The 42028-nt window shown below is 70.6% G+C and carries 42 protein-coding genes; 24 read left to right on the top strand and 18 right to left on the bottom strand.

The annotated features are described in order from the left end of the window. Positions 1–147 precede the first annotated feature (147 nt). On the bottom strand, positions 148–417 hold the full coding sequence (locus ISU10_RS20365) for a hypothetical protein (RefSeq protein ID WP_194698277.1): 270 nt from the start codon (positions 415–417) through the stop codon (positions 148–150). Positions 418–622: 205 nt separating this feature from the next. Between ISU10_RS20365 and ISU10_RS20360 the strand changes: the two genes are divergently transcribed. Beyond that, positions 623–1201 carry a hypothetical protein gene (locus ISU10_RS20360; protein WP_194698276.1) on the top strand — a complete coding sequence of 193 codons (579 nt, stop codon included), beginning with the start codon at positions 623–625 and terminating at the stop codon, positions 1199–1201. Between the two features lie 85 nt (positions 1202–1286). After that, positions 1287–1673, top strand: a complete 387-nt coding sequence (locus ISU10_RS20355) for a hypothetical protein (protein ID WP_194698275.1) — start codon at positions 1287–1289, stop codon at positions 1671–1673. Here ISU10_RS20355 and ISU10_RS20350 read toward each other — a convergent pair. Beyond that, positions 1661–1801 (bottom strand): hypothetical protein, encoded by a 141-nt coding sequence (locus tag ISU10_RS20350; protein WP_194698274.1) that lies wholly within the window; start codon positions 1799–1801, stop codon positions 1661–1663. The genes ISU10_RS20355 and ISU10_RS20350 overlap by 13 nt on opposite strands. 116 nt (positions 1802–1917) lie before the next feature. Here ISU10_RS20350 and ISU10_RS20345 point away from each other — a divergent pair, with 116 nt between their 5' ends. Together ISU10_RS20345 and ISU10_RS20340 are read left to right on the top strand one after the other, a co-directional pair. Then, positions 1918–2868, top strand: a complete 951-nt coding sequence (locus ISU10_RS20345; protein WP_194698273.1) for a LysR family transcriptional regulator — start codon at positions 1918–1920, stop codon at positions 2866–2868. 141 nt (positions 2869–3009) lie between these two features. Next, entirely contained in the window at positions 3010–4200 is a 1191-nt protein-coding gene (locus ISU10_RS20340) for a glycoside hydrolase family 16 protein (protein WP_194698272.1), read from the top strand. 8 nt (positions 4201–4208) lie between these two features. On the opposite strand, the gene ISU10_RS20335 is transcribed toward ISU10_RS20340, so the two are convergent. Then, positions 4209–4886, bottom strand: coding sequence for a response regulator (locus tag ISU10_RS20335; protein WP_194698271.1), 678 nt, complete (start codon positions 4884–4886; stop codon positions 4209–4211). Continuing rightward, positions 4883–5995: a sensor histidine kinase gene (locus ISU10_RS20330; protein WP_194698270.1), complete on the bottom strand. Its 1113-nt coding sequence runs from the start codon at positions 5993–5995 to the stop codon at positions 4883–4885. Before ISU10_RS20330 ends, ISU10_RS20335 begins: the two co-directional genes overlap by 4 nt. A gap of 109 nt (positions 5996–6104) precedes the next feature. Here ISU10_RS20330 and ISU10_RS20325 point away from each other — a divergent pair, with 109 nt between their 5' ends. Then, positions 6105–6842: a hypothetical protein gene (locus ISU10_RS20325; protein ID WP_194698269.1), complete on the top strand. Its 738-nt coding sequence runs from the start codon at positions 6105–6107 to the stop codon at positions 6840–6842. Here ISU10_RS20325 and ISU10_RS20320 read toward each other — a convergent pair. Further along, positions 6765–8255, bottom strand: coding sequence for a serine/threonine-protein kinase (locus ISU10_RS20320; RefSeq protein WP_194698268.1), 1491 nt, complete (start codon positions 8253–8255; stop codon positions 6765–6767). The genes ISU10_RS20325 and ISU10_RS20320 overlap by 78 nt on opposite strands. A gap of 64 nt (positions 8256–8319) precedes the next feature. Between ISU10_RS20320 and ISU10_RS20315 the strand changes: the two genes are divergently transcribed. The 3 genes from ISU10_RS20315 (at position 8320) to ISU10_RS20305 (ending at position 11723) form a co-directional block, all read left to right on the top strand. Continuing rightward, the gene (locus ISU10_RS20315; protein ID WP_194698267.1) at positions 8320–8862 is read left to right on the top strand and encodes an RNA polymerase sigma factor; all 543 of its coding nucleotides are present in this window, start codon (positions 8320–8322) and stop codon (positions 8860–8862) included. After that, positions 8859–10328, top strand: a complete 1470-nt coding sequence (locus ISU10_RS20310) for a M1 family metallopeptidase (RefSeq protein WP_194698266.1) — start codon at positions 8859–8861, stop codon at positions 10326–10328. Before ISU10_RS20315 ends, ISU10_RS20310 begins: the two co-directional genes overlap by 4 nt. Before the next feature lie 417 nt (positions 10329–10745). Next, the gene (locus ISU10_RS20305; RefSeq protein WP_194698265.1) at positions 10746–11723 is read left to right on the top strand and encodes an NAD-dependent epimerase/dehydratase family protein; all 978 of its coding nucleotides are present in this window, start codon (positions 10746–10748) and stop codon (positions 11721–11723) included. A 56-nt stretch (positions 11724–11779) separates the two neighbouring features. On the opposite strand, the gene ISU10_RS20300 is transcribed toward ISU10_RS20305, so the two are convergent. The 4 genes from ISU10_RS20300 to ISU10_RS20285 form a co-directional block, all read right to left on the bottom strand. Beyond that, positions 11780–13210, bottom strand: a complete 1431-nt coding sequence (locus tag ISU10_RS20300) for a dihydrolipoamide acetyltransferase family protein (RefSeq protein WP_194698264.1) — start codon at positions 13208–13210, stop codon at positions 11780–11782. A gap of 47 nt (positions 13211–13257) precedes the next feature. Then, positions 13258–14235, bottom strand: a complete 978-nt coding sequence (locus tag ISU10_RS20295) for an alpha-ketoacid dehydrogenase subunit beta (protein WP_194698263.1) — start codon at positions 14233–14235, stop codon at positions 13258–13260. A 1-nt stretch (position 14236) separates the two neighbouring features. Next, complete coding sequence (gene pdhA, locus ISU10_RS20290) at positions 14237–15421, bottom strand: pyruvate dehydrogenase (acetyl-transferring) E1 component subunit alpha (RefSeq protein WP_194698262.1); 1185 nt, start codon at positions 15419–15421, stop codon at positions 14237–14239. A gap of 157 nt (positions 15422–15578) precedes the next feature. Then, positions 15579–16178 carry a TetR/AcrR family transcriptional regulator gene (locus ISU10_RS20285; protein ID WP_194698261.1) on the bottom strand — a complete coding sequence of 200 codons (600 nt, stop codon included), beginning with the start codon at positions 16176–16178 and terminating at the stop codon, positions 15579–15581. A 48-nt stretch (positions 16179–16226) separates the two neighbouring features. On the opposite strand from ISU10_RS20285, the gene ISU10_RS20280 reads away from it, so the two are divergent. Continuing rightward, positions 16227–17105, top strand: coding sequence for an alpha/beta hydrolase family protein (locus ISU10_RS20280; protein ID WP_194698260.1), 879 nt, complete (start codon positions 16227–16229; stop codon positions 17103–17105). Between the two features lie 29 nt (positions 17106–17134). On the opposite strand, the gene ISU10_RS20275 is transcribed toward ISU10_RS20280, so the two are convergent. Next, a complete protein-coding gene (locus ISU10_RS20275; RefSeq protein ID WP_194698259.1) occupies positions 17135–18076 on the bottom strand; it encodes a cation diffusion facilitator family transporter in 942 nt (313 codons plus the stop codon). Positions 18077–18094: 18 nt separating this feature from the next. Between ISU10_RS20275 and ISU10_RS20270 the strand changes: the two genes are divergently transcribed. Continuing rightward, positions 18095–19309: a family 43 glycosylhydrolase gene (locus tag ISU10_RS20270; RefSeq protein ID WP_194698258.1), complete on the top strand. Its 1215-nt coding sequence runs from the start codon at positions 18095–18097 to the stop codon at positions 19307–19309. On the opposite strand, the gene hisC is transcribed toward ISU10_RS20270, so the two are convergent. The 3 genes from hisC to ISU10_RS20255 form a co-directional block, all read right to left on the bottom strand. Then, a complete protein-coding gene (gene hisC, locus ISU10_RS20265; RefSeq protein ID WP_194698257.1) occupies positions 19296–20375 on the bottom strand; it encodes a histidinol-phosphate transaminase in 1080 nt (359 codons plus the stop codon). The two genes, ISU10_RS20270 and hisC, sit on opposite strands and share 14 nt — an antisense overlap. Before the next feature lie 208 nt (positions 20376–20583). Next, positions 20584–21138: a VanZ family protein gene (locus tag ISU10_RS20260; protein ID WP_194698256.1), complete on the bottom strand. Its 555-nt coding sequence runs from the start codon at positions 21136–21138 to the stop codon at positions 20584–20586. 29 nt (positions 21139–21167) lie between these two features. After that, positions 21168–22082, bottom strand: a complete 915-nt coding sequence (locus tag ISU10_RS20255) for a dimethylarginine dimethylaminohydrolase family protein (RefSeq protein WP_370865753.1) — start codon at positions 22080–22082, stop codon at positions 21168–21170. A 96-nt stretch (positions 22083–22178) separates the two neighbouring features. Here ISU10_RS20255 and ISU10_RS20250 point away from each other — a divergent pair, with 96 nt between their 5' ends. The 6 genes from ISU10_RS20250 to ISU10_RS20225 are packed head-to-tail and all read left to right on the top strand — an operon-like array spanning position 22179 to position 26893. Continuing rightward, a complete protein-coding gene (locus tag ISU10_RS20250) occupies positions 22179–22898 on the top strand; it encodes a GntR family transcriptional regulator (protein ID WP_194698255.1) in 720 nt (239 codons plus the stop codon). 18 nt (positions 22899–22916) lie between these two features. After that, complete coding sequence (locus tag ISU10_RS20245; RefSeq protein WP_194698282.1) at positions 22917–23300, top strand: phage holin family protein; 384 nt, start codon at positions 22917–22919, stop codon at positions 23298–23300. Continuing rightward, positions 23297–23812, top strand: a complete 516-nt coding sequence (locus ISU10_RS20240; protein ID WP_370865752.1) for a low molecular weight protein-tyrosine-phosphatase — start codon at positions 23297–23299, stop codon at positions 23810–23812. Before ISU10_RS20245 ends, ISU10_RS20240 begins: the two co-directional genes overlap by 4 nt. Next, on the top strand, positions 23809–24675 hold the full coding sequence (locus tag ISU10_RS20235; RefSeq protein ID WP_194698254.1) for a fructosamine kinase family protein: 867 nt from the start codon (positions 23809–23811) through the stop codon (positions 24673–24675). The genes ISU10_RS20240 and ISU10_RS20235 overlap by 4 nt, the downstream gene beginning before the upstream one ends. Before the next feature lie 50 nt (positions 24676–24725). Further along, positions 24726–25433, top strand: coding sequence for a response regulator transcription factor (locus ISU10_RS20230; protein ID WP_228501482.1), 708 nt, complete (start codon positions 24726–24728; stop codon positions 25431–25433). Continuing rightward, complete coding sequence (locus ISU10_RS20225) at positions 25430–26893, top strand: sensor histidine kinase (RefSeq protein ID WP_194698253.1); 1464 nt, start codon at positions 25430–25432, stop codon at positions 26891–26893. The genes ISU10_RS20230 and ISU10_RS20225 overlap by 4 nt, the downstream gene beginning before the upstream one ends. Before the next feature lie 39 nt (positions 26894–26932). Here ISU10_RS20225 and ISU10_RS20220 read toward each other — a convergent pair whose 3' ends face one another. After that, positions 26933–28219, bottom strand: coding sequence for an anthranilate synthase component I family protein (locus ISU10_RS20220; RefSeq protein ID WP_194698252.1), 1287 nt, complete (start codon positions 28217–28219; stop codon positions 26933–26935). Continuing rightward, positions 28216–28800 carry an anthranilate synthase component II gene (locus ISU10_RS20215; protein ID WP_194698251.1) on the bottom strand — a complete coding sequence of 195 codons (585 nt, stop codon included), beginning with the start codon at positions 28798–28800 and terminating at the stop codon, positions 28216–28218. Before ISU10_RS20215 ends, ISU10_RS20220 begins: the two co-directional genes overlap by 4 nt. A gap of 164 nt (positions 28801–28964) precedes the next feature. Here ISU10_RS20215 and ISU10_RS20210 point away from each other — a divergent pair, with 164 nt between their 5' ends. Next, positions 28965–29732, top strand: a complete 768-nt coding sequence (locus tag ISU10_RS20210; RefSeq protein ID WP_194698250.1) for a DUF4397 domain-containing protein — start codon at positions 28965–28967, stop codon at positions 29730–29732. Then, positions 29722–30423, top strand: coding sequence for a class F sortase (locus tag ISU10_RS20205; protein ID WP_194698249.1), 702 nt, complete (start codon positions 29722–29724; stop codon positions 30421–30423). The genes ISU10_RS20210 and ISU10_RS20205 overlap by 11 nt, the downstream gene beginning before the upstream one ends. A gap of 28 nt (positions 30424–30451) precedes the next feature. Here the strand turns inward: ISU10_RS20205 and ISU10_RS20200 are convergent, their stop codons facing one another. Beyond that, a complete protein-coding gene (locus tag ISU10_RS20200) occupies positions 30452–32374 on the bottom strand; it encodes an anthranilate synthase family protein (protein WP_194698248.1) in 1923 nt (640 codons plus the stop codon). Positions 32375–32601: 227 nt separating this feature from the next. Here ISU10_RS20200 and ISU10_RS20195 point away from each other — a divergent pair, with 227 nt between their 5' ends. Beyond that, on the top strand, positions 32602–33636 hold the full coding sequence (locus tag ISU10_RS20195; RefSeq protein ID WP_194698247.1) for a hypothetical protein: 1035 nt from the start codon (positions 32602–32604) through the stop codon (positions 33634–33636). 93 nt (positions 33637–33729) lie between these two features. Here ISU10_RS20195 and ISU10_RS20190 read toward each other — a convergent pair whose 3' ends face one another. Together ISU10_RS20190 and ISU10_RS20185 are read right to left on the bottom strand one after the other, a co-directional pair. Further along, a complete protein-coding gene (locus tag ISU10_RS20190; protein ID WP_370865751.1) occupies positions 33730–35913 on the bottom strand; it encodes a HelD family protein in 2184 nt (727 codons plus the stop codon). A gap of 74 nt (positions 35914–35987) precedes the next feature. Beyond that, complete coding sequence (locus ISU10_RS20185; protein ID WP_194698246.1) at positions 35988–36737, bottom strand: enoyl-CoA hydratase-related protein; 750 nt, start codon at positions 36735–36737, stop codon at positions 35988–35990. Between the two features lie 92 nt (positions 36738–36829). Between ISU10_RS20185 and ISU10_RS20180 the strand changes: the two genes are divergently transcribed. The 5 genes from ISU10_RS20180 to ISU10_RS20160 form a co-directional block, all read left to right on the top strand. Then, positions 36830–38344, top strand: coding sequence for a molybdopterin-dependent oxidoreductase (locus tag ISU10_RS20180; protein ID WP_194698245.1), 1515 nt, complete (start codon positions 36830–36832; stop codon positions 38342–38344). Between the two features lie 88 nt (positions 38345–38432). Further along, positions 38433–39098, top strand: coding sequence for a fasciclin domain-containing protein (locus ISU10_RS20175; RefSeq protein ID WP_194698244.1), 666 nt, complete (start codon positions 38433–38435; stop codon positions 39096–39098). Between the two features lie 70 nt (positions 39099–39168). Then, entirely contained in the window at positions 39169–39795 is a 627-nt protein-coding gene (sigK, locus tag ISU10_RS20170) for an ECF RNA polymerase sigma factor SigK (protein WP_370865750.1), read from the top strand. After that, entirely contained in the window at positions 39792–40505 is a 714-nt protein-coding gene (locus tag ISU10_RS20165; RefSeq protein WP_194698243.1) for an anti-sigma factor, read from the top strand. The genes sigK and ISU10_RS20165 overlap by 4 nt, the downstream gene beginning before the upstream one ends. Next, the coding region (locus ISU10_RS20160; RefSeq protein ID WP_194698242.1) for an NAD(P)/FAD-dependent oxidoreductase at positions 40502–42028 on the top strand (1527 nt) is incomplete at its 3' end. The genes ISU10_RS20165 and ISU10_RS20160, both read left to right, overlap by 4 nt.

Below are 42028 nucleotides of genomic sequence, written 5' to 3'. Positions count from 1 at the left end.
TGCCCCTTCCACCACCACCGAGCCCACCACCCCAACTGGGACACCCACCACCACCCCAACGGCACCACCACCTACACCAGACGCCAATAGGCGGCGCGGGTCGCGTACTTCCGTGGTCTGCGTGCACTGTCAGCCGCTGAGCGGGCGCTACGGATTCGTCAGGTGCGGAAACCAAACGCCCCGAACGACGGGGATTCCGAAGTCGAAGTGGCCGATGCGGTTCTGGATCGCCTCAGGGGTCAGCTCTTCGATCGAGTCGCGTGGCGGTTGGTCTCCGTCAGGCGGGTACACCGCACGGACCAGTTCCAGGGCGTCGTTCTCGTCGTACGCCGTCACGGCGCAAGCCAGCGGCCTCCAGCGTTCGCTGTCGCCGAAGTCTGTGATCAGAAACGTCCGGAGCGTGGTAGGTCCCGCCATGGCGGAGACTGTATGGCGGCCATCGAGGCAACGCGCTCACATGCCGCTGGTGGGCGTCCGACTCTGCCGATGACAGGGCGCATTCGTTTCCCGGATGGCCTGCGCGCGGGGACCTTCGTCCCTTGTGCGCTGCGCACCCTCGTAGAAGGTTGAAAGTGAGGGCGGGATGCTCCGGCCTCGTCAGGGCGGAAGCGAGGCGACAACCATGAAGAACACAGGGCTGCGGAGGGCCATGGCGGTCTCGGCAACGCTACTGGCGACGATCGCGACGACGGCTCTTCCGCTCCCCAGCGCGTCCGCCGAAGGCTACGAGCACAGTTTCGACGCTACCGTCGACACCGTGCTCGTCAACCGCTACGGCGGCATCACCATCAGCGGCACGCTCGATTGCACGGCGGCGGTCGCCGACGCTTACGGCGGCGCGGAGAACATCCAGGCCGACACGACGGTGTTCGTCAGCAAGAGTTGGGTCGCGACCCAGTACGTCGGCAGGGGCAAGGCGGTCACCGCGAGCTACGACTCCGGTATCGCCAGCGTCTGCTACACCAACGACCCCGCCATCATGTCGTGGGAGGGCTTCGGCGAGGCACCGTGGCCGTGGTCGACGATGTACGCCTACCCGGTTGGCGGCACCCAGTGGGTCTACTCCAGCACCGGAAAGTTCAGCGCCGGCCCAGTCCATGTCGAGCTCACGCTCGAAGGCGACCAGCTGACCATCGGCGCGGACACGCACTACTTCTACGACTTCAGCGGCTGGAACGTGCGGGCCACGAAGGTCCGCTGAGAGCCTCCGCCGGGTCCGGACCACACGTCGCGGACACCGGGGCGGTCCACCACCCTCGCCATACGCCACAGGCATGCTGGGGTGCATGAGGTTCACCGAGCACGAGCTCACTGCGGCCCTGACCGGAGCGGCCAAGTCGGTGTTGGCGTCTCGAAAGGACGTCCGCAAGGGCCGCGTTGACGTCGACACGGCCTGGGAAGCCCTGGGTCGCTATGAGCGGTTTCAGATGCTCGATGCGCTCGGCGCCCAGATCCTGCCCGTGCTGGTGGCCCTGCCGGACGTCGACGTGGCACCGGGGACGCGGGCGACCTACTCCCCAAAACAGGTGAGCGATGTCGTCGCCAGTCTGGTCGAGGACGACCTCAGCCGGTTGCGGCGCGTCGTCGTCGTCAAGGCCCGCACCGCTCTGGTGCAGACGGCGCTCGCGAACGTGCCGCCGCGACTCGATCCCGACGCGACTCAGCTGGCGTAGCGGCTGATGTCGGTGCGGATCTCCATCACCTGACGATCGGCAAGACGCGCACTCTGCCATGCCCTGCCCAGAGCTGCGGTGAGGCGGGCGGCCCTGGAGGTGGTCGACGCGTGCGTGCGGGTCGTCATGCTGATCAGATCCTTCACAAGTAGGTCACGAGGTCATCTCGCGACACGCCCCATTCTGGTCAGGCAGTAGCATCAGGCCAAGCCGTGGATCATCTAGGGGGGAATAAGAGAATCTGATGCTGGATCTTCGCCGTCTGGAAGTTCTCTCCGTCTTTGCGATGCGAGGCAGCATTGCGGCCGCGGCGCAGGAGCTCGGCGTCTCAGCCTCAGCCGTGTCGCAGCAGCTCTCGGCCTTGGAGCGCGAGGCTCAACTGCCACTGATCGAGCGCACCGCTCACAGTGCCAGCCTCACCGACGCCGGCAAGGAGTTGGTCGAGCACGCCAGCACGATCCTGGCGGCGGTCGAGGCAGCGGAGAGCCACCTGCGGGGGCGGTCCGGCACGATCGCCGGACCTGTCCGGGTCAGCTTCATCCCCGGACTCGCGGCGACGGCGGCCCCGGACCTCGCCGAGCTCCAACGTCAGTACCCAGAACTCAATGTGGTTGCGCTCCAGATCGAGTCCACCGCAGCTTCGGCCGCCCTCCTGGACCGGGCGACGGACATCGCGGTGGTCGACGAGTGGGGCGAGGAGACGCCGGTGTCCCTCGGCCCGCTGCAGGCCCAGCGCGCACACCGTGAAGCGATCGTGCTCGCCGTGCCGGCCGACCATCCCGTGGCGCAGAGCCACTTCCAGAAGCCGGTGTCGGCGGCGACGCTGCGCGAGCTGGTGCGGACCGAGACCTGGCTGAGCTCGCCGCCCGGCCAGGTCTCGCGGCTTGCCGGCGACGCTCGACTGGCTGCCCTCGGGGCCACCCCGCTACGACGCTGGGAGTTCGACGGCCTCTACGTCCTGGCCCGGCTCGTCGCCGTCGGGTCAGGGATCACCCTCCTGCCCTCGAGCGTCGCGGCCTACGAGCGCCGCGTCGCAGGGATCCCGCTACAGCCGCGGATGTACCGCTACGTCCGAGTACTCACCCGGACCAGCAGCCGCGGCGACCCCAAGATCGACGCATGCCTCAAGGCCATCCGCCAAGGTCTACGCCGCCCCTGGACCGAGCCCGTCGCCGCAAGCCCTTCTCGTCACTAGCGGCGGGGTCCATGCCGAGAGAGACCTCGCCGAAGCTGCATCGTCACGTCGGCGTCGTACCCTGGGACGTCGAAGCCGCCACGGCGCCGGATCCGGTGACACCGGTTCCGCACATCACCCATCCACGGGAGACAGCTGTTCATGCCACTTCTTCGCGCGGTCGGGGCTGGCGCCCTGTCCCTGCTCCTGCCCGCATCCGCCCTGCTGGTCGCGGGGTCCGACCCGGCCGTCGCCAAGGCGCCGGCCACGAGTACGTCGGTCAGCGCGAGGCTCGAGCAGACCATCCGGTTGATGTCGCTGCCGCAGATCGTCCAGCCCGGGGGGCGGGTGGCCAACCCTGACACTGCCAGGGCCGCGTTCACCGCCACGATCAGGCCGATCACCGCGGGCCGGAAGGTGAAGCTGCAGGTGCTGAAAGGCTCGTCCTGGCAGACCGTGGCGACCGTCGGCCAGAACCGGAAGGGGCGCGCACAGTTCGCCGCGGCCGCGACCAGCAACGGGCAGCCGCTCACCTACCGCGCGGTCGCCGCTTCCTACCCCGACCTGCCAGCGATCACCAGCCGGTCGGTGAGCACCGAGCGGTGGCTCAGCCCGACGTGGACCGACAGGTTCTCCGGCACCTCGCTCTCGGCCAAGTGGCAACAGCGCGGCCAGACCTACGAGCCGCAGAGCTCGCGCAACTGCTCGCGCGGAAGTGCCAAGGCGGTCAAGGTCGGCGGGGGTGTCGTCCGGCTCAGCGTGATGAGGGACCCCAACAGGCACACCCTGTGCCCTGCACTGAAGGCCGGCCAGGTCGCCGGTCACTACGCCTACCGCCTCAACGGCCACATCGGCACCGATGACAGGTTCTCCTTCAAGTACGGCGTCGCCGCCGCGCGGATGAAGTTCCCCCGACTGCCGGGCCAGCACGGCAGCTTCTGGATGCAGCCGGTCGGCGGGATGTACCCCGGCGGCACCGGTCACGAGATCGACGTCATCGAGTCCTTCGGCACCTCGCGCAGGAGTAGTGGCCTCTGGACCTACATCTGGCGCTACCAGTCCGGCAGCATCGTCAAGTCCGGCGTCAACATCCCCAACACGTTCCTCAGCGGGCGGCGCGACGCGTGGTGGAAGAGGTTCCACGTCTTCTCCGTGCAGTGGAAGCCGCACCTGTTGGTCTTCCGCATCGACGGCAAGGAGACGTGGCGGATCGGCGGCAAGGTGTCCCAGGTCCAGCAGTACGTCATCTTGAGCCTGCTCTCCTCCGACTACGAGATCCCCCTGATCCAAGACAGCCAGCTGCCCCAGCACATGTACGTCGACTGGGTGCGCGTCTGGGAGACCGGCGGCTGAGAGCCGGCTTACGTCGTCGACGGAGGCGGCGCGAGCGCGCCCGGACGCGCCACGCCCGTCTCGTAGGCGAGCACGACCAGCTGCACCCTGGTCCGGTTGCCGAGCTTGGCGATCAGGCGGTTGACGTGGGTCTTGACGGTCGCCTCCGAGACGACGAGCTCACGGGCGATGTCGTCGTTCGACAGGCCGCGGGCGATCAGTCCGAACACCTCACGCTCGCGCTCGGTGAGTGCGTCCAGCACGGCCGGCGTGCCGTCGAGAGGCCCCGGGCCGCTGACGTGCTCCTCGATCAGCCGACGGGTCAAGGTCGGGGCCAGCAGCGCCTCGCCGGCCGCCACGGTCTCGATCCCCTGGACCAGCCGGTCGGGCGGAGTCGCCTTGAGGAGGAACCCCGCCGCACCTGCGCGCAGAGCCCGGTAGACGTAGGAGTCGAGGTCGTAGGTCGTCAGCACGAGCACCCGCGTAGCCAGCCCGGAGTCCGTGATCTGCTCGGTCGCGGCGATGCCGTCGAGCACGGGCATCCGGATGTCCATCAAGACGACGTCGGGCCGCAGTCGCCGCACCTGCTCGACCGCCTCGCGCCCGTCCGCCGCTACCCCGACCACGTCGATGCCTCGAGCGGCCAGCACCATCTCCAGACCCGACCGCACCAGGTCCTGGTCATCGGCGATCACGACTGTCGTCACGGCGTCACCAGCGGCAGGCGCGCGTGCAGCTCGAACCGGCCGTCGCGCACACCATGGGTGAGGCGACCCCCGAGGAGGGCGACGCGCTCCGAGACGCCGACGAGACCAAGGCCCGCGCCCGACCCACCCGTCCCCGAGCTCGGGTTGCTCGCCTCGATCGAGACCTCGGCCGAGGTGGCGACGACGCGCAGCCGGGCGGTGCGGTCGGAGCCGTAGCGCAGCGCATTGGTGAGTGCCTCCTGCACGATCCGGTACGCCGACACGTCGACGCCCGCGGGCAGACTCGGGAGGTCCTCGGCCACCTCGACGTCGATGTCGAGCCCACTGGCGCGGAAGGCAGCCACCAGTCCCGGCAGGTCGGCGAGTCCGGGCGCTGGTTCGAGGCCGAGTTCGTCCAGGTCGTCGCGGAGGACGTGCAGCAGCCGACCGGTCTCGGCGATGGCCTGCCGACCGGTGTCGGCTACGTCCGCCAGCACGGCTTCGGCGCGGTCGGGATCGGTGCGCACGAGGTCCTGTGCCGCCGCCGTCTGGACGACCATGGCGCTGATCGAGTGTGCGATGACGTCGTGCATGTCCCGGGCGATGCGGTCGCGTTCTTGCCGAACGGCCTCGCGGCGCACGAGCTCCTGGCGTTCTTCGAGAAGCTCCTTCTGGATCGCCAGCCGGCGCGTCAGCCGGCCGAGCACGTAGGGAGGCGTGACCAGCGCCAGCACGAACACGACGTCGCTCAGGTCGTGCTCGCGAGCGTCCGCGCCGAGGTAGACGATCAGCACCATCAGCAGGATCACGGCGATCCCACCCAGGCCGCGGTTGTCGTGCAGCCAGCGACCGAGCGAGTAGATCGCGACCGCGAGCACCAGGATCGGCGTGGAGGGCTCGTCGAGCTGCGGTCCGAAGTAGGGCATGAGCAGCAGCACCATCTCGGGTGCGGTCGCGAAGATCAGCGGGTGGACCCTCCTGCCCACGAGCAGGGCGCAGGCCACCAGCTCGAGGAGCACGCCCCAGCCCCAGCCCTCGAACCTCAGGGTCACCAGCTCGACCACACCGACGACCGCGATGCCGGCCGGCACGAGCACGTCCAGCCGGTTGAGTCGCGAGACGGCCTGCACCTGCCGAATGTACGGCGGCCGGCGGGTGGTGTCAGTCAACCCCAGGGTGGAGATCGGTCCGATCGTGAGGTGGACGACCAGAGGTCCCGAGGTTCCTAGCGTCGATGCCATGACCCATCCAGTGAGCAACCTGATCGACGGACTCATCGACAAGCTCGGCGAGACGCGCATCGCCCGGTTCGCGTGGGCGATGGCATGGTTCGCCCTGATCGGCGGCCAGCTGCACGCGCTGGCCCGGCACAACACCGAGGACGGTAAGGCAGACCTCGACCTGCCCCTGACCGCCGCGTGGTCGGATCCAGCCCGCAAGGCGCTCGCCCCGCTGTTGGAGTGGAGCACGCCCGACCAGGTGTACCTGACGTACGGCAAGCTCTGGCTGCCCGTGTTCGTGGCCTTCACCCTGGCGGCGTTCGTCGTGCGCCGGCACCGCTCGCCGTACGGCCTGGAGAAGTGGGCCTGGCGGATCACGCTGACCGGCTGCGTCTGGGGATGCCTGAGCGTCTTCGGCGACTACTGGCTGCAGTGGGGAAAGGCGGCCCAGGAGCCGCTGCTGACCATCACCTTCGTCTTCGGTCTGCCCGCCGTGCTGCTCCTGATGGTCGGCTCGACGGTCCTCGGCATCGCCCTGCTGCGGCGGGGCTTCCGCCCACGCCTCTCGGCCTGGCTGCTGACCCTCACGCTGCCCGGCCTCTTCGCGATCACGATGGTCACCTCGATGGGCAGCATCACACTGCCGGTCGCCTTCGCCTTCGCGATCGCCGCGCGGCACCTACAGACCGTGGGTGACCACCGAGTCGAGGACCTCGACAGCGGCACGCCGCGTGTCGGCGCGCACCTGAACCCATAGCAGGCGGTTGGCGGCGACCTTGACCACCCGCTCGACGGTGACCTGCTTCCTCTCCAGTGCGCAGCCGGTGAAGAACTCGGTCATCGACCTCTCGCCGTCACGCTCGTCGTCGATCGTGCCCTCGCTCGCGTTGCACTCGGGGTGGCCCGGCAGGTTGGCCGGCAGCTTGTTGCCCGGCAGCACGCCCACGAACACGCCTTCGCCTCCGCCTCTCTCCCAGTCGGAGGTCGACCCGACCGAGAGCGCCTGGTAGGTCTCGTCGGAGCCGGGTGGCTGCCAGCCGTCGGTCGCGGTCGCGCGGTCCCAGTCGTCGGGCACGGTCACGGTGAGGGTGTCGCGGGAGTCGGTCAAGGTGGTCGTGTGGTCGACGCTCTGCCACGCGGCGTAGCCGCCGAAGGCACCACCCGCCAGCAGCACCACCGCGGCGAACGCGAGGACGAACGACCGCAACCGCCCCGGAGCAGGGAGGGTGGGCTCTGCGAGCGGCGGCTGCTTGGTCAACGGCGAGGGGCGAGCGCCCGGCTGCGTGCGCTCCGGGTCGAGCGCCAGCACACGCGGTCGACCCTCGGTGCCAGGTGCGCTGGAGAGCGCTGCTCGCGCGAGCGCCGAGGAGTACTCCGCGACGCTCGGCCATCGGTCGTCGCGATCGGGTGCCAGACCCCGGCGTACGACGTCCTCGACGGCCGGCGCGATGGGCCACTCAGGCGTCGACATCGGCTCGGGTGGCCCCGGGTTGGCGGCCGCGGCGAGCGTGGTGTGCTGGTGCGGCGGGCGCCCGGTGAGCAGCAGGTAGGTCAGCGCGGCCAGGGAGTACTGGTCGGCCCGTGCGTCGATGTGCTCGCCCTGGGCCTGCTCCGGCGCCACGAACGTCGGCGTGCCGGCGATCATGGTGAGCCGAGAGGACATGTCGACGGTCTTGCCGAGGCCGAGGTCGGCGACCATGGCGCGCACCTCGACGTGGTCGGAGTCGGCGGCGGACTCGACGGTGCGGAACAGCACGTTGCCCGGCTTGATGTCGCGGTGCACCACACCGCGCTGGTGCAGGGCACTGAGCCCGAGCCCGACCTGGCGCACGACCTCCAGCGCCTCCTCGCGCGGTAGCCCTCCGGTCTCGAGCCGGTCGGCGAGCGTGCCCTGGTCGGCGTACCCCATCACGAGATAGGGGCGACCGTCCTCGAGCTCGCCCGCGTCGTAGACGGGGACGACGTGCGGCGACTCCACCTTGCGCAGGAACCTGCCCTCGTCGACGAAGCGCTGCTTGACGTGGTGGTCGTCCGACCAGTTGTCGGCGAGAACTTTGATGGCAACCGGAGAGTCCAAGCTCTCGTCATAGCCCAGCCAGACCGTTGCGAACCCACCCGAGCCGATGCGACGCCTGACGGCGTAGCGGCCGATGCGGGTGGGAAGGGACACCAGGGCATTATCTTTCCCAGACACCTGACTCCGGCATCGACACCGGGGACGAGGAGGAGCAGGCGTGGAGCCGGACGAGATCGACGACCTGGCGCGCAGGGCCAAAGCGGGCGACCGAGACGCACTGGAGGGGTTGCTGGCGGCCGTGCGACCCCGCACGCTGGCGATCTGTCGCGGCGTGCTGCCCTACAGCTCCGACGCCGAGGACGCCTGCCAGGAGGCGCTGATCAACGTCGCCACCAAGATCGGCGGCTGGGGAGAGCAGGGGCGCTTCACGACGTGGCTGCACGTGGTGGCGGTCAACTCCGCCCGCACGACCTACCGACGGCTGCGCAACCAGGCCGTGGTCAGCGACGTGCTCCCGCTGGAGAAGCCGGACCCCCGCACGACCAGCGTCATCGCCGGCACCCGCCTCGACCTCCTCGACGCCCTGGAGATCCTCGAGCACGACCACCCGCAGTACGTCGAGCCGTTGCTGCTGCGCGACGTCTACGGCCTGCCCTACGACGAGATCGCCCAGCAGGTCGGCGCCCCGCTGGGCACGGTGAAGGCCCAGATCCACCACGGCCGCAAGCTGGTGCGTCCGCTGCTGCGGGCCAGCGAGTGAGAGCCCAGCGGGTCGCGGCGATCGCCGCCGCGCTCGTGCTCGCCGCCTCCCTCGCCGCGTGCGGTGGCGACTCTTCGTCGACGCCCCAGGGTGATCCCGCGCCCTCGGCGCAGGGGACCGGTTCCTCGTCCACCCCGCAGGCGGCCACCGACGATCCGGCACGCAGCGAGCCGGTCGAGGACAGCGTCTACCCCGACGCCGGCGACCCGTCGGTCGACGCACTCAGCTACCAGCTGGACCTGTCATGGGAGCCGAAGGCGCGCAGGCTCACCGGTCACGAGAGTCTGCGCTTCCGGTCGACCGAGACGTCCGACCATGTCCAGCTCGACCTGTCGCAGGACCTCGAGGCCGCCCGCGTCGAGATCGACGGCGAGAAGGCCGAGTTCAGCCACGACGGCAAGGACCTCGTGGTGCAGGGTGACTTCGCCGCCGACGTCGAGTACGTCCTGACCCTCAACTACTCCGGCAGGCCGCAGCCGGTCCCCGCACCGACGACGCGCAGCGACTTCACCACCACGGGGTTCACGGTCAGCGACGACGGGTCTACCTGGACGATGCAGGAGCCCTATGGCGCCTACACCTGGTACGCCGTCAACGACCAGCCCGCCGACAAGGCGTTCTACGACTTCGTGCTCACCGTCCCAGCCCCGTGGACCGGGATCGCCAACGGTGAGCTCACCAGCCGCGAGGTCGTCGAGGGCAAGACGGTCACCAGCTGGCACCTGGACAGCAAGGCGTCGTCGTACCTCGTCACGGTCGCCTTCGGCAACTACCAGGCCGTCAAGGACACCTCCGCGAGCGGTGTCGCCCTGACGTACTGGACCAAGGTCGGCACCCCGAAGGCCTACGTCGACAGCCTCCGCGCCACCAAGGACGCACTGGCCTGGGTCGAGGGGAAGCTCGGCCCCTACCCGTTCCCGAGTCTCGGCATCTTGCTGGTCGACTCGCAAAGCGGCATGGAGACCCAGACGATGATCACGCTGGGCACCAGCGACTACACGACCAGCGAGGCCGTGATCCTCCACGAGATCGTGCACCAGTGGTACGGCGACCTGGTCACGCCGTCCGACTGGAGCGACCTCTGGATGAACGAGGGCATGGCGATGTACCTCCAGCTCACCTGGCAGGCCCAGGTGGACGCCTATCCGCTGACTCGGCTCCTGGAGCAGGCGGCAGTGGTGGAGCGGGAGTCGCGGCGGGTCAACGGTCCGCCGGCGACCTACGACCCGAAGACGTTCGGCGAGATCCAGGTCTACTACGGGCCGGCGCTGATGTGGGACCAGATCCGTCGCCGGGTCGGCGACGACAAGTTCTGGGCGATGGTGCGTGACTGGCCGGCCGCCGACCCCGACGGCAGCAGCGACCGCGACGACTACATCGCCTGGGTGGAGAAGCAGACCGGGACCGAGCTGTCCGACCTCTTCGACTCGTGGCTGCTGGCCAAGCGCTCGCCGAGGTTCGAGTAACCAGCGCCGGTTGAGGAAGGCGCGCTACCCCCCATGGTTTCGAGACGGTTGCTGCGCAACCTCCTCAACCAACAACCACCCCCGCTGGTTGAGGAAGGCGCGCTAGCGCCTGTCTCGAAACCAGACCACCCCGACCACCATGGTTTCGAGACGGTTGCTGCGCAACCTCCTCAACCAACAACAACCACCCCCGCTGGTTGAGGAAGGCGCCCTAGCCCCCGCTGGTTTCGAGACGGTTGCTGCGCAACCTCCTCAACCAACAACAACCACCCCCGCTGGTTGAGGAAGGCGCGCTAGCCCCCGCTGGTTTCGAGACGGTTGCTGCGCAACCTCCTCAACCAACAACAACGACCCCCGCTGGTCCGCTCTGAGCGGAATCGCTTGCTCCGGAGGTAGGCGGGCCTGTCGGCTAGGGCCATGCGGATCCTGGTGCTCGGTGGCAGCGTGTTCCTCTCGCGGGCGGTGGCGGCAGACGCGGTCGCCCGCGGGCACGACGTCACGTGCGTGACGCGGGGCCGGTCCGGCGCCGTACCCGAGGGAGCCCGCCACGTCACGTGGGACCGGTCCGACGACGTACCTCCCGAGCTGGCCGCCGAGAACTTCGAGGCGGTGGTCGACGTGAGCCGTACGCCGTCGCACGTGCGCACCGCAGTTGCCGCCTGGCCCACGGCCCACTGGGTGTTCGTCTCGACGGTCAACGTGTACGCCGACAACGCCACCCCGGACCCGGGCACCGACGGCCCGCTGGTCGAGGCGATCGACGAGGACCGCGACCTGAAGGAGCACCCGGAGGCATACGGCCCGATGAAGGTCTCCTGCGAGCGTTCGGTGCTGGCCGGAGCCGCCCGCTCGATGGTGGTGCGGCCGGGCCTGATCGTCGGCCCCGGCGACCCGACGGGTCGCTACGGCTACTGGCCGGAGCGGCTCGCCGAGGGGGGCCGCGTCCTGGCTCTGGCGGATCCGGAGTCCCGGGTGCAGTTCATCGACGTCCGCGACCTGGCCGAGTGGATCGTGCGCAGCGTCGAGGACGGCACGACCGGCGTGTACGACGGCATCGGTCCGGCCACGCCCGCGGGCGAGGTACTCGCGCAGACAGGAGCCGGCGTGGGCGCCGACGTCGAGCTCGTGTGGACCGGACAGGAGTTCCTGGCCGAGCAGGAGGTCGAGCCCTGGGCGGGCGACGGCGCGCTGCCCATGTGGCTGCCACGACCGGAGTACGACGGGATGCTCACCCACCGCTTCGACCTCTCGGCGGCCGCCGGACTCACCGTGCGGCCTTTCGACGAGACCGCCCGCGACACCCTCACCTGGCTCCGCGAGAACCCCGATGCCCCGCGCACCGGCATGTCCCGTGAGCGCGAGGCCGAGCTCCTCGCGGCGTGGGACGCGCGCTGATACGGGTCGACTCGCGGTGATGCCCACCGGCGGGGTGTAAGCCGGGCAGCAGGACTTCAGAACAGCAGGGCTGCGGCCGGGTCCTCCATCACGGCGGCGACGTCGGCGAGGAACCGCGAGCCCTTCTCACCGTCGACGTGACGATGGTCGAAGGACAGCGCGAGCGTCGTCACCTGACGCACGACGATCTCGTCATCCACGACCCACGGCTGCTTGCGCACCGCTCCGAAGGCCAGGATCGCCGACTCTCCGGGGTTGATGATCGGCGTGCCGCTGTCGATCCCGAACACGCCCACGTTGGTGATCGTGAAGGTGCCGCCGCTCATGTCGGCGGGCTGGGTCTTGCCGTCGCGAGCCGTGGCTGTCAGCGCGTTGAGGGCGCCGGCGAGCTCGAGCAGCGAGAGGTCCTGGGCGTCCTTGACGTTGGGCACCACCAGGCCGCGCGCGGTCGCCGCGGCGATGCCGAGGTTGACGTAGCTCTTGAAGACGACCTCCTGGGCCGCCTGGTCCCACCACGAGTTGATCTCGGGAGTGCGCCGCATCGCCAGGATGCAGGCGCGGGCCAGGACCAGCAGCGGCGAGACCTTGACCTCGCGGAACTCGCGCCGGGTCTTGAGGCGCTCGACGAACTCCATCGTGCGCGTGACGTCGAGCGTCACCCACTCGGTGACGTGGGGAGCGGTGAAGGCCGAGTCGACCATCGCCTGTCCCATCATCTTGCGCACGCCCTTGATGGGCTCGCGCCGCTCGCGTGCGCCACCACCGGCGATCGCGCTTGTCGATGTCCGGGTCTCGACAGGCTCGACCGACGAACCTTGAGCAGACTCCACGTCGTCTCGCGTCACGACGCCACCCTCGCCCGAACCCACCAGCGAGGTGAGGTCGACGCCGAGGTCCTTGGCCAGCTTGCGCACCGGCGGCTTGGCCAGGACGCGCACGTCGCCGTTGGAGGCAGCGGGCGCCTCGGGCGTGTACGCCGGCACGGCCGGCTCGTCTGCCTCGACGACCTCGGGACGCACCGGATCACCGGGGACGAAGGACGCAGCGACCTGCTCGTGGGTGGTGCGCTGGGCGGCGGCAGCGGCCGGCGATGTCGCCTTGCGCGGACGGCGCATGGCCTCCCGCTCGGCCTTGTTGCGACCGACCAGGCTCTCGCCCTCGCCGCCGCCGCTGGCCGCGGGGTTGGACAGGTCGATGGTCTCGACAGGCTCGACCGACGAGGCGGGCGCGGCCGACGAGGCGGGCGCCGACTCGGCGTCACCGACGGTGATGATGGGCGTGCCGACGTCGACCGTCTCGCCCTCGTTGACGAGCAGGGCGGTGACGGTGCCGGCGTAGGGGCTCGGCAGCTCGACCAGCGACTTGGCGGTCTCGATCTCGACGACGATGTCGTTGATGGCGATGACGTCGCCGACCTTCACCTTCCAGGTGACGATCTCGGCCTCGGTGAGGCCTTCGCCGACGTCGGGCAGCTTGTAGTCAGGCATTGCGGCTCCTAGCGGAACGTGGTCTCGACAGGCTCGACCACCGAGGGTCAGAAGGAGAGAGAGCGGTCGACGGCGTCGAGCACGCGGTCGAGATCAGGGAGCCATTCCTCCTCGATCCGCGACGGCGGGTACGGCGTGTCGAACCCGCCGACCCTCAGCACCGGCGACTCGAGGGAGAAGAAGCACTCCTCGGTGATCCGCGCGGCCAGCTCGGCGCCCAGACCCAGGTTGACGTGGGCCTCGTGGACGACGACCGCGTGACCCGTGCGGCGTACGGACTCGAAGACCGGCGCCATGTCGAGCGGGCTCAGGGTGCGCAGGTCGATGACCTCCAGCGACCGGCCCTCACCGGACGCGGCCTCGGCCGCCTTGAGGGCCGTCTTGACGGTCGGGCCGTAGGCGAGCAGCGTCGCGTCGCCGCCCCGGCGTACGACACGCGACCTGAAGAGCGGCTCGGGGGCCGCGTCCTCGTCGAGGTCGGCCTTGTCGGCGTGATACTGGCGCTTGGGCTCCAAGAAGATGACCGGGTCGTCGCAGGCGATGGCCTGCTGGATCATCCAGTAGCCGTCGATCGGGTTGGAGCAGGCGACGACCTTGAGGCCCGGCGTGTGCGCGAACTGAGCCTCCGGAGACTCGCTGTGGTGCTCGACCGCGCCGATGCCGCCACCGAAGGGGATCCGGATGACCATCGGCATGGCGAGCTTGCCCATCGAGCGGAAGCGCATCTTGGCCACCTGGCAGACGATCTGGTCGTAGGCCGGGTAGACGAAGCCGTCGAACTGGATCTCGACCACCGGTCGGTAGCCGCGCAGCGCAAGACCGACGGCGGTGCCGACGATGCCGGACTCGGCCAGCGGCGAGTCGATGACACGGTCCTCGCCGAAGTCCTTCTGGAGACCGTCGGTGATGCGGAAGACGCCGCCGAGCTTGCCGACGTCCTCGCCCATGATGAGGACCTTGGGGTCGTCCTCCATCGCCTTGCGCAGGCCCATGTTGAGGCCCTTGGCCAGCGTGATCTTGGTCATTTCAGTGCGCCCCTTCGAACGAGTCGAGGTAGGCCGCGAAGCCCTCGCGCTGGGCTTCCAGCTCGGGCGTCTGTTCGGCGTAGACGTGGTCGAAGATGCTCAGCGGCGAGGGGTCGGCGAGGTTCTTGCACCCCTCGCGGAGCCGGGCGCCGAGCTCGTCGGCCTCGGCGGACAGGTCGTCGAAGAAGGCCTGGTCGGCCAGGCCGTTGCGCTGGAGGTAGGCCTTGGTGCGCTCGATGGGGCACTTCAGGCGCCAGCGCTCGACGTCGTCGGAGAGGCGGTAGCGCGTCGGGTCGTCGGTCGTGGTGTGTGCGCCCATCCGGTAGGTGTAGGCCTCCACGAACGTCGGGCCCTGGCCGTCGCGGGCCCGCTGCAGCGCGGCCTGGGTGACGGCGTAGGTCGCGAGCACGTCGTTGCCATCGACTCGCACGCCGGGGAAGCCGAAGCCCAGAGCCCTTTGGTAGAGCGGGATTCGCGACTGCCGCTCGATCGGCTCCGAGATCGCCCACTGGTTGTTCTGGCAGAAGAAGACCACCGGGGCGTTGTAGGACGCGGCGAAGATGAACGCCTCGTTGACGTCGCCCTGCGAGGAGGCGCCGTCGCCGAAGTGGGCGATGACGGCCGCGTCGCGGTCGGGGTCGCCGGTGCCGACGGCCCCGTCGCGCTGCATGCCCATCGCGTAGCCGGTCGCGTGCAGGGTCTGCGCGCCGATGACGATCGTGTAGAGGTGGAAGTTGTACTTCGCGGGGTCCCATGCACCCTGGTCGACCCCGCGGTAGAGGCCGAGCAGCTCGATCGGGTCGACGCCGCGGCACCACGCGACGCCGTGCTCGCGGTAGGTGGGGAAGACGTAGTCCTGCGGGCGCAGCGCGCGGCCGGCGCCGATCTGGGCGGCCTCCTGTCCCAGCAGCTGGGCCCAGATGCCGAGCTCACCGTGTCGCTGCAGCGCGGTGGCCTCGGTGTCGATGCGACGGGTCAGCACCATGTCGCGGTAGAAGCCGCGGATCATCTCGGCTTCCTCGGCCGGCGTCATGCCGTCGCCGAAGGAGAACTCGGGGTGCGAGACACGCTCGCCCTCGGGCGTCAGCAGCTGGACGAGCTCGGGTCCACCATCGTGCTGGCTGGGCCCGAAGACCTCCGCCAGGTCGGGGCCGAAACCGCCTGACCTGTCATTTCCTGGGGTCACGTACGACTCCTCACTCGTCACCGGCTGCTGCGGGGTCTCCGCCGACCGTCGTGGTGTGCGTCGCGGTCTGGCCCAGCTTGTGACCGGCACCACACCCGCGTGTCCCCCTAAGTTACCGGTGGCCAGCGCGCCTCGGCCAATCCGGTAGGGATGGCGACTACCTGCGCGCGCGAGCGGCCTGGACCAGGGTGACGAGCTCTGCCGATACCTGGTCGAGCGGTGCGAGGGAGCGCTCGGCGCGACTCACGGCGACGGCCCCCTCGAGCGAGGAGATGATCATCCGGGCCAGGCCCGGTGCGCGCTCGGCCGGAACGCCGTCGGCGACCAGCCCGCCGACCATCAGCTCCTGCCACGAGGCGAAGATGCCGCGAGCCAGCTCCTTGAGCTCGTCGTCGTCGCCGGTCGCGACGGCGAGTACGGGACAGCCGGTGCGGAAGTCGGTGTCGGTCAGCTGCTCGCGCCAGACGCTGGTGAACGCCGCCAGCGCCGCCTCGATCCCGTCGGCCTTGGCCCTCTCGACCAGTCGCGCCACCTTGCGGCCGATCGAGCCCACCGCCTCCTCGGCGAGCTGGGCCTTGCCTCCGGGGAAGTGGTGGTAGGTCGAGCCGAGAGGTACGCCGGCATCCTTGGCGAGGTCGCGCAGGCTCATCGCGCCGACGCCCTTGGTGCCGATGGCCACCGCGGCGCCGGCGATCATCCGCCGGCGGGTGTCACTGCGGGGGTCGCCGCGGGGGTCGCTGCGGGTGTCTGGCGTCACGAGGCGACATCTTGCCATGACTAAGACAGTTGTCATAGTCTTCCCGCCATGCTCTATGACGACCGTCATAACGACGTACGCCGGGTCCCCACGACGCTGCTCGCCAGCGACGGCCGCGAGCTGTCGGCGACCTGGTTCGAGCCGACCGGCGCCCCCGTCGGCGCCGTCCTTGTCGCGCCGGCCATGGCGACGCCGGCGGCCTACTACGCGGCGTTCGCGACCTGGCTGGCGGCGCAGGGCTACCGCGCGCTGACCTTCGACCTGCGTGGCATGGAGTCGGTGGCCGCCATGAAGGCCGAGACGGGCGACGTACTGACGTGGTTCGGCGACATGGCCGACGCCCTCGACGCGGTGCTCGACGCCGCTGACGGCCTGCCGGTGAGCTACGTCGGGCACAGCCTCGGCGGTCAGGCCGTGCCGTTCGTCGACCACAGCCGCCTCGACAGCATCCTCACGGTCGCCTCCGGCACGGGGTACTGGCGCCTGAACTCGCCCTCCGTGAAGTGGCGGGCTCCCCTGCTGTGGCTGGGCATCGCCCCTCTCGCGACTCGGATCGCGGGCTACTACCCGGGCCGCTCGCTGCGGATCCTCGACAACGTCCCTGCCGGCGTGATGCGGCAATGGGGCCGGTGGTGCCTGCACGAGGACTACCTCGGCGTCGACGTGCCCCGCGCCGCCGAGCGGTTCGCCTCGGTCACGACTCCCATGACCGTGCTGTCCTTCACCGACGACGAGCTGATGAGCCGGGCCAGCATCGCCGACCTGCACGGCCGCTTCGTCAACGCCGACCAGGTCCACCAGCGCTACAGCCCCGCCCAGCTCGACGTCCCCAAGATGGGCCATCACGGCTTCTTCCGCTCCCGCCACGCCGAACTCTGGGACGAGCTGATCCTGCCGTACCTCGGTGGTTTCGAGGCTCGTCGCTAGCGCTCCTCGCACCTCAACCAGCGATCGGCTCACGCGTGGAGGTCGCCGAGGTCCTCGTGGTCGCGGTGCGAGAGGGGCTCGACCTGGAAGGTGGCGTGCTGGACGCCGAAGTGCTGCGCGACGCAGTCACAGAGGCGGTCGAGGATGCCGCCTACGCCGGCCTCGGCGAGGGCCGCGTCGGTGACGGTGACGTGGGCCGAGAGACTGGGGATGCCGCTGGTGATGGTCCAGGCATGGAGGTCGTGGACCTCGACGACGCCGGGCATGCCGGCGATGTGGGCCTCCACTGCGCCGAGGTCGAGGCCGGCGGGGGCGATCTCGAGCAGCACGGCGGCCGACTCCTTCAGCAGTGACCACGCCCGCGGCAGGATCAGCGCCGCGATCAGCAACGAGGCGACGGCGTCGGCCTGTACCCAGCCGCTGACGGCGATCACCACACCGGCGGTGATGGCCAGCACGGAGCCGACCAGGTCGGCTGCCACCTCGAGCATGGCGCCCCGCATGTTCAGCGACTGCGACCCCGATCGCCGCAGCACCCGCAGGGAGGCGGCGTTGGCGAGCAGGCCGACACAGGCGAAGGCGATCAGCAGACCAGCCTCGACCTCGACGTCCCCGGGGTGGCGCAGCCGCGCGAATCCCGCCCACGCGATGTAGACGCACACGACCAGCAGGACGACGGCATTGGCCATCGCGGCCAGGATCTCGGCCCGGTGGTAGCCGAACGTCGAGCGCGGACCCCCGGGACGAGACGCGACGTACGACGCCCCGAGCGCCAGCAGCACACCCGCGGCGTCGGTCGCCACATGCCCCGCATCCGCGAGCAGGGCCAGCGAGGAGGCGAGGTAGGCGCCGACCAGCTCGACGACCAGGACGACGGCGGTGATGGCAAGCACCAGACGAAGACCAGAGCGGTCGGCGGCGCGGCCGGATGCGTGACTCGCGGCATGTCCATGCCCGTGACCAGCGCCCACGCTGGTCAGACTAGAGCGATGACCCGAAGGCTCGTGGCCTCTGCGGCTCTCCTCGGCGCCCTCGCCCTCGTCGTACCTCCCCTGACGCAGAGCGGTTCGGCCGGTGCCCCGAGCGAGGTCCAGATCCCCGCGCCGTTGCTGTACTCGAGCAGCTTCGCCGACCCGACGATCGTGGAGTCGCTGGTCGGACTGGTCGGGGCCGCCACCGCACCGGATCTCAAGATCGCGCGCTCGCCCGCGGATGCCGGCCCCTGGGGAGTGACCAGCAAGCCCGCTCTCACCCGCCGGCCGACCTGGGCGACGTCGCGCGAGATCTGGGCTCCCGACATCCAGCGCGGCAACCGCGAGTGGCTGATGTACTTCGCGGCCGGTGTCGCGGGCGCCGACCCCGAGTCGCGCTGCATCGGCGTCGCCAGGTCCCACACCGCCTTCGGTCCCTACACCCCCGTCGGCAGCGCGCCGCTGGTCTGCCCGGTCGTGCCTGGCGTCCCGACCGCCGCCGACGTACCCCCTGCACGCGAGCTGGGTCGACGGGTCGCGCTGCGCGGCGTCATCGACCCGTCGTCGTTCCTGGGCAGGGGCAAGCGCTGGTTGGTGTACCGCACCCAGGGTCAGCCCTCGACGATCCGGCTCGTCCAGCTCACCCCAGGAGGAGCGCGGATCGCGGATGGTCAGGACAGCAGGGTGCTGACGCGGTTCTCGGGGATCGAGGAGAACCCCGTCATGGTCCGTCGCGGCCGCCAGTGGGTGCTGTTCACGTCAGTCGGCTGGTTCGGCAACTGCGCCTATCGCACCTACTGGCGGCGCTCTCCCGACCTCCAGGACTGGTCACGATCGACGCCTCGGCTCCTGCTCTCGACCGAGGACCGGCTGTGCGGGCCGGGCGGCGCCGACGTGCTGCAGCGCAAGGACGGCGCCACCCAGATCTACTTCCACGCCTGGACGTGCTTCCTCGGCCCCTACCCGTGCCCGGCCAACTACAGCAGGCTCCATCCGTGGCAGCGCAAGGGTGTGCGGGCGCTGTACGGCGCGACGCTGGGCTGGGCGGCCTACCAGCGGCCGTACGTCGAGAGCTGGATCGCAGGGGTGCTGCCGCAGCCGCCCACACCGACGCCCACCCCGACGCCTGATCCGTCCGAGACCCCGACCCCGACGGTGCCGACCGAGACAGTGCCGACCGAGACAGTGCCGACCGAGACAGCAACGGAGCCAGGGACGGTCAGCTCGGGCTGACCCAGTCCTGGACCAGGCGCACCAGCCGGTCGTTGGCCTCGGGCTCGGCGACCGTCACCCGCGCACCTTCGCCGGCGAACGGCCGGACCACGATGCCTGCCTCATCGGCGGCTGCAGCGAACTCCAGCGTGCGCTCGCCCAGCGCTAACCAGACGAAGTTGCCCTGGGGCTCGGGCACCTGCCACCCAGCGTCAGCGAGTCCGGCGACGACACGCTCGCGCTCGGCCACGAGGGAGTCGACGCGCTCGAGCAGCTCGTCCTCGCGCTCGAGGGAGGCGAGTGCAGCCGCCTGGGCGACACCCGAGACCCCGAACGGCAGCGAGACCGCGCGCAGGGCGCCCGCCAACGCTGCCGGCCCCACGGCGTACCCGACGCGGAAGCCCGCCAGGCCATAGGCCTTGGAGAACGTTCGCGTCAGCAGCACGTTGTCGTAGCGACGGTAGGTCGCGACCCCGTCGACGGCATCGTCCATCCGCACGAACTCGACGTACGCCTCGTCGACGACCACCAGCACCTGCGGCGGGACCTTGGCCAGGAAGGCGTCGAGCTCGGACTGCGTGACGGCCGGACCGGTCGGGTTGTTGGGCGTGCAGACCAGGACGACGCGGGTACGCGGCGTGACAGCGGCGGCCATCGCGTCGAGGTCGTGGCGGCCGTCGGCCAGCACGGGCACCCGCACCAGGCGCGCCGATGCCGCGGTGACGGCGATCGGGTAGGCCTCGAACGAGCGCCACGCGAAGACGACCTCGTCGTCGGGGTCGCAGAACGCCTGCACCAACTGGTAGATCAGCGCCACCGACCCGGTGGCCAGCGCCAGGTGGTCGGTCGGCACTGCGAGCTTGGCCGACAAGGCGGCGTACAGGCTCGCGTTGCCCATGTCGGGGTAGCGGTTCATGGTCCGCACCGCTGCTTCAGCCGCCTCCACGACGCCGGGCAGCGGTGGGTAGGGGTTCTCGTTGGACGACAGCTTGTAGGTCGTCATGCCCTCGCGCGGCACCGGTGGCTTGCCCGCCACGTAGGGCGGGATGCGGGCGATCGCTGGCCGCGGCTGGGGGCTGGTCGTCATGCCCCGCACGTTATCTACGCCGCGCGCATGATCGCAGGTCGAGGTCCGAGGCGCCCACGACGAGGCCCCACTCACCTCATCACCGGCGATCCGGGCCACCCCGGCCCAACTCCGGACTTCCCCCGAACCGCCCGACCGGGCCACCGTGGCCCGCAACGACATCACCGCACCCTCTCAGAACCGGGCCGGGGTGGCCCGACACGGTCGCTCACATGCGCCCGCGCCGCCAGGGACGCAGCACCAGCACCAGCACCAGCCCGACCACCACGCCGACGGCAGCGCCGCTGACGTTGTCGACGACGTCGGTCAGGTCGCAGGCGCGGTCGAGGCGGGCCAGCTCGAGCTGGGCCAGCTCGATGAGACCGGAGTACGCCGCCAGGCCGGCCACACCCAGCGGCACCAGCACCCAGCCGATGCGCCAGCGGCTGGCGCCGAGGACGAGCAGTGCGCCGGAGGGGATGAACAGCAGGGTGTTGAGGAGCCGCTGACCTCCCGCCAGGATCCAGAACCCGTCGGGCGCGGGGCCGCCGATATCGGTGGAGCACGACGTCGCCCGCCCCTCGGCCGGCACGACGCCGAGGTCCGGGTCGGTCGGCAGCAACGTCACGATCGCGATCACCACCAGCGACCACAGGAAGCCCGAGATCGCGAAGGCGGAGACCGTCCCGAGGCGGCGCCGCATCACCAGGGCCAGCAGCCCGAAGAACGCACCGGACAGCGACACCCACAGCAGCATCACCTCGATGCCGCCGGCCGGAGTCATGCGGCGAGGCTACTGAGCCACCTCGGCGGTCAGGGCAGCACGACCTCGCCCCCGGGGCGCATGGGTACGTCGCGTCCGAGGCGCACGTCGATGGGGTTGGTCAGGCACCGGATCGAGCCACCGCCGAGGTGGAACTGGGAGACGTCGACGAGCTGGACGGTGAAGCCCCACGCCTCGAGCTGGTCGCGGATGCGGTCGGGAGCGCCCGGCATCAGCACGGTGCGACCCACGACGATCGAGTTGGCGGCGAACGTCGTCAGGGCCTCCTCCTCGGTGATGACCAGCGGCTCGGGCACCAGGGCGAGCAGGGCCGCGGCCGACTCCTCGTCGAACGCGGCGGGACAGACGATCGCGCGCCTGTCGTCGAGGGGGCAGAAGGCGAGGTCCAGGTGATACATGCCGGGGTGCGTGATCCGCAGGCCGCGGACCCGGACGCCGAGCTCGGCGGCCAGCGCCTTGAGCCCGAGCTCGTCGGTGCGCGGGCCGTAGCCGACGACGAGGCCGTCGCCCCATGCGAAGGCGTCGCCCGCCTCGAGGTGCGCGCCGACGCCGGCACGCCCGACGTGAGAGGTGGTGAACCCGCGGCCGGCGAACCAGGTCGCGGCCGACGACGTCTCCATGCGGCGCTCGGCGTAGCGCATGTGGGACATCACCACGTGGCCGGCCGAGGACGAGACGAGCGGTCCCTCGGGACGTTCGACCACGAAGCCGAGGTTCATGGCATAGACCATGTCGGGGGCATCCGAACGCTGCTCGACGACCTCCACGGCGCCACCCGCGAGCTCGATCGCCGACACGAGGGCGTCCCACTGGGCGCGTGAGAGGGCGGGGTCAGGCTGCTGATCGAGGTCCATGAACGGGTTGATCCGGTAGTCGACCCGGAAGTGGTCGGGTCGCACCATCACGTAACGACGCCCCCAGTTCAACGGCGCAGCCAACTCCACGAGAACACCTCCGGCAAGTCATTGTCTGACAATCTGACAACCGAGAGTGTCGCATATGGATGCTGGAGAAACGACAAGTTGTCAGACACTTGGCCCATGACGCCGGATACATCGGGCCACGCCTCGACTGGCACCCCCTTCGACTCGCTGGTCACGGTCGGGCTCGAGCAGACCTCCACCGTCGACCGAGTGGTCGAGGAGCTGCGCCGGGCCGTCTTCGAGGGCGAGCTCGAGTCCGGCACCCCGCTGCGCGAGGTGGCGCTCGCCGAGTCGCTCGGGGTGTCCCGGCCGACGGTTCGCGAAGCGCTCACCCTGCTGGTCAGCGAGGGCCTGGCGATCCGCGAACCGCACCGCGGCGTCGCGGTCGCGACGCCCGACCCCGAGTCGATCGGCGACGTCTCCCGCGCACGTTGCGTCCTCGAGCTGGCGGGTGTCCGGGGGTGGCGGGAGGCAACCGACGCCGACAAGAAGGCGGTGCGCACCGCCCTGGAGGAGTACGCCGCCGCGGTCGCCGGCTCGGCGTCCTACGAGGAGCTCAACCGCCGCCACCTGGCCATCCACCTCGCGTTCGTCGGGCTGACCGGCTCGCCACGGCTCGTGGCGATGGGCGCCTCCGCGCACGCCGAGCTCCGGCTCGCGCTGGCGCAGGTCGAACGTGCCCGGCGCAACGCCAGCGACCAGGTTGCCGCCCACCAGCTCCTGGTCGACCTGCTCGAGGCCGACAAGGTCGACCAGGCAGCAGCCGAGCTGCGGCGTCACCTCGCCGACGGCGAGGCGGCGATCCTGGAACGCCTGGGCCTCCACCCGGATCAGTAGGGTCTTCTCGTGGGAGTCATGCGGTTCGTCACCTGGCTGGTCACCAACGCCATCGCCCTGGCCGTGGCGGCCTGGTTGTTCGAGGGCATCCGGTTCACCGGCCCCTCGCACGGCCAGGCGGAGATCGAGGAGAAGCTGCTGCCGCTGCTGATCGTGGCGCTGATCCTCGGCGTGGTCAGCGCGATCGTGAAGCCGATGCTCACGCTGCTGTCGCTGCCCCTGGTGATCGTGACGATCGGGCTGTTCCTGCTGGTGATCAACGCCTTCATGCTGCAGCTCACCTCGTGGCTGGCCGACAAGCTCGACATCGGCTTCCACGTCAACGGCTTCATGACCGCCGTCGGCGGAGCGATCGTGATCACGATCGTCACCTGGGGCGTCAACTCCGTGCTCGACCGGTGATCCCGGCCGTCCCACCACCTCGAGACCCGGGCCGCTACCACCTCGCCCTGGTCTGCCTCGGCAACATCTGCCGCTCGCCGATGGCCCACGTCGTGCTGGAGGCCGCACTCGTCGATGCCGGCCTGGCCGGCGCCGTCGAGGTCACCAGCAGCGGCACGGGGGACTGGCACGTCGGCAACCGGATGGACCGTCGCGCGGCCGCCACCCTGACAGCCGCCGGCTACGACGCGAGCCGGCACCGGGCCCGCCAGTTCGACCCCTCGTCGGCGCAGGGCATCGACCTGGTCTTGGCCATGGACGGCGACAACCTGGCGGACCTCGGCGGAGTCTCCCCACGCGTGATGCTGTTTCGAGCGTTCGATCCGGTGGGCACGGGTGGCGACGTCCCGGACCCGTACTACGGTGGGGACGCCGGTTTCGAGGAGGTGCTGACGATGGTGGAGCGCACCTCGGGCACCCTCGTGGACCTTTTGTCCGACGCCCTCGCGCGCTCCCGCGAGGGGCGCCGATGACTCGTCAGCCGCTGGTGGCCCGCCACGCCGAGGAGCTGCTCGGCACCGCCGTCGTGGCCACCGCTCCCGTCAGCGGCGGCGACGTCTGCGTGGCGACGAAGCTGCGCCTCTCCGACGGCACCACTGCGCTGATGAAGACCCTCAACAACGCACCGGCCGGCTTCTTCGCCAGCGAGTCGTCGGGACTGGCCTGGCTGGCCGAGTCGAGCGAGGCCGGCGGGGTCCTCACCCCGGAGGTGCTCGCCGCCGACGACGGCTGCCTGATCCTGCGCTGGGTCGAGCCAGGGCGCCCCTCGGCCGATGCGGCTACCGGGTTCGGGCGCGCGCTCGCGGCTACCCACGCGGCCGGTGCGCCGTCGTACGGCGGCGAGTCCGACGGGTTCATCGCCCGGCTGCCGATGCTCAACAAGACTGCGCCGACGTGGGCGGAGTTCTACGGGCAGCGGCGGGTGCTGCCCTACCTCAAGCTGGCCAGCGACCGCGACCGCATCTCCGTCGACGACGCCCAGCGGGTCGAGAGCGTGGTGTCCAGGCTGGCCCAGCTGGTGCCCGACGAGGGGCCGGCCCGGCTGCACGGCGACCTCTGGAACGGCAACGTCTTGTGGGGCACCGAGCAGCGCGTCTGGGTCATCGACCCGGCCGCCCACGGCGGCCACCGCGAGACCGACCTCGCCATGCTGGCGCTGTTCGGGCTGCCCCACCTGCCGCGCGTGCTCGACGCCTATGCCGAGGCCACCCCGTTGGTCGACGGCTGGCAGGATCGCGCCGGCGTCCACCAGCTGTTCCCGCTGCTCGTGCACGCGTGCCTGTTCGGCGGCGGGTACGGCGCCCGCGCCGGCGCAGCGGCTGCCCGCTACCTCTGATCCCGGCCGGTCCTCAGGCCTGGTTCAGGGACTGCTGGCAGCATGGCCCCATGACGCCGACAGGGGCGGGTGTGAAGCCGCGCGTGCTGGTCGTCGACGACGACAAGGCCGTGCGCGAGTCGTTGCGGCGCTCGCTGGAGTTCAACGGATACGACGTGTCCTTGGCCAACGACGGCGCCGAGGCGCTGGCCGGGATCGGCGCGACCGATCCCGACGTGGTGATCATGGACGTGATGATGCCCAGGCTCGACGGGATCGAGACGACGCGGGCACTGCGGACCGCCAAGAACGACGTACCGATCCTGGTGCTCACCGCGCGTGATGCCGTCGGCGACCGGGTCGAGGGGCTCGACGCGGGCGCCGACGACTACCTGACCAAGCCCTTCGCGCTGCAAGAGCTGCTCGCCCGCCTGCGCGCCCTGCTGCGGCGGGCCGTCCCCGACGGCGGCGACGGCGACGAGGTGCTGGCCTTCTCCGACCTGACGATGGAGATGTCGACGCGCGAGGTGCGACGCGGCGATCGCGAGATCCCGCTGACCCGCACCGAGTTCACCTTGCTCGAGATGTTCCTGCGCCGGCCGCGGCGGGTGCTGGAGAGGTCCTTCATCCTCGAGGAGGTCTGGGGCTACGACTTCCCGACCACGGCCAACTCGCTGGAGGTCTACGTCGGCTACCTGCGACGCAAGACCGAGGCCGAGGGCGAGGGCCGGCTGATCCACACGGTGCGTGGCGTGGGCTACGTGCTCAAGGAGTCATGAGCACGCCAGCGGTCTCGCCGACGGGTGCTCCCGTCCGAACTCCGTCCGGCTGGCACTACCGGCGCTCGCTGGCCAGCCGGGTCATCGTGCTGACCACGATGGCGGTCGGGTTCGCGGTGGCGCTGCTGGCGCTGGGCGCCTTCCTCACGGTCCGGCTGCAGATGCAGGCCTCGCTCGACGAGTCGCTGCTCAACCGGGCCCGGCAGGCCGCCAAGACCGACGTGCTCGCCTATGCCGCCAACAACCGGATCCCGTCGTGGGCACTGGGCGCGGCCGACATCCGCATCTTCTACATCACCACCGAGGCCGTCATCACCGTCGACGAGGGTCCCGACATGACCCTGGGCCAGCCGGAGTTCGAGGTCGCCGACGGGCACCGCGACGACAGCGTCCGCACCATCGACGCCGAGGGCACCCGCTACCGGGTGGCCGCGGTGCCCGATCCCAACGTCGAGGGTCAGGCCCTGGTGCTGGCACAGTCGTTGAGCCCGCAGGAGAGCGTGCTCAAACGGCTCGGCGCCGTGATGCTGCTCTTCGGCCTGGCGGGTGTCGTGGGTGCGGGGGCAGCGGGCTGGGCGGTCGCCCGCAACGGCCTGCGACCCGTGCGCCGCCTGACCAAGGCCGTCGAGCAGCTGGCGCGCACCGAGGAGCTGGCGCCGCTGCCCGTCGAGGGCGACGACGAGGTGGCCCGGCTCGCGACCGCCTTCAACGGGATGCTCGCCGCGGTCGCGGCCTCGCGCGACCGCCAGCGGCGACTGGTCGCCGACGCGGGTCACGAGCTCCGCACCCCCCTGACCTCGCTGCGCACCAACCTCGACCTGCTGACCCAGGCCGACGAGACCGGAGGGCTGCCGCCCGAGGCCAAGGCCGAGCTGCTCGCCGACGTACGCGCCCAGCTCGAGGAGCTGTCCACCCTCGTCGGCGACCTCGTCGAGCTGGCCCGGGAGGAAGCGCCAGCGGCCAACGTCGTCGAGACCTTCGACCTCGCCGAGGTGGTCGACCGCGCCGTCAGCCGGGTCCGCCTGCGCGCGCCGCGCAGCGTCTTCGACGTGGCCACGCTGCCGTGGTGGGTCACCGGCGAGTCCGGCGCGGTCGAGCGGGCGGTTACCAACCTGCTCGACAACGCGGCGAAGTGGGGACCGGCCGAGGGCACCGTCACGGTAAGGCTGGCCAACGGTGTGCTCACCGTCGACGACCAGGGACCGGGCATCGACCCTGCCGACCTGCCCCACGTCTTCGAGCGCTTCTACCGCTCCCCCGAGTCGCGCTCGATGCCCGGCTCCGGGCTGGGCCTGGCGATCGTGCACCAGGTCGTGGACCGGCACGGCGGATCCGTCGTCGCCGGTGCCGCGCCTTCGGGGGGCACGCGGATGAGCATGTGGATGCCCGGCTTCCCGGTGGACGCCGGTGGTCCGCGCCCGCAGGTGCGTCAGCCCCTCGTGCCGCAGCGACCGTCTTGACGGGTGAGTCCTGGCCGAGCTCCTCGTGCGCGCGAACGACTAGTGATCGCCCAGGGCGGCGAGCAGGCGTTCGGCCTTCCAGCGGGACTCGGCGTACTCCTCGTCGACATCGGACCGCACCGTGATGCCGCCGCCGGTACCGAGCACGTAGCTGCCGTCGCCCGCGGTCATCAGCGACCTGATCACCACGCCCAGGTCGGCTCGGCCGTCTCCGGCCAGCCAGCCGAACGCACCGGCGTACACACCGCGCGGCGTCGCCTCGACCTCGTCGATGACCTGCATGGTGCGCAGCTTGGGTGCGCCGGTCATCGAGCCGGCGGGGAAGAGCGCGCGCAGCGCACGCACGGTGGTGACGTCAGGTGTGAGGCGACCGCGCACGGTCGAGACCAGCTGGTGCACGCTCGGGTAGGACTCGACGTCCATCAGCACCGGCACCTCCACCGACCCCGGCTCGCACACCATCGACAGGTCGTTGCGCAGGAGGTCGACGATCATCAGGTTCTCGCTGCGGAACTTCGGGTCGCTGGCCAGCCTGCGCCTGGCGTCCTCGTCCTCCTCGGGCGTCGCCCCCCTCATCGTGGTGCCCTTGATCGGCTTGGTCTCCAGCACCCGGTCCTCGGTCACCAGCGCGTAGCGCTCCGGTGAGGAGCTCAGCAGCCACGCCCGGTGCCCCGCGAGGTCGTGCTGCAGGAACCCGGCGTACGGCGCCGGGTTGACCGCCCGCAACCGCAGGTACGCCTCGAGCGGCGCCAGCTCGCTCGCCGTCTCCACCCGGTAGGTCAGGTTCACCTCGTAGGAGTTGCCCGCATGCAGGTGTTCCTGCACCCGCGCGTACGCCTCGACGTAGTCGTTGGGAGGGCGCTCGGGACTCGCCATCGGCGCCAGACGCAAGGTCGGAGCACTTCCACCCTGGCGACCAAGCGCCAGGTCTCCGGCCAGCTCGTGGTCGAAGAACCGCACGTGGGGTGCGCGCATCCAGACGGCGTCGGGGAGGCCGGGGTCGGGGCGGGCGGGGAAGAGATCGGGACGGGATGCGTAGCCGAAGTACCCGAACCACTGGTCGTCGGGGGAGCCGGCGGCGAGCTCGGCCTCGAGGACGTCGAACACGTCGGAGCCGACGACCTCGACACTGCCGCCGCGGTGACGACGTACCTCCCGGGTCGCCGCGTGAAAGGTCAAGGAGAGATCGTCGTCGTCGAGCCACCCCACCATCGACCGGCGTCCGGACCACTCGCGAGCGCCGCCGCCGTCGAGCCAGAAGCAGCGCGGGTGCCGGGCGGCGATCTCGGTGAAGAACGCGATGACGTCATCGCTGTGCTCGTTCATGCGCCGACCCCCATGAAGTTGGCGACGAGCAGTGCGCCGTGCTCGCTGAGCACCGACTCGGGATGGAACTGCACGCCCTCCAGCGGCAACGTACGGTGGCGCACGCCCATCACCGTGCCGTCGTCGCCGCGCGCGGTGACCACCAGCGGTTCCGGCACCGAGAGCGCCGCGAGCGAGTGGTAGCGCACGGCCCGGAAGCCCTGCGGGATACCGGCGAAGACGCCGAGCCCGTCGTGCGACACCGCGGTCACGTCGCCGTGGGCGGGCTCGACGCGGTCGACCACCCCGCCGTACGTCGTCACGAGCCCCTGCATCCCCAGACACACGCCGAGCACCGGCACCGACCCGTCGGCCAGCACCTCGCGCCCGACGGCGAAGTCAGCGGGATCGGTCGGCGAGCCCGGTCCGGGAGACAGCACGATGTACTCGAAGGCGAGCAGGTACGACGCCGAGCAGTCGTCGTGCTGGACGACGACGGGCAGCTCACCGGTCACCGAGGCGACGAGGTGCACCAGGTTCCAGGTGTAGGAGTCGTGGTGGTCGACCACGACGACCCGCTGCCTGGGAGGGTTGTCCGGCACCGGCACAACCTAGCCGTCCCGGCGCGCGGGCCGGTATGGACCGGCTGCTGCTCGGCCTCGCTGACCTGCAGGGATGGCCTAGAGCACCCCAGGGCGGCCTTGACACCCCAGGTCACCCCTGGTCACTCTCACCAGGTTGCAGTCGACAACTTGGGGGGGTTGTCATGCGGGTGCTCACGGGGTTGGCGCTCTCTGCTGCGGTCACCTTGGTGGCCACGGCGACGGGCGTCGCGGCGGCGGACGATGCCGGGTCGGCTGGTGGGGTGGGTCACGTCGCGGTCGTCCAGGCCGTGCCGGGCGCAGCGGTCGACGTGCACATCGACGGCAGGTCGGTCGGCACGGATGTCACGGGTGGCCAGGTGCTCGGGCCCTACGAGGTGGCGCCGGGGCGGCATCGCATCGACTTCGCCGCGTCCGGCATCGACCAGTCCGTCACCGTCAACGTGAAGGCCGACGCCTTCCACGACGTCGTGCTCCACCTGCAGGAGTCACCCGGCGCAGCCGCGTCCGTGACGACGTACCGGACCCCGACCAGCCCGATCGCCGCCGGCAAGGCGCGCGTCCTCGTCGCCCACACGGCCGCGGTCGGGGCGGTGGACGTGCGGTTCGACGGTCAGGCGGTCTTCACCGATGTCACGAACGGCGAGTACGCCGAGGCGGACGTGCCTGCGGGCAGGCACGTGGTGACTCTTCTTCCGGCAGGCGACAGCAGCGGTCCCCTCCTGGGGCCGCTCGACGTCGCCCTTGCCGGGCGCACGATCACCATGGCCTACGCGATGGGCAACGCCGACGACGGCATGACACTGGTCGTCCACTCCTTGCGGCTTGCCGACGGCGGCAGCCTGATGCCGACGACCATCGGCACCGGGTCGGCAGGGTTGGTCGGCGAGGTCATCGTGACCCCGTTCGCCATCGATTCGGATGAGCGGTAAGCGGGTCCGGCACCGGGCGCGGCGGCGGGCCGCCCCCGTGGTTGCGGCCGTCGTCCTGACCGGTGTCGGCTCCGCCTGGGCACTGTCGGGCATCGACCCCGGGCCGGGCCCCGAACGCGGCGCCCTCAGCGCCGAGGACGCGACGCCGTCGGCGTCGGGCAATGGCTCTCCCTCCCCCAGCGCCTCGCCCGCCACCCCGGGCCGCCGAGCCTCCGCCAGAGCCGAGCGACCCGGTCAGATCCGACTGCCGAGTGGCACGGTCGTCGACGTCGAGGCGGTGTCGACGCGCGCCGACGGGTCCCTGGCCATCCCCGACGACATCCGGGTGGCCGGCTGGTGGCGCGGTGGATCCCGGATCGGCGATCCGTTCGGCGCGACCCTGATCGCCGCCCACATCGACTCGACGGTGCAGGGACTCGGTCCCTACGCCGAGCTGCTGGGAGTCCAGCCTCGCGCACGCATCGTGGTGCGGACTGCCACGCAGCGGCAGGCGTTCCGGGTCACCTCGCTGCAGGTGGTGCCCCGAGACCGACTGGCCGGCGCCACCGACCTGTTCTCGGTGTCAGGGCCACGCCGACTCGTGATGGTGACGTGCGCCGGCCCCTTCGACGCCGACCACGGCGGCTACCAGAACCTCGCGGTCGTCACGGCACGACCGGCCGGACCGCCGGTCCGGACGACTTCTGGGTGAGCGTGGCGCAGACGCCGGTCACGGCCGGTCAGCGCACGAGGTCTCGGACGAGGTCGTGCACCAGGTCGTAGCCGTGCTGGGTCAGGATCGACTCGGCATGGAACTGGATGCCCCGGTAGTGGGGACCCTTGAGCAGGTGGATGTCGCCGGTCTCAGGGTCGGCGGCGATCTCCACACCGGGTGGCAGCGCGCCGGTAGCCCTGCCCACGAAGGTGTTGTAGAACCCCACGCGCTCGGTGCGTCCGTCGATCTCGACCGGCGACTGGGTGCCCTGGAAGACGATGTCCTTGAAGCCCAGCTCGAGTCCGAGGCGTTGGCAGAGTGCCTGGTGGCCGAGGCAGACCGCCAAGAAGGGCTGCTCACGTGCGAGCAGCCGGTCGACCACCGCGCGCATCACCTGCATCTTGGGGTCGGCGTCGTCGCGCGGGTCGCCCGGCCCTGGTCCGACGATGACGAGGTCGGCGGCGTCGAGGACCGGGTCGTGGGTCGCGGAGGCGTAATCGTCGTGCCGGATCACCTCGCTGGTCAGACCCAGGACGCCGAGCACGTGTCGAAGCATGTTGACGAAGTCGTCCTCGCCGTCGACGACCACGACGTGCTTGCCACGCAGCCGGGGGTCAGGTGGCGTGCCGGCCTGGTCGGTGAGCCAGAACCCCGAGAGCCTGCGGTTGCGGGCGTTGAGTGCGAGCAGCACGTCCTCGTCGTTGACCAGCTCTGCGACCGTCATGTGCGAGCCGGTGGGCGTCGGCGCGGGAGGTACCAGGCCGAACGCGCTGAGGATGCCACCGGCCTTGGCGTGGGTCTCGGCGACCTCGTAGGCGGCGTCGGAGTCGCGCACCAACGTCGCCCCGGCGGTCACCGTGAGCCGTCCGTCGACGCCGACGTCCGCCGTACGGATCACGATCGGGCTGTCCACCACGGGCTCGCCGTCGTTGTCGCGACCCAGGATCGCCAGCGCCGCGCCGTAGTAGCCACGGCCCTCCGACTCGTACTGCTTGATCAGCCGGCAGGCGTTCTCGACCGGCGAGCCCGTGACGGTGGCGGCGTACATCGAGTCGCGGAGTACGGCGCGCGGGTCGCGGCTGGTGCGACCGGCGAGGAGGTACTCGGTGTGGATGAGGCGGCTCATCGGCTTGAGGAACGGCCCGAGCACCTGGCCGCCCTTCGTGCAGATGTCGCACATCATCTTCAGCTCCTCGTCGACGACCATGAAGAGCTCGTAGATCTCCTTCTCGTCGTGGAGGAAGTCCATGAGGCGCGGCTTGAGGTCGGTGCCGTCGCCGAGGCGGAAGGTGCCGCTGATCGGGTTCATCCGCACGTCGCCGCCATGCACGGTCACGTGACGTTCGGGGCTCGCGCCGATCAGGTAGCGGTCGCCGGTGAAGAAGACGAACGTCCAGTAGGCGCCGCGCTCGCGCTCGAGCAGGCGCCTGAAGACGGCCAGTGCCTTGTCGGCGTCCCAGTCCTCGATGGTGGCGCGGTAGTGGCGACCGATCACCAGGTTGGCGCCCTCGCCCTGGCCGATCTCGTCGGTGATGACGGACTCGACGAGCTTGGCGTACTCGTCGTCGTCGGTCTCGAAACCACCGCGGTCGCTGAAGGTGACCTCGATATCGTCAATCGCGTTGACGATCTCGGCGACGGTGAACTCCCGCTCCGACTCGACGTCGACGACCACGAGCGGCGTGCCGTCGTCGTGCGCCTCGAACCCGCGCTCGCGCACCTGCCGGAACGGGATCGCCAGCAGCGTGTCGGCGATGTGGTTCGTCTCCGGGACACCAGTGGCCAGCTCGACGTCCATCAGGCTCTCGACCACCCGCCTGCGACCCCCGACCAGCCCGACCGTGTCCCTGTCCCCCGCCCGCGTCGACCTCCGGATGATCGCCCAGGCCTCGTGCCCCCGAAGCGCCCCGATGGCCTCCCTGGCACTGCTCACGCGGTCCTCCGACATGCGCGAACCCTACTTCCGCCGTACTTGTTGCTGGTTCGCTGTCCCGGGTCCTGGCGGGGTAGTCCCGTGCGGTTGACGGGTCAAACGGCGAGTTTCACCCGTCAACTGCACGGGAGTACACCGATGCGGCGACCACCAACCCTCAACAAGCGAAGCCCACGCGCGCTCTGTCCACAGCTTGGGGAAGGTCGACTCCACGCGCACGAGAAGTCTCGGAGAGTCGGCGGATGGCTCACCGATGGGATCCGCGCTGCACGCGGCCGACGGGACTGGTCAAGCCGTCACCACTCGACCCCGACGGTGAGATCGGGCCTACCCGCGACCAGGCCGCTGGGCCGCTGTGGAGGCAGACGTCGTGGGGCCTGTACGTGCCGAGCGACGTGGACGGCAGCGTGGTCGAACAGCGGATCGTGGAGCAGGCGGGCAGGATCCGTGGGTACGGCGCGGTCACGGGCTGGTCGGCGCTGCGCTGGCATGGCGCCACCTTCTTCGACGGCACTGCCGACGGCGGCCGCACCGAGCTACCCGTCTCGCTCGTCGTGCACTCCAAGCTGCGTCCCGACCCGCGATCGACCTACACCGAGGAGCAGGTGTCGTGCTTCGAATGGTCGTGGGTGGGCGGACTGCCCGTCACCACCGTCCAGCGGGCGCTGTTCGACGAGGTACGCCGGATCGACAGCGTCCGCGAGAAGGCGTGCGCGATCTCCATGGCCGCGGCCGCGCGGCTGATCTCGACGCAGCTGTTCGCGACGTACGTTGCGCATCGCGGACCTTGGACCGGGATCCAGGGCGCACGTGACGCCGTACGTCTCGCGGTCGACGACTGCCGTTCGCCGCAGGAGTTCCGGATGCTGATGGTCTGGCTGCTCGACGCCGACCTGCCCATGCCGCTGCTCAACCGTGAGGTGTTCGACCTCGACGGCAACCTGATCGGGATCCCGGACCTGCTCGACGTCGAAGCGGGATGCGCCGGCGAGTACCAGGGCGAGGACCACAAGGACGGCCAACGGCACCGCGAGGACGTCGAGCGCGAGGAGCGGTTCCGCGACCACGGGCTGGAGCTCTTCGAAGTCGTGGGTGGCGACCTACGCCAGCGCCAGAAGGTCGTCGAACGGATGCACAAGGCGCGCAGCCGGTCGAAGTTCCTCCCGCCCGAGTCGCGCGCTTGGACCTTGGAGCCTCCGCCGTGGCGTCCCCGGCCGGAGAGCGTCCACGAGTACCTCGTCCGCAAGGGCCTCGCCGACCAGCTCTGGCGCAGCTGACCCGTTCACTCGGCGTACTCCCGTGCGGTTGACGGGTCAGATCATCGTTTTCACCCGTCAACTGCACGGGACTACCGCGCCCCGCGCAGCTGACTAGGAGAGGACGGTGAGCAGCTGGGTGGCGCGGGTGAGGACGACGTAGAGGGTGGCGGTGCCGGTGGCGGACTCGGCCTCGATCTCGGCGGGGCGGACCACGACGATGGCGTCGAACTCCAGGCCCTTGGTGTCGAGGCCGGTGAGGACGACGATGCGGTCCTCGCCCGAGGGGGACACCGAGGAGTCGACGGCCGCCCGGGCGCCGGGGGCGTCGTCGGCGAGCTCGGGCCAGGAGGCCAGCCACGCGTTGACGTCGGAGCGGCGGGCGACGGGTACGACGATGCCGACCGTTCCCTGGACCTGACCGGCGACCTCGACGACGGCGGCGCGCGTGGCGGCCTCCAGGTCCGCACCGGCTTCCACCTCGCGCGGCACCACCCCGGTGGAGCGCACGGCGGTGGGCAGGTCGGCGTCGAGGCCGACGCGCTGGGCGTAGGCGGCGGCGTACTGGTAGATCTCCGAGGAGTTGCGGTAGTTGGTCGACAGGTGGAACTCGTGGAGCTCCTTGCCCTCCAATGCCGTGGCTCGCGCGAGCGCTGCCTCGGCCGGGTTCGGCCACGAGGACTGGGCGGGGTCCCCGACGATCGTCCAGGACGCGGTGCGACCGCGGCGGCCGACCATCCGCCACTGCATGGGCGTCAGGTCCTGGGCCTCGTCGACCAGGACGTGGGCGAACGGGTCGTCCTCGATGCTGTGGGTGGGCGGCGTCCAGACGCGCCCGCCCGAGCCGTACTCGCGCTCGACGGCAGACGTCAGCTCCTGGACATCTCCGCCGAGGAAGTCGTCGAGCTCGTGGTCGTCGTCGGTGCGCGCGGGGACGTCGCCGAGCGAGTAGCGCAGCTCGTCGAGCAGGGGGACGTCCTCGATCGACGGGGTGGTCTCGGTGGACCAGGACTTCGACAGCAGCCGCTGGTCCTCGCCGGACAGCACGCCCTCGGCCACCCGCGCGAGGAAGTCGGGGTCGCGCAGCCACCCGAGCACCGTCGGCGCGTCGAGCGGCGGCCACCACTCGGTGACGAACTCGACGAACCCGGCGTTGGACAGCATCTCGTCGTTGAACGCCTCGCGGCCCCGCTCGCGCCCGCGCTCACCGCGCACCTGGCGCCACATCGCGTCGAGCAGCGTCGAGGCGACCCGCGGGATCTGCCGGTTGCGGCGGCCATGCCCCATCAGCTGGCGACGCAGCTGGCCGAGCTTCTGGGCGTCGAGCACGATCACGTCGTCGCGCCAGAAGACGCGGTACTCGCGGGGCGAGCCCGGCATCTGCTGCCGGGACGTGCGGCGCATCAGCTCGGCCATGCGGGCCGAGCCCTTGACTGCCGCGACCGCGGGCTCGTCGTGGCGGACCGCGCGCACGCCGTCGACGACCTCACCCAGGGAACGCAGGGCCACGGCCGTCTCGCCGAGCGACGGCAGCACCCGCTCGATGTAGCGCATGAACACCCCGCTCGGTCCCACGACCAGCACACCGCCGGACTCGTAGCGTCGGCGGTCGGTGTAGAGCAGGTACGCCGCGCGGTGCAGGGCCACGACCGTCTTGCCGGTGCCGGGGCCGCCCGAGATGGAGGTGACGCCGCGCGATGGCGCACGGATCGCCCGGTCCTGCTCGGCCTGGATGGTGGCCACGATGGAGTGCATGGAGCGGTCCCGGGCGCGGGAGAGCTGTGCCATCAGGGCACCCTCGCCGACGACCGGGAGGTCGCTGCCGACCTCGGCGTCGAGCAGCTCGTCCTCGACGCTGACGACCGTGGGGCCGGTGCTGCGCAGCACCCGCCGGCGTACGACGTTGCGCGGGTCGGCGGCAGTGGCCTGGTAGAACACCGCGGCCGCCGGTGCGCGCCAGTCGATCAGCAGCGAGTCGTGGTTGTCATCACGCAGGCCGATGCGCCCGATGTAGCGGGGATCGGCATCGAGCTCGACCCGCAGGTCGAGCCGACCGAAGACCAGGCCCTCGTGAGCCGCGTCGAGCTGGGCGATCCGCTTGGCTGCCTGGAAGACCATCGCGTCGCGCTCGACCAGACCGCCCTCGTGGCCCAGGCGACCGCGCTCGTGGCCCTCGCGAGCCAGCTGTGCAGCAGCCTTCGCCGACTTCTCCAGCTGGACGTAGACCCGGTCGACGAACTCTTGCTCCCCCGCGATCTCCGTCGCGAGCAGCTCCTCCGACAAACCCTGACCCCTCACCGAGTGCTTCCCCGTGCCCTCCCGACCGGCAGGAGGCAAGTCCACAAGATTACTCGCTGAGGTGGGTCGGATACCTATTTCTTGCGGTTCAAGAAGGCCGTCATCGCCGCGCGCGCCTCATCGGAGGCGAACAGCCGCGCACTGAGCGCGGCCATCTCGGCACCCCGTTCGTCGATGCGCGCGATGAGGTCGCGGTTGAGGATCGCCTTGGACTCGCGCAGACCCTGGGGACTGCCCGTGGCCAGCTCGAGGCAGACCTCCACGATCCGTGGCGTGAGCGCGAGGGTCGGCACCGCCTCGGTGACCAAGCCGTACGCCGCGGCCTGCGCGCCGTCGAACACCTGCCCGCCCAGCGTGGTCAGGGCCGCCGCCCTGGGGCTCATCCGTGCGTGCACGGTCAAGGAGATGATCGCGGCGGCCAGGCCGAGCTTGACCTCCGTCAGGGCGAAGGTCGCGTCGTCGCTGGCGACCACGACATCGGAGGAGGCGACGATGCCGATGCCGCCCGCGCGCACGGCGCCGTGCACACGAGTCACCACGGGCTTGCTCATCGCGAGGATGAACCGCTGCAGCGCCACGATCCGAAGGGCGCCCTCCTCCATGCCGTCGGCCGTCGCCTCGGAGAGGTCGGCACCGGAGCAGAAGACCGGTCCGGCGGCCAGGAGCGCCACGACGCGGACCCCGGGGTCGGCCTCTGCCTGCTCGAGTGCCGCGAACAGCTCACCGACCAGCTGCCGGCTCAGGGCGTTGCGGTTGTGCTGGCTGTCCAGGGTGATCGCGGCGCGCGCGCCCTCGACCTCGTAGCGCACCAGGGCTGCCGTCATGCGCCCTATCCTGCCAAGGCCGCGCGGCTGGTGGTCTGACCCACCGGGCACGACCACCCATCCGTCGAGCCGCCTCGCTCCGAACAAGACTCATGAGGAAACGTCTCGGGGATGCGCTGCTAGGGATGCTCGCGACGGTTCTCGGGGTCGCCGCGGGGCACCTGGTCGCGGCGCTCACCGACCCGGCCTCGTCGCCCGTGCTGGCGGTCGGTTCGACGGTGATCGACCTGACGCCGACGCCTCTGAAGGAGTGGGCTGTCGCGCACTTCGGGACCAACGACAAGCCGATCCTGGTCGGCTCGGTCCTGGCCGGCGTGCTCGTGCTCGCAGGTCTGGCCGGTGTGCTCGCTCGGCGCAGACTCGTCGTGGGGGCGGGCCTGTTCGTGCTCCTGGTGACGCTGGCGGGCGCCGCGGCGCTCAGCCGTCCGACAGCCGGCTTCGACGCCGTCCTGCCCGCCGTTGCAGCGGGCGTGGTCGGGGTCGCAGCCTTGTGGTGGCTGACGAGGAGCCGAGGTCTCGACGAGCCCGACCACCAAGGGGCGCAGCCAGCAGCCTCCCGGCGCACGATCCTGGTCTCAGCCGGCCTGATGGCTGCCGCGGCCGTCGCGATGGGGGTCGCCGGACGCCAGATCGCCCGGGCCCGGGGTGTGATCAAGGACCTGGTACTCCCCCAGGCTGCCGATCCGGCCCCGCCCTTCCCGGAGGGCATCGAGGGCAAGGTGGCCGGAGTATCTCCCTTCCGCACGCCCACCAAGGACTTCTACCGCGTCGACACCCGGCTCACGCTGCCCGTCATCGACGTCGACAGTTGGACGCTCACCATCGACGGCGACGTCCAGGACGAGGTGAGCCTCTCCTTCGACGACCTGCTCGCGATGCCGCTCATCGAGCGCGACATCACCCTGACCTGCGTCTCCAACGACATCGGCGGCCCCTACGTCAGCGCCACCCGTTTCACGGGCGTGCGGCTGACCGACCTGCTGGAGAGGGCCGGAGTGGGCAGCAAGGCCGACCAGATCCTCTCGACCGACGTGGACGGCATGACCATCTCCACGCCGCTCGACCTGGCGACCGACGGCCGCGACGCGATGATCGCGATTGCGATGGACGGCGAGGCGCTGCCCCGCGAGCACGGCTACCCCGCGCGCATGGTGGTGCCCGGCCTCTACGGCTACGTCAGCGCCTGCAAGTGGATCACCCGCATGACGCTGACGACGTACGCCGAGAAGACGGCCTACTGGACCGACCGCGGCTGGGCCACCGATGCCCCGATCAAGCTGATGAGCCGCATCGACACGCCCAAGCCGCTCTCGACCATCCAGACAGGGAAGACCTTCATCGGCGGCGTCGCCTGGCACCAGCACCAGGGCCTGACCGGCGTGCAGGTGCGCATCGACGGCGAGGAGTGGCGAGACGCCACCCTCGGAGCAGATGCCGGCAGCGACTACTGGCGGCAGTGGTACGTCGAGTGGGACGCGAAGCCGGGCCAGCACATGCTGGCTGTCCGCGCCGTCGCGAAGGACGGCGAGACGCAGACCGCCGCGCGGGCCACCCCGTTCCCCGATGGCGCCACCGGCGTGCAGTCGATCGTCGTCACGGTCGCCTGAGCGCCCGTGGTCCGGTCCACCGACTCGACACCAATCCGTTCCGGTCGCCGCACCGAACCAGAGGTACATCCGACCGAAAGGCTGCAACATGAAGACCAACACTCGGGGCCGGGTCGTCAAGACCGGCCTTGCCACCCTGGCCATCGTCGCCAGCTTCTCGCTCGCCGCGTGCGGCAGCGACGACAGCTCCACCCCCTCCAGCGCCGGCGACACCAGCTCGTCGACGCCGACCGAGGAGTCCTCGATGACCGACTCGCCCAGCGAGGAGGCCGACGCGGCTGCCCAGGTCTTCGGCCCGGCGTGCGACCAGGTGCCCGCCGACGGCGACGGCTCCTTCAACGGCATGGCGACGGCTCCGGTCGCGTCCGCCGCGAGCGCCAACCCGCTGCTGTCCACCCTGGTCACCGCGGTGACCAAGGCCGGCCTCGTCGACACGCTCAACTCGGCCGACGGCATCACCGTCTTCGCGCCGGTCAACGACGCCTTCGCGGCCATCCCGCCGAAGACGCTCAAGGCGGTCTTGAAGGACAAGCCGACCCTCACCAAGATCCTCACCCACCACGTGATCGCGGGCCAGCTGAGCCCCGACCAGCTCGCGGGTGAGCACGAGACCCTGGCCGGCGACATGCTGACCGTGACGGGCTCGGGCGAGGACTTCATGATCGGTGCCGAGAACGCCACCGTGCTGTGCGGCAACGTGCCCACCGCGAACGCCACCGTGTACATCATCGACACGGTGCTGATGCCCTCCTGACACTCAGGAGGCGACCGCCCGGGGGCACGGCCCTTCCCCCGGGCGGTCATCAAACGGAAGGATCCTGCTGGTGGACCCCACGGCTCGTCACCTCGAACCCGTGCCCGACCCCGAGCGCTCCCGCGCCGCCGGTCAGGCAGGGGAGCTCGCCGAGCTGATGCGCCGTAGCGCCCGAGGCGACGAAGCGGCATTCGCCAGCTTGTACGACGCGACCTCGGCCCGCGCCTATGGCCTGGCCGTGCGCGTCGTACGCGACCCGGCCCAGGCCCAGGAGGTCACCCAGGAGGCCTACCTCGAGGTGTGGCGGACCGCCTCACGCTTCGACGCCGCAAAGGGCAGCGCCGTCTCGTGGTTGCTGACGATCGTGCACCGCAAGGCGGTGGACCGGGTCCGGTCCGCCGAGGCCGCCAGCCGGCGCGACGTGGCCTACCACGATGCCAACCGCGTCGTGGACCACGACTCGACGGCCGAGGCCGCCGAGCAGTCCTTCGAGTCACACCGGGTGCGCACCGCCTTGGCCGGACTGACCCCGGCCCAGCGCGAGGCCCTCACCCTGGCGTACTACGGCGGTTACACCCATACGCAGGTGGCCACGCTGCTCGACCTGCCGGTCGGCACGGCCAAGACCCGAATACGAGATGGACTGATCCGGTTGCGAGACGCACTGGGAGTAGGAGTAGGAGGTGAAACGGCGTGAGTGACATCCATGCACTGTCGGGCGCTTATGCCGTCGACGCCCTCGACGACGTCGAGCGCGCCGGCTTCGAGCGACACCTGTCCGGCTGCGCCACGTGCCGGGCCGAGGTCGCCAGCCTGCGCGAGGCGACCGCCGCCATGGGCGACGACGTCGCGATCGCACCTCCGCCCGAGCTGCGAGCCGCCGTCCTCGACGGCATCACGCGGGTCCGTCCGCTGCCGCCGATCGTGGCCACGAACCACCGCGCCGACGCAGGTACGTCGTCGCGCCGGAGGTGGTTTCCGGTCCTGGTCGCGGCCGTCGTCCTCGCCCTGGTGGCCGTCGGGGCTGCTGTCTGGCAGCCGTGGCAGAACGACTCGACCCAGCTGACCGCCGCCGAGCGCGTCCTGGCCGACACCTCCGCACAGCGCGTCAGCCACGAGCTGCCCGGCGGCGCGACGGCGACCATCGTGCGATCGACCAAGGAGCACCGGGCCGTCATCGTCACCGAGAACATGGCGGCACCACCGGCCGGCAAGGTCTACCAGCTGTGGCTGCAGACCCCTGACCAGGACATGGTCTCCGCCGGTCTGATGCCTGACGGGGCGACCACGGCACTGCTCGACGGCGATGCCGACGAGGCGCTCGCGGTCGGGCTGAGCCTGGAGCCCGAGGGCGGCTCGCCACAGCCGACGGAGGTCGTCGCGCTGTTCCCCTTCGAGGACGCGTGAGCCGGCGGGTCGCGGTCGTCGGCTCGGGGGTCGCCGGGCTGACGGCTGCCTACGTGGCGCACCGCGATGGCTCGACCGTCACCCTCTACGAGGCCGACGACCGGCTCGGCGGCCACGCCGACACGCATCAGGTGGAGGGACCCGACGGGACCCTTGCCATCGACACCGGCTTCATCGTGCACAACGAGCGCACCTACCCCACGCTGCTGCGCATGTTCGCCGAGCTCGGCGTCGCCACGCAGGAGTCCGAGATGTCGATGTCGACGCGCGACGACGCCACGGGGCTCGAATGGGCGGGTGCCCTGGGCGCGGCGGGTCTCTTCCCGACGTGGCGCAACCTCGCGCGCCCGGCGTACCTCCGGATGCTCGGCGAGATCCCTCGCTTCCACCGCGCTGCCCGCGCCGTTCTGGGCGATGACGGTGACGACACGACCCTGCGCGACTTCCTCGACGACCGCCGCTTCTCGGCGTACTTCGCCCGCCACTTCATGGAGCCCGTCGTCGCGGCCGTGTGGTCGTGCGATCCCGCGGTGGCTCTCGACTACCCGGCGCGCTACCTGTTCAGGTTCCTCGACCACCACGGCATGCTGGGCGTCTTCGGCTCGCCCCCGTGGAAGACCGTGGTCGGTGGATCGCGGTCCTACGTCGCCCGGGTCGGCGCCCTGATCGACGACGTACGCCTCTCCACCAAGGTCACCTCGATCTCCGAGACCGCTGACGGCGTCGAGCTCGTCGACGGCAACGGCGACTGCGCGACGTACGACGCAGTGGTGGTCGCCACCCACCCCGACCAGGCCCTGTCGATGCTGGCCGACCCGACGCCGGTGCAGCGAGAGCTGCTCTCGGCGATCCCCTACTCCGCCAACCCGGCGCTGCTGCACACCGACGAGTCCCTGTTGCCACGCGCTCGCAGGGCTCGGGCGTCGTGGAACTTCCGGCGCGTGGCCGACGACCGCGGACACGTCACGGTCACCTACGACCTGACGCGGCTGATGCGCCTGCCGACCGCCACGCGCTACCTCGTCACCCTCGGCGGCGAGGACCTCGTCGACCCGTCGAAGGTGATCGCCCGCCGCGAGTACGCGCACCCGCTCTACACCCCGGCCTCGGTCGCCGCCCAGGCCCGGCTCGGCGAGTGCGACACCGACCGGATCGCCTTCGCCGGGGCCTACCACGGCTGGGGGTTCCACGAGGACGGCGCACGTTCGGGGCTCGCTGCCGCCGAGCGGTTGGGGCTGCGTTGGTTGAGGAGGGACGAAGTCCGTGCGTCGCTGGTTGAGGAAGGCGCGCTAGCGCCTGTCTCGACACCAGCGGGGCTGTCAGGGGGGCCTGGTTTCGAGACGGTTGCTAGCGCAACCTCCTCAACCAGCGAACGCGCAACCTCCTCAACCAGCGAACGCGCAACCTCCTCAACCAGCGAACGCGCGCCTGTCTCGACACCAGCGGGGCTGTCAGGGGGGCCTGGTTTCGAGACGGTTGCTAGCGCAACCTCCTCAACCAGCGAACGCGCAACCTCCTCAACC

This window comes from Nocardioides agariphilus (assembly GCF_015352445.1).
In the GTDB taxonomy this organism is placed as follows: domain Bacteria; phylum Actinomycetota; class Actinomycetes; order Propionibacteriales; family Nocardioidaceae; genus Nocardioides; species Nocardioides agariphilus.
This window is presented reverse-complemented; position numbering and strand designations above follow the sequence as displayed.

What these genes read in the sequence shown, in the direction of transcription:
- ISU10_RS20365 (WP_194698277.1), bottom strand. Translation starts at nt 417, where the DNA reads ATGGCGGGACCTACCACGCTCCGGACGTTTCTGATCACAGACTTCGGC.
- ISU10_RS20360 (WP_194698276.1), top strand. Translation starts at nt 623, where the DNA reads ATGAAGAACACAGGGCTGCGGAGGGCCATGGCGGTCTCGGCAACGCTA.
- ISU10_RS20355 (WP_194698275.1), top strand. Translation starts at nt 1,287, where the DNA reads ATGAGGTTCACCGAGCACGAGCTCACTGCGGCCCTGACCGGAGCGGCC.
- ISU10_RS20350 (WP_194698274.1), bottom strand. Translation starts at nt 1,801, where the DNA reads ATGACGACCCGCACGCACGCGTCGACCACCTCCAGGGCCGCCCGCCTC.
- ISU10_RS20345 (WP_194698273.1), top strand. Translation starts at nt 1,918, where the DNA reads ATGCTGGATCTTCGCCGTCTGGAAGTTCTCTCCGTCTTTGCGATGCGA.
- ISU10_RS20340 (WP_194698272.1), top strand. Translation starts at nt 3,010, where the DNA reads ATGCCACTTCTTCGCGCGGTCGGGGCTGGCGCCCTGTCCCTGCTCCTG.
- ISU10_RS20325 (WP_194698269.1), top strand. Translation starts at nt 6,105, where the DNA reads ATGACCCATCCAGTGAGCAACCTGATCGACGGACTCATCGACAAGCTC.
- ISU10_RS20305 (WP_194698265.1), top strand. Translation starts at nt 10,746, where the DNA reads ATGCGGATCCTGGTGCTCGGTGGCAGCGTGTTCCTCTCGCGGGCGGTG.
- ISU10_RS20300 (WP_194698264.1), bottom strand. Translation starts at nt 13,210, where the DNA reads ATGCCTGACTACAAGCTGCCCGACGTCGGCGAAGGCCTCACCGAGGCC.
- ISU10_RS20295 (WP_194698263.1), bottom strand. Translation starts at nt 14,235, where the DNA reads ATGACCAAGATCACGCTGGCCAAGGGCCTCAACATGGGCCTGCGCAAG.
- ISU10_RS20280 (WP_194698260.1), top strand. Translation starts at nt 16,227, where the DNA reads ATGCTCTATGACGACCGTCATAACGACGTACGCCGGGTCCCCACGACG.
- ISU10_RS20270 (WP_194698258.1), top strand. Translation starts at nt 18,095, where the DNA reads ATGACCCGAAGGCTCGTGGCCTCTGCGGCTCTCCTCGGCGCCCTCGCC.
- hisC (WP_194698257.1), bottom strand. Translation starts at nt 20,375, where the DNA reads ATGACGACCAGCCCCCAGCCGCGGCCAGCGATCGCCCGCATCCCGCCC.
- ISU10_RS20260 (WP_194698256.1), bottom strand. Translation starts at nt 21,138, where the DNA reads ATGACTCCGGCCGGCGGCATCGAGGTGATGCTGCTGTGGGTGTCGCTG.
- ISU10_RS20250 (WP_194698255.1), top strand. Translation starts at nt 22,179, where the DNA reads ATGACGCCGGATACATCGGGCCACGCCTCGACTGGCACCCCCTTCGAC.
- ISU10_RS20245 (WP_194698282.1), top strand. Translation starts at nt 22,917, where the DNA reads ATGCGGTTCGTCACCTGGCTGGTCACCAACGCCATCGCCCTGGCCGTG.
- ISU10_RS20235 (WP_194698254.1), top strand. Translation starts at nt 23,809, where the DNA reads ATGACTCGTCAGCCGCTGGTGGCCCGCCACGCCGAGGAGCTGCTCGGC.
- ISU10_RS20230 (WP_228501482.1), top strand. Translation starts at nt 24,726, where the DNA reads ATGACGCCGACAGGGGCGGGTGTGAAGCCGCGCGTGCTGGTCGTCGAC.
- ISU10_RS20225 (WP_194698253.1), top strand. Translation starts at nt 25,430, where the DNA reads ATGAGCACGCCAGCGGTCTCGCCGACGGGTGCTCCCGTCCGAACTCCG.
- ISU10_RS20220 (WP_194698252.1), bottom strand. Translation starts at nt 28,219, where the DNA reads ATGAACGAGCACAGCGATGACGTCATCGCGTTCTTCACCGAGATCGCC.
- ISU10_RS20210 (WP_194698250.1), top strand. Translation starts at nt 28,965, where the DNA reads ATGCGGGTGCTCACGGGGTTGGCGCTCTCTGCTGCGGTCACCTTGGTG.
- ISU10_RS20205 (WP_194698249.1), top strand. Translation starts at nt 29,722, where the DNA reads ATGAGCGGTAAGCGGGTCCGGCACCGGGCGCGGCGGCGGGCCGCCCCC.
- ISU10_RS20200 (WP_194698248.1), bottom strand. Translation starts at nt 32,374, where the DNA reads ATGTCGGAGGACCGCGTGAGCAGTGCCAGGGAGGCCATCGGGGCGCTT.
- ISU10_RS20195 (WP_194698247.1), top strand. Translation starts at nt 32,602, where the DNA reads ATGGCTCACCGATGGGATCCGCGCTGCACGCGGCCGACGGGACTGGTC.
- ISU10_RS20185 (WP_194698246.1), bottom strand. Translation starts at nt 36,737, where the DNA reads ATGACGGCAGCCCTGGTGCGCTACGAGGTCGAGGGCGCGCGCGCCGCG.
- ISU10_RS20180 (WP_194698245.1), top strand. Translation starts at nt 36,830, where the DNA reads ATGAGGAAACGTCTCGGGGATGCGCTGCTAGGGATGCTCGCGACGGTT.
- ISU10_RS20175 (WP_194698244.1), top strand. Translation starts at nt 38,433, where the DNA reads ATGAAGACCAACACTCGGGGCCGGGTCGTCAAGACCGGCCTTGCCACC.